Here is a 53,543-nt window from a genome sequence, read left to right on the forward strand (position 1 = left end):
GAGCCGGACTTCCTCCTGCTGGACGAACCCACCAACAATCTCGATCGCGCCGGCCGCACGGCAGTCACTGAACTGCTCGCAAGCTGGCGCAATGGTGCCATCGTCATCAGCCATGACCGGGAACTGCTGGAGACGATGGACGCCATCGTCGACCTGACCTCTCTCGGCGCGATACGTTATGGCGGCAACTGGGGCGCCTATCGCGAGCGCCGGGCGCTGGACCTGGCTGCCGCGCAGCATGACCTCGCGGACGCCTAAAAACGCATCGCCGCCATCGCCCGCAAGGACGCAGGCAATGGCCGAGCGCAAAGCACGCAAGGACAGCGCAGGACGGAAGAAGGGTGCGAAAGGCGACATGCCGCGCATCATGCTTAGTGGACTGAAGGAACGAAGCGAGGGTACGAGTGGTGAGAATGCCCGCCTTGCCGAAAGCAGGCGCGCGCGGGCCGTCGAAGCGGCGGCTGGCGCACGAGAGCGGATCGAGATCCTTCAACCTCTGACAGTCACGCTCTCGCCGACAGGCAGGCCGGTCAGCAGAACCGTGTTGCGGCTTGATGCGGTCACTGTGGGTCACGCACCACACGTGCCGGTAATCCGCGATCTGTCCCTGACGATCACCGGTCCCGAACGTATTGCCATTGCCGGACCCAATGGCTCAGGCAAGACGACGCTGCTCGCGCTCATCGCCGGGCATATGGAACCATGGGTCGGAACGGTGCAGGTTATGACCGAATTCGCGATGCTGGACCAGAGGGTAAAGCTGCTCGATCCGTCAGTGTCGATCAGGGACAATTTCCGGCGCATCAACCAAGCGGCGGACGAGAATGCTTGCCGGGCCGCCCTTGCGCGGTTCATGTTTCGTGCCGACGCTGCGCTACAGACAGCGTCTTCTCTCAGTGGGGGCAATTGCTGCGCGCCGGTCTCGCCTGTGTTCTGGGTGGACCGCCGCCGCCTTCCCTTCTGATCCTCGATGAACCAACCAATCATCTCGACATCGATTCCATCGAGGCAGTGGAAACCGGATTGCGAGCCTACGACGGAGCGCTGCTGGTTGTCAGCCATGACGAAGCTTTTTTGCAAGCAATCGGTATTTCGCGCAGGCTGGAGTTGCCGTCCATCGGGCAACCCAAGTTGACTTAGGATACGGAGACGCGCGGTGCCGCTCGCGAAGCAATGGTCTGTTTCTGCAATTGCAAACAAAACAGGTACGGGAGATCGTGCCCGGCTGAAGCCAGGGATGATTCGAACTTTGTCGGCTGCTGTTGCCTATCGCGATAGCCTGAACCCGGAGCAAAGCGCAGTCGAGCACGGCGTGGTGGAGGTGCCGCACTGCTGTTAATTATGAGGCGTTAAGTGCACTGCGCTTTGCAGGGCGACTGCATCGGCGTGCCCTGCATGAGCCCGTACTGTCCGTCGACCACGACCGTTTCGTTCGCCTTGAGACCCGAATCGATAAGAGGTTCTCCTTCGGTCAACTGGGCAACAGTGACAGGCCGTATCTGCGCGGTTCCATCAGGGGCGGTGGCGGAATTCTATCCATTAAGTTGAATGGATCGGCGGGCTTCGACGCCCAAGGCTGGGAACCTGCTGACGACCAATGCGACCAAACCACTCCAATTGGCTGGATTGGGTCACAGGCAAGAGTGCCAGATTCCATTGGATCCATAGTAACTCGGGTTCACGGCGTCGAACGAGCAGTAGGCAGTGTCGGTGTCGTCGTTCAACCAGGACTGGTTGTCATATTCCCGATCGCCTAATTCCCGACCGCCAAAGAAAAAGACCTTGTGGTGCTGGCGGTTGCCGATGGCACCGCTGCGAGCGTGTAGGGGATGACCATCACTGCCGCCGCTGCGCGCCATGGAGACCGTCGCCGTGCCGGTCGCCAGCATCACGCCCAAAGTAATCTTCGCCAATGTTGCTGCTGATTTTCTCACGATACACTCCTGCAGGTTGAGAATTCCCGGACTGTTGAACAACACTTATATCGCTATGTATGTCGATCTCGGAATAGTATCCGTGTTTGACAGATACATATACATGTATCCATGGATGTGCATGGGGTATCGGCAGTGCGAAACGAAATTCCGGTCAGGCCGGCAGTTCGGCAGACATGCGCGCCAATCCTTCGGAGTTCGAATCCGGTCCCCGCTCACGCTGTGGAGTCCGGATTCGAAGAGACTGTCATGGATCACGGACAATATGGGTAAAGTCCGCGATACTCATTGTATGGGTACGGGTAACCGCAGTAGCCGTCATCATAAAAGTCACTGCCGAAACCGCGGTCCCTTCCAAACCTATGACCGTCGCCGACATGGACACCACGGACATGGGCGCCACCGCCCATGCTTGTGACACGACCACCATCGGCAAAGCCTATGCCGTGGCCACCGCCAAGGCCTACGCCACCGCCAAAGCCTCCGGCATGGCCGCCACCGCCCATGCTCGCACCATGGCCGCCGCCGCCAAAGCCTCCGCCACCGCCGAAGCCGCCGCCACCACCATGGCCGCCGCCACCGCCACCACCGTGCGCCATCGACATCGTTGCTGAGCCGGCTGCCAGCATTGCGCCCAAGGCGATCGTCGCCAAGACTCCTGTTACTCTTTTCATAATACGCTCCTGTAGTTGAAGCTTTCTTGGTCGTTGAAAGCCAAACTGATATAGATACAGGAGAAGCTCCTCGGCATAATACGAATGTTTGATATATGTATATACTTTAACTACAAATATTATTTGTTGATTTCATGTGTTGCCGGCAAAGGCGCCCTACGGGCAGCGCCGATCCGTCGAGGTCTCGGCTGCAAGGCATCGTGCGCACTTTTGGCGAGAGCCATTAGCGCACCTTGCGCTGTTGATCGGCTCTCCGTGTCACACAGTGTCGAAGTCCAACCTAAGCAACAAAATCCTTTCTGCTTGTTCGAAATTGCGATCGTCGGCGCCAGATTGCACCTTTGTCACTGCAACCCTCGCCCCGAACCAATCCTAGAGATCGAGCGACCCACCCACGACACAGGCCTGTGTGTGGCCACCGCATTCGATCTGGCGGAAAACACGCAAAATCAGCGCCGACCAAGGCAACAACGCGCAAGTCCTGGCAGCAACAAGAGGGGTATGACGACACCGGATGCGCTTGCCTCTCACCATCCGGCGGCGTCCCTCGACTGAACTGAAGGAGGAACTCATGACGAATGCGATCGAACGATCCCGTGGCCTCGGCTCCGCCTTCCCGGAGTTGCGCGCAAAGTGGTGGCTTTTCACAATGCTTGGCATCGCTCTACTGGGCCTGGGCTTTCTGGGATTCGCGAACCTGTCCGCCGCTACGGTGCCATCCGTCTTCCATATTGGCGTGTTGATGTCGGTAGCCGGCATCGCGCAGGTCGTTCACGCTTTCAATATTCAGGGATGGAGATCGTTTGCATTCTGGCTGTCGAGCGGCTTCGCCTATGCGATCGCCGGCATCGCCGCGTTCCACAATCCACTGCTTGCAGCCTTGGCTTACACGCTCGTGCTGGCAATCACACTAATCGCGGCAGGCATTCTGCGGTTCTGGGTTGGTCTCCAGTCCAGGCGCCATCTGGCTTGGGGCTGGGTTGCGTTTTCAGGGACAGTCACGCTTCTTGCGGGCCTTGTCATCCTCTTCGGACGGCCATTCAGTACTCTGGCGGCGCCAGCCGCGATTCTGGCAATCGACCTGACAATGCAAGGTGCGACGTTCTTGGCATTCGGTTTTGGACTGACGAGCAGCGCGTTGTCGTGGGTGCAAAAAATAGAAACAGGCGAGCGTGAGAGCCTGGGCGTTTCCATTTGGCGCAACCCGCCTGAGGCGATCGCGGGCAGCGTTCCTCCGCACCGCTCCACCTTCGACAGCCACGATCATCGTGCGATTCAGCTATTGCGTGCGTCAATAGGAAAGACCTCGTCAGCGCCCGATCAATATCGTGTGCCTTGCGTGCCAAGCGGACACTCAGGCCGTCCGTGGCCGAACCAATTCACGTCGAGAAGCCCACCGCAGCAAGGAATGACAAAATGAGCATAGTCACCGACAAGATATCCCGTCGAACCATGCTGGCTGCGACAGCAGCTGGCGGCTTGCTCACGACGGCGACACTTGCCCAGGCGCAGAAACGTGACCCGATAGTCAACGGCCGCGGCGGCACCAACCCTGGTCCGATGAATCCTCCCCGGATGGCCCAGAATCCGGACCTGGTGGCCCCACCGAGCACGGATTCGGGTGCGCTGCCGAACCTGCGTTTCTCGTTTGACGATGCCCATATGCGACTGTCTGGCGGTGGCTGGACCCGGCAGGTGACCGTGCGCGAGCTCGGCGTCTCCAAGGACATTGCCGGCGTGAACATGCGCCTGAATGCCGGCGGCGTGCGTGAGTTGCATTGGCACAAGGCCGCCGAGTGGGCCTATGTTCTGTATGGGAAAGCACGCATCACGGCTGTCGATGCCAATGGCCACAATTTCGTCGACGACGTCGGCATGGGCGACCTGTGGTATTTCCCGCCGGGCATTCCACACTCGATCCAGGGCCTTGATCCAGACGGGACGGAATTCTTGTTGGTGTTCGATGACGGCGACTTCGACGAGGATAACACCTTCCTCCTAAGCGACTTTCTGAAGCACACGCCTCCCGAAGTGCTCGCCAAGAATTTCGGCGTTCCGGCGTCGAGCCTTGCCAACGTCCCCGATCCCAGCGAGCTTTACATGTTTCCCGCGCCGGTTCCGGGGCCGCTCAGCGCAGACAAGATCGCGGGCGCGGTTGAGGTTCCGCACAGCTTCAGCCACCGCATGATGGCACAGGCTCCGATCAAGATGAAACACGGAACCGCGCGAATTACCGACAGCAGCGTGTTCCCGGCTTCCAAAACAATCGCGGCGGCCCTGGTCGAGGTCGAGCCTGGAGCGATGCGCGAGTTGCATTGGCATCCGAATACAAACGAATGGCAGTACTACATTCAGGGTCAGGCCCGCATGGGGGTGTTCGCCGCCTCAGGTGCCGCCCGCACATTCGATTTCCAGGCCAACGACGTCGGCTACGTACCCTTCGCCATGGGCCACTACATCGAGAACACAGGCAATACGACGCTGCGATATTTGGAGGTATTCAAGAGCGACTACTTCGCCGATGTGTCACTGAATCAGTGGCTTGCCCTCACACCGCCGGAATTGGTCCGCGCCAGTTTGCGCGCCGACCCGCAGTTTCTGCACGCCTTGCGCAAGGAGAAGTCGCCCATCGTGCCAGCTTAGCATCGCGCACCCCGGTGCGTGAGCCGGTGACGCCGCCCGCGCTTTTCTTGCAGCTCTCGCAGTCGTTCAGGGTTCGCTGCTTCGATTGATCCCATCCACGTGCTGCGCAGATTAGCACCAATCACCGCAAGACCGGCAAAGCCTTTGTCTCGCTCCACAAATAGCCTCGCTCGTTGATGAACCGCGTATCGCATGTGCGATCAGGGACGACAGTTCGAAGGCCAAGTGGGGCGGCTCATTAGGAATGCGGGATGCCAGCGGCCAAGCCGAGCCGGACGCCAAGCATCGGCCAGGATGCTCACATGATGTGAGGGAGCGTGGTGATGCCCGCCAGGTCAGACGGACTGCCAGACTGCAAACGGCCTTCGCGGCGTCGTCGATCGGCGAGCACCAAGATGGCGCGTTGCGCTGCCCTCCTGGCGCCGATCGTTTTGACGGCATGCCAGCCGGCGGTTCTCGACCCGCAAGGGGAGGTCGGGATAGCAGAGAAAACGATCCTGATAGATTCGCTCGCCATCATGCTCGCCATCGTGGTGCCGACGATCGTCGCCACCTTTGCCTTCGCCTGGTGGTTTCGAGCCTCCAACACGAGAGCGAACCACCTGCCGAATTGGGAGTATTCGGGCCGTATCGAGCTCATCGTCTGGTCCATTCCCCTGCTTGTGATCATGCTCCTGGGCGGAGTGGCCTGGATCGGATCCCACGACCTCGATCCCGCGAAACCGTTGACATCAAACGCGCCACCGCTGGAGGTCCAGGTGGTCGCGCTGGATTGGAAGTGGCTCTTTATCTACCCGGGCCAGCGTATAGCGAGCGTGAACCATCTTGTGGTTCCTGCCGGCACGGCCATTCATTTCTCGTTGACATCCGCGAGCGTGATGAATGCGTTCTTCGTACCGCGGCTCGGCAGCATGATCTTCACGATGACCGGCATGACAACGCAGTTGAACCTGCGCGCGAATGCTCCGGGCACCTTCCGCGGTCTTTCGAGCCATTTCAGTGGCGATGGTTTCTCGGACATGCATTTCGACGTGCAGGCGGTGTCGGCGCAGCGGTTCGCGGCCTGGATCGATGCCACGCGCAGCATGGGGCCAAGCCTCGACGCCAAGAGCTATGCTGCCTTGGCCAGGCAAAGCGTGATTACCACCCCTTTCACCTTCCGCGCGGCCGATCCCGACCTCTTCCAGCAGATCGTCACACGGCAACTGCCGCCTGGACCCGGCCCGCAGACCGGTCGGCCTAATGCGAGCGTATCCCCGCGGACGGAGAACTAGCATGTTTGGCAAACTCAGCTGGGCAGCTATTCCCTTCGACCAACCGATCCCACTGTTCACGGCCGCCCTGGTGGGTGTGGTGATTGTCGGCGTCCTCGCATGGGTGACGCTGAAGGGCTGGCTTCCGTATCTTTGGCACGACTGGATCACCAGCGTGGACCACAAGCGGATCGGGATCATGTACATCTTGCTCGCGATGGTGATGCTGCTGCGCGGCTTCGCCGATGCGATCATGATGCGGTCGCAACAGGCGCTGGCATTCCGCTCCGAAGGATACCTGCCACCCGAGCACTACGACCAGATTTTCTCCGCTCACGGCACGCTGATGATCTTCTTCGTCGCAATGCCCTTCGTGATCGGGTTGATGAACTTCGTCATGCCGCTGCAGCTTGGGATCCGGGACGTGGCGTTCCCGACGCTCAACTCGGTCAGCTTTTGGCTCACCGCTGCCGGCGCGTTGCTCGTCAATATTTCGCTGGTCGTGGGCGAGTTCGCGCGCACCGGGTGGCTGCCGTATCCCCCTTTGTCGGAGATGGCCTACTCGCCCGGCGTCGGTGTCGACTATTATCTCTGGTCGCTCCAGATTTCCGGCGTGGGAACCTTGCTGACCGGCGTTAACTTTGTCACGACGGTCCTGAAGATTCGTGCACCCGGCATGGCCTTGATGCGGATGCCGATGTTCTGCTGGACGACGCTCGCCTCCAACCTGCTGATCGTCGCGGCATTTCCCATCCTGACGGCGACTTTGGCGATGCTGCTGCTGGATCGCTACCTCGGTTTTCACTTCTTCACCAATGAAGCCGGTGGCAACGCGATGATGTTCGTGAACTTGATCTGGGCGTGGGGACATCCTGAAGTTTACATCCTGATCCTGCCCGCCTTCGGTATATTTTCGGAAGTGATCTCAACCTTTTCCGGCAAGCCGCTGTTCGGCTATCGGTCGATGGTCATGGCGACGATGGCCATTTGCGTACTTTCCTTCACCGTGTGGTTGCACCACTTCTTCACCATGGGGGCCGGCGCCGACGTCAACGCGATTTTCGGTATCGCTTCGATGATCATCGCGGTGCCTACGGGCGTAAAGGTCTTCAACTGGCTCTTCACGATGTACGGTGGCCGGGTCGTCTATTCCCAGCCGATATTGTGGTCGATCGCCTTCATGGTCACATTCGTCATCGGCGGGATGACCGGCGTCTTGCTGGCGGTGCCCCCGGCGGACTTCGTCCTGCACAACAGCCTTTTCCTTGTAGCCCATTTCCACAACGTCATCATCGGAGGCGTGCTCTTCGGTGCCTTCGCCGGCTACACCTATTGGTTTCCGAAAGCCTTCGGCTTCCGGCTGCACGAAGGGCTTGGCAAAGCGTCGTTCTGGTGCTGGATCGTGGGCTTCTACGTCGCCTTCATGCCGCTTTATGTCGTGGGCCTCATGGGTATGACGCGGCGCATGCAGCACTACGATGTCCCCGAATGGCGTCCCTGGCTGCTGATCGCCGCCGGCGGCGCGGCGATCATCCTGGCCGGAATAGTCCTGCAGATCGCGCAACTCGCCATCAGCATTCGCCGGCGTGAGGAACTTCGCGACAGGACCGGCGATCCCTGGAATGGACGCTCCCTCGAATGGGCGACACCTTCTCCGCCACCTGCCTTCAATCTCGCGATGCTCCCGAGCGTCGAGGGCGACGAGGCTTACTGGGGCATGAAGCAGCGTGCGCGCCAGCAGGTCGGGTTGGGCGAGGACCCCCCTTATGTGGACATCGAGATGCCGAGGAACAGTCCGACAGGGTTCATCTGCGCCTTCTTCGCCAGCTTCATGGGATTCGCGCTGATCTGGCATATCTGGTGGATCGTGGCCTTGGCTGCAGTGGGCGCGTTCGCAACCTTCGTTGTCTTCGCCTGGCGCGATGAAGTCGACTATGTAATTCCGGCCGACACCGTCGCGCGCATCGATCGGGCCAACCGAACCGCGCGCGGCGAGACGCTCGCCCTATCGGGGACGGCGTCATGAGCGCGTTCGACGCGGCCGGCGGCCAGGACGTCCCGAACCGCGTCGAGCGGGCCTACGGCTCGCCGGGTCTCCAGCACACCGCGAAGCATGCGGCCGATGCGCTGGCGTCGAAGCGCATCATCGCAGGCTACGGCTTCTGGATTTTCCTGCTGAGCGACATCGTCATGTTCTCCGCCTTCTTCGCGACCTACGCGGTGCTGGTTGACGCGACGGCCGGCGGGCCGAGCGGGCGGCAACTGTTCAACCTCGGCAATGTCGGCATCGAGACGGCCTGCCTTCTCCTGTCGAGCTTTGCCTGTGGCCTCGCAAGCGTCGGCGCCCGGATGCGCAACGGATTCTGGTTCTATGGCGCGATGGCCGCAACCTTCATATTGGGGGCTACATTCCTTGGCATCGAGATCCGAGAGTTCACGGGCATGATTGCACTCGGGGCAGGCCCGACGCGGAGCGCGTTCCTGTCGGCTTTCTTCACACTGGTCGGCTGCCATGGCCTGCATGTGACCATCGGCTTGTTATGGCTGCTTACGATGATGGCGCAGGTGTTCGCCAAGGGCTACCGGGCCGACATTCTCCGGCGCCTGCTTTGCTTCAGCCTGTTCTGGCACGCTCTTGATATCATTTGGGTCGGATTGTTCACCATGGTGTATTTGATGGCAGTAACGCAATGAGCCACCCTGAGCTGGAAGAAGACCCGCATTACGCCGACACCGCGCCGGGTGACGAGAGCCTCGACGGATACGAGGCTGCCGAAGAAATCAGGACTTACCTGGTCGGGCTAGGGCTCGCGACGCTGCTTACCCTGGTGTCTTTCTTTATCTCGCGCACGATGCTGGTTTGGGAACCGAGCATTCCTGTCGCACTGGCCGTCCTGGCGATCGCGCAGATGGGCGTTCACCTCGTCTTTTTCCTCCACATCACCACCGGCCCCGACAACGTCAACAACGTCTTGGCGCTTGCCTTTGGTGTGTTGATCGTTCTGCTGGTCATCGTCGGTTCGCTCTGGATCATGGCGCATATGAACCACAACATGATGCCCATGGATCAGATCATCCAGATGCAAAGCTGATCCCAAGCGAGGCCAACGGCCAGCGCAGCCAGCTTGAGGTGCCCTCCCGATCCGCCGTGATTCTTGACGATCGAGCGGTTCGGGGAAACCATCCTCGATCTGTACAGGGCCGCGCTCGGCATGGTGTAAGATTAACCGGCCCAACACGGTTGCCGGAGATACGGTTCGAACCATGAGCGAATTCGACTTCGGCGCGCGCCGCGCCTCTGAATTCCGCCAGCGCGGCTTCTGGACGCTGTTCGAGGAACGCCATCCGGAGGAAAAGGCTCTGCTGGCGAGGCGCGGACCCTGGTTCTGGCAGCGCGGGCTGCCCGACTTCGCGTTGGTCCTTTCCATGTATGTCGCGCCGGCGCAGAACCATGTCGGCGTCTTCTTCGGGCGCAACGAGAAGTTCGGCGCCACGGGAGCCTGGTCGCGGTTGAAGCCGTTCCAGCCGGCGATCGAGGCAAGATTGAATCTGCGGCCGGAACAGCAGTCCCCGGGGCTCGGCATCAATTCGCTGTGGCGGGTGAACTGCTTTGCCGAGGACAACTGGCCGGCGATGGCCGACTGGCTGGTGACGGAAGCCTCGCGCATCGAGCGGGCTGTCGAAGAGGTTCTGGCGGATCGCGACGTCGCAGGAGCATGAACTCGCGCCTGCCGGCCGCTGACCGCGACGAAGCGTGTTTGCGATCAGTTCGGCTTCGTGTCGCGGCCGATCTCGTCCAGATGGTGCTGGAGCGTCATATGGTCGAGTGTGTCCACCGGCAGATTGACGAACAGCGAGATGCGATTGTTGAGCATGCGATAGGCATCGGCGAAGGCGAGGTGCACCTCGGCGTCGGTGCCGACGGCCTTCGCCGGGTCCGGTATCGCCCACAGTGCCGTCATGGGATGGCCGGGCCATATGGGACAGGATTCGTTCGTGGTGTTGTCGCAGACGGTGAAGACGAAATTCATTTCCGGCGCGTCGGGCGCGGCGAATTCGTCCCAGCTTTTCGAACGGGCGAAGCTGGTGTCGAAGTTGAGGGTTTCGAGCAGATGCAGCGCGTCGGGATTGACCGTGCCCTTCGGTTGCGAGCCGGCGGAAAAGGCCTTGAACCTGCCGGTGCCAATCCGGTTGAGGATGGCTTCCCCCATGATGGATCGCGCCGAATTGGCGTTGCACAGAAACAGCACGTTGTAAAACTTATCGCTCATCTCAAGACCTCCCCGGCAGGCGACTGGATGATCGGGCGACAAATTCCCTCAGGAGGTCACCGCTCGGCAAAGTATACCGAAAAGCAGCGGCGTAGAAAGGTTTCGCGACCGGTTGATGATATCTGGTCAGGTCATATGTCCGTCATCGCCCGGCGCTGACGGTGTGTTGCGTTTGACATCCCTGCCGCCGCCGAAGAGAAGTTGCGCTGATGAATGCTTCAAAGCTTCCCGAAAACGAAACCGACACGGCAAGCCGGGGGTTTTTTCGCGCACGCTGGCAAGGCCGGGTGCCGCTCGATCGGCTGTTCTGGCACGACCTCGTCCTTGTCGGCACCGCGATCAACGTCGCATCGTCGGTGGCAGCGATCATCCTGCTCGGACTGAAGCTGCCGCTCGCGCTGGTTCTGGCGGTGCATTTCGCGCCGGTGCCCTACAACATCTTTCTGACCTTTGCCGTATGGCGAACCACGGAAAAGGCCAAGGGCGCCAGGGCCTCGCTGATGACGCTTGGCGCCATATTGTGGCTGATCCTGGTGGTCGTGGTCTGACGCGACGGCGCCTGTCGCGTTCGCCGGGCTTCTTGCCGAGCAATGAAAAGGGCGGCCGCGGCCGCCCTTCCGTTCATCCAGCTATCGAGCTTCGGCTTAAGCCGCAGGCTCGAATTTCAGCGCCACGCCGTTGATGCAATAGCGCAGGCCGGTCGGCGGCGGGCCGTCCTCGAAGACATGGCCGAGATGGCTGCCGCAGCGGGCGCAATGGCATTCGGTGCGGACCATGCCGTAGCTGCGATCGACGGTGTTCTCGACCGAGCCGGGCACCGGGTCGTTGAAGCTCGGCCAGCCGGTGCCGCTCTCGAACTTCAGCTTGGATTCGAACAGCGGCTGGTCGCAGCCGACGCAGGAAAACGTGCCGGCGCGCTTCTCATAGAGCAGGGCGCAGCTTCCCGGCCGCTCGGTGCCGTGGCCGCGCATGACGGCATATTGCTCCGGCGTCAGCCGGGCGCGCCATTCGGCGTCGGTGCGGGTAACGGGGTAGGTGTGGGTGTCCATCTGATCTCCTCAGCCTTGCCGGCTCGTTGTTGATTGCAACCTCATATTCGCGGCAACATAGGCATTTGTTACACCCCTGCCCAGTATCGGGGCACTCCTGACGGGCAATCATTTCAGGTCTCGGATCGGCCGCGACCTTCTTCCAAACGCCGACTTCGGCGATTTGCGATCGCCAAAACCTGTCATTGGACTCAAGCAATTGCCCGGCATCCCCTGACGCTCAATGCTTCCTCGAAAGCTGCTTGGTCGCGGCCTCCAGTCCGGCAAGAGTCAGCGGGAACATACGGCCGCCAAAGATGTCGCGGATCATGGTGGTCGAGTGGGTAAAGCCCCAGTTCTTCTGGCTCTCGGGGTTCAGCCACACCGCGTTCGGCCATTGCTGCAGCAGGCGGACGAGCCAGACGGCTCCGGCCTCCGGGTTCCAATGTTCGACCGAGCCGCCGGGGTGCGCGATCTCGTAAGGGCTCATCGAGGCATCACCGACGACGATCACCTTGTAGTCCGGCCCGTATTTATGAAGCAGATCGAAGGTCGGGATCGTCTCGGCATGACGACGGCGATTGTCTTTCCACACACCCTCATAGAGGCAATTGTGGAAATAAAAGTATTCGAGCTGGCGGAATTCGGCGCGGGCGGCCGAAAACAATTCCTCGACGCTTTTGATGTGGTCGTCCATCGAGCCGCCGACATCGAAGAACATCAAGAGCTTCACCGCGTTGCGCCGTTCGGGCCGGGTCCGCACGTCGAGATAGCCGTGCTCGGCGGTGGCGTGGATGGTGCCGGGCAGGTCGAATTCCTCCTCGGCGCCTTCGCGCACCCAGCGGCGCAGGCGCTTCAGCGCGATCTTGATGTTGCGGGTGCCGAGTTCGACGGCATCGTCGAAATTCCTGAATTCGCGCTTGTCCCAGACTTTGACGGCGCGGTGGTTGCGGCTTTCGTGCTGGCCAATGCGCACGCCTTCGGGATTGTAGCCATAGGCGCCGAACGGCGAGGTGCCGCCGGTGCCGATCCATTTCGAACCGCCCTGATGGCGGCCTTTCTGCTCCTCCAGCCGCTGCTTCAAGGTCTCCATCAGCTTGTCGAAACCGCCGAGCGCCTCGACCAGCTTTTTCTCCTCGTCGGTCAGATGCTTCTCGGCGAGGCGGCGCAGCCATTCCTCGGGAATATTGGCGACGTCGACGGCATCCGGCCCGCCCAGCGCCTCAACGCCCCTGAAGACATGCGCGAACACCTGGTCGAAGCGGTCGATGTGGCGCTCGTCCTTCACCAGTGCCGCACGCGCGAGGTAATAAAAACCCTCGACGTCGTAGTCGACCAAACCGGCCTCCAGCCCCTCCAGCAGCGACAGATATTCCCGCAGCGAAACGGGAACGCGTGCTGCCTTCAGTTCGAGGAAGAAGGGGATGAACATGGCGGGCCGGGTCAACCTATAGGATGGGGAAGCACACGGAACCAATGGCGGGCCGATAAAATTGGAAAGTCGGCCAGGTCTTTGCGGCCGAGCCGCAGAAGCTCTCGCAATAAAGTGCCGCTGTCTCGGTTATGGTTGCGGTAGAGTGCAGCCAGTTCGTTCAGGTTGACAAGTGTTTTTGCAACCTCGTCAGTCATGTTGTCACCAATTGCTTTTGCGACGGCAGATACCGAACCGGCCAGTTCGCCGAAATGTTCCGGAGTGCAAAGGATCGTCTCAATGTGTTCAAGCTCATGAAGCTCATAGTTTAGCTGCGCGCACAGGCCGTCCAGATGGGCATATTGGTAGCGTGGATGAGTTGGGTCCAGCAGAAATGCAACCTCCCTGCCATCGACTCGACCGGACAGGTTGTAGAAGCCATACACCCACGCCTCAGGATTGGTCGGTTCCCGCTCCTGCCATTCGCGCCAGAGCGGCCCAGTCAGCCGTCGAGATATTTGCTCAGGAAACTGCCAATTGTCGGGCGCTGGCCAGTGGTCCCAGTACTCCTCAATTGCGCCAACGAGATGCCGCACTACCGAAAGGCGAACTTCAAACGGGGCGTATGCTGTCTGCTCGATAAAGGCATCGAGTTGAGTAAAGGATTGTTTTCTCAGCCCACGCTCTCGCAGTTCCAGATATGCGATGTAGCTGGCATAGAGTGGCGCGAATTCACTTTGCTGCAAGACAACGCGAACGCGCTCCAGCGCTTCAAACCGGTCGGCATTCCAAGTCAGCTTTGCGCGCTGCGCGGCCGATTTCATTACAGCAGATCATACTCGATGAAACCGGTCCGGCGCGCGACATGATCGTAGAGCTTGCGCGCGGTGGCATTGGTCTCGTGCGTCATCCAGTAGACGTTCTTGACCCCGATCTTTTCCGCCGCCTCTTTCACCGCCTTGATCAAGGCCGCACCGATGCCCTTGCCGCGCACTTCAGGGTCGGCGAACAGGTCCTGCAGGTAGCAGTTGTTCTGCTCCGCCCAGCAGGAGCGGTGATAGAGATAGTGGGTGAGGCCGACAGCCTTGCCATCGAGGGTGGCGATGAAACCCTTCGGCTCGAACTCACCCGCCGTGAACAGCCGCTTCCAGGTGACGGCATAGACTTCTTCCGGCAGCCTGGTTTCGTAGAAGGTCAGGTAGTCGGTCCACAGCCGCCGCCATTCGGCGTGGTCGGATTGCGCCAGGGGGCGGACGGCGATCTCTGTCATTTCGGTTCCTCCGAGGGTTCTGTTCGAAGCTGCCCACCTGTTCGGCTGACGGCAACGGTCCACGGCCAGGGAAAGCGCTACCCCTGCCGCCTCGCTATGAAGGCCAGCCGCTCGAACAGATGCACGTCCTGCTCGTTCTTCAGCAATGCGCCATGCAGCTTGGGCAGCGCGTTCTTCGGGTCGGCGCGCAGGTCTTCCGGCGCGATATCGTCGGCGACCAGCAGCCTTATCCAGTCGAGCGCCTCGGAGGTCGACGGCTTCTTCTTCAGCCCCGGCACCTCGCGGATCTCGTAGAACCGGGTCAGCGCCGCCCGCACCAGGTTCTGCTTGATGCCTGGATAGTGCACGTCGACTATTCTGTGCAGGGTGTCGACGTCGGGAAAGCGGATGTAGTGGAAGAAGCAGCGGCGCAGGAAGGCGTCCGGCAGCTCCTTCTCGTTGTTGGAGGTGATGATGACGATCGGCCTGACCGCGGCGCGGATCGTTTCGCCGGTCTCGTAGACGAAGAACTCCATTCGATCGAGTTCCTGCAACAGATCGTTGGGGAACTCGATATCGGCCTTGTCGATCTCGTCGATCAGAAGCACGACCTTCTTGGCCGTGGCGAATGCTTCCCAAAGCTTGCCGCGCTTGATGTAGTTCCTGATGTCGTTGAACCTGATATCGCCGAGCTGGCTGTCGCGCAGCCGTGAGACGGCGTCGTACTCGTAAAGACCCTGCTGGGCTCGCGTCGTCGATTTCACGTGCCATTCGATGAGGTCGAGACCGAGTGCGGCGGCCACCTGCCTGGCGAGTTCGGTCTTACCGGTGCCGGGCTCGCCCTTGACCAGCAAGGGCCGCTCCAGCGCGATCGCCGCGTTGACCGCCACCATCAGATCCTTGTCGGCGACATAGGCCGCCGTGCCTTCGAAACGCATTTTTGCTCCCTGGAGCGGTTCACCGTTTCACGGAAACGTCGATCCGCTCAATCTCTTTGTTTTGACGCAATTCCGGACGGAAAACCGTTTCACACTTTTCCTGGAATTGCTCTTGGTTGGTCATGACGACCGTAAGGACGCTGGCCTGCCTGTGCAAGGGTGGCTTGTCGGCAGCGGCGAGGGCGTGAACCCGACACGGGAAAGAATGCCCGTCTCACTGGCGCTTGGTCGACCGGCGGCCTATATTGGCGATGACGGTCTGCGCTTCCCGGCAGGAGAACATTTTCCCCGGGGCCTTAACGATCCTTAGGGAGCTGTCCCTGGGAAGACCCGTGGGTTTTCTCACACGGCGCCCACCTACTTTGTAGGTTCCCGGGATCGCTCTCTCCACCGGTTGTGTGGATCGTCACTTTTTTCAAGGCATGCATGTATTTCGGCGGATGATGCGGTAGAAAACGTCGCTCCTAAAACTCTATCCAAATCCGATCTTTTCTATCGTCTGCGCATGACATCCTCGAAACACCTGAAAAAGCAGCTTCGCCTCGAGGCACTCGGGCGCCGCGACGCGCTCGATGAATTCTGGCGGGTGGAGATCGCGCTCGAAATGGCCGAGACGGCGCGCGATCACCTCGCTGTCGAGCCGGGCCAGATCGTTTCCGGCTTCTGGCCGATGCGTTCGGAAGTCGACGTCCGGCCGCTGATGTTCGCCCTGCGCGAGAAGGGAGCCAGGCTTTGCCTGCCGGCGATCCTCGACAAGACCACCATCGTCTTTCGCGAGCTGGTGCGGGGCGCGCCGATGGTCGAGATGGGCTTCGGCACGGTCGGCCCGCATGAGGAAGCCGAGGTGCTCGACCCTTCGTTGATGTTGGTGCCGCTCGCCGCCTTCGACGCGCGCGGTCATCGTATCGGCTACGGCGCCGGCTATTACGACCGCGCCATCGCCAGGCTGATCGACAAGGGGCAGACGCCCCGATTGATCGGCATCGCCTTCGACTGCCAGGAGGTGGCACTGGTGCCGGATGAAGACCACGACGTCATCATCTCGGAAATACTCACCGAGAGCGGGTTGCGCCGCTTCGCGCCAAAATTGTAGATAGCACAATGGACGCATGATCTTTTCACAGACGTCATGCAGCTTTTGCTTCGCTGACCTTCGGTGCAGGATCATATGAGACTTCTCTTCCTCGGCGACATGGTGGGAAAAACGGGACGCACGGCAGTGTGGGAACAGCTGCCGGGGCTGATCTCCGATTTCAAACTCGATTTCGTCATCGTCAATGGCGAGAACGCCGCCGGCGGCTTCGGCATCACCGAAGAGATCTTTCGCGAGACGATTGCGGCCGGCGCCGACGTCGTCACCACCGGCAACCATGTCTGGGACCAGCGCGACGCACTGGCCTTCGCGCCGCGCGAAGAGCGTTTTCTGCGCCCCTCCAATTTCCCCAAGGGCACGCCCGGGCGCGGCTCCGGTGTCTACATCGCCAGGACCGGCGCGCGCGTGCTGGTCGCCAACATCATGGGCCGGGTGTTCATGCATCCCGAACTGGACGATCCGTTCCAGGCCGGCGAACGCGAACTGGCCGCCTGTCCGCTCGGCGAGCAGGCGGATGCGGTGATCATCGACTTTCACGCCGAGGCGACGTCGGAAAAGATGTGCTTCGCGCATTTCGTCGATGGCCGCGCCAGTCTCGTCGTCGGCACCCACACGCACCAGCCGACCGGCGACCACCAGATCCTCAATGGCGGCACCGGTTACATCTCCGATGCCGGCATGTGCGGCGACTATGATTCCTCGCTCGGCATGGACAAGGAGGAACCGCTCAACCGGTTCCTTTCGAAAGTGCCGAAAGGGCGCTTCGAGGCAGCGACCGGACCGGCGACATTGTGCGGCGTCGGCGTCGACATTTCCGACCGCACCGGGCTGACCGAGAGGATCGCGCCGTTTCGTCGCGGCCCGCGACTGGAGGAAACCGCGCCCTCCTTCTGGTCGTGACATTGATATGGACGCAAGCAGTACCTAATTGCCGGCGACACTGCTCTAGATCGTAGAGGGGACGACCTCCATGCAGCTCATCGAATTCCTGGCGCCGCATTTTCACTTCGTGTCCGATCCAACCGCCTGGGTCGCGCTGCTGACGCTGGTGGTGCTGGAGATCGTGCTCGGCATCGACAATCTGATCTTCATCTCGATCCTGACCAACAAACTGCCGGAAGCGCAAAGGGCCCGCGCCCGCCGGCTTGGCATCTCGGCGGCGCTGATCATGCGGCTGGTGCTGCTGGCCACCATTTCGGTCATCGTCCAGCTGACGACACCGGTGTTCACGGCTTTCGGCCACGGCTTTTCCTGGCGCGACCTGATCCTGATCGCCGGCGGCCTGTTCCTGGTGTGGAAGGCGACCAAGGAAATCCACCACACGGTCGATCATGACGACCACCAGGACACGATGCTGGGCGAGACGCTGCAGATCAGCCTTGCCGGCGCGATCTTCCAGATCCTGCTGCTCGACCTCGTCTTCTCCATCGATTCGATCATCACCGCCGTCGGCATGACCGACGAGATCGCCATCATGTACGTTGCCGTGATCGTCGCGGTGAGCGTGATGATGCTGGCGGCCGGACCGCTGGCGAATTTCATCGCCAGGAACCCGACCATCGTCATGCTGGCGCTGGGCTTCCTGCTGATGATCGGCATGACGCTGATCGCCGACGGCATGGGCTATCACGTGCCCAAGGGCTACATCTACGCCGCGATGGGTTTTTCGGCCCTGGTCGAAGGGCTCAACATGCTGGCGCGGCAGCGCAGGAAGGCGAAGTCCGGCGGCGGGCACTGAGTATGAACAGGAAAGACCTTAGCCCGGATCAGCGCGAACCAGCTTGCAAGCTTGGCTGATTTGCCTGACAGGGGAATTGGTACTTCCGACATTCCGGAAGGTCCGGTCGAGAATTGGATACATGCCAACCGGGGCATCCGTGCTGGTCGCCGGTAGGAAAGCGGCGATCCTGAGCATCTGCGCCGCATACACGGTGCGGCTGGACGAATTGAGCCGATTTATCTATAAGCCGGCCATTCCGACAGAGAACGCCGTGCTTCCACGAGTTGCACCTGGGACGCTCTGAAATTTTGAATTCGAGCATTGCGGAAGACGAGGCGAGATCACCTCGCTTCGGGATGCTCTAGCCGAGAAGACGACAGGGGTGCCATGGCTGGCCATTCACAGTTCAAGAACATCATGCACCGCAAGGGCCGCCAGGATGCGGTGCGGTCGAAAATGTTTTCCAAGCTGGCGCGCGAAATCACCGTTGCCGCCAAGAGCGGGACGCCCGACCCATCGATGAACCCGCGCCTGCGCCTGGCCGTGCAGAATGCCAAGGCGGTGTCGATGCCGAAGGACAACATCCAGCGCGCCATCAACAAGGCGTCGATGGGCGATGCCGAAAACTACGAAGCCGTGCGCTATGAGGGCTATGGCCCCGGTGGCGTCGCCGTCATCGTCGAAGCCCTGACCGACAACCGCAACCGTTCGGCCTCGAACGTGCGCGCCGCTTTCACCAAGGCCGGCGGGGCGATGGGCGAAACCGGCTCGGTGTCGTTCATGTGGGATCGTGCCGGCGAGATCTATTATCCGGCATCGGCCGGCAGCGCCGACAAGGTCATGGATGCGGCGATCGAAGCCGGCGCCGACGACGTGGAATCCGATGAGGAAGGCCACACGATCTACTGCGCTTTCGAGAATCTCGGCGAAGTGTCGAAGGCGCTGGAAGCCTCGCTCGGTGAAGCTGAATCGGTGAAGCCGATCTGGAAGCCGCAGAACAGTGTTCCGGTCGACGAGGATCGCGCACAGTCGCTGATGAAGCTGGTCGCGACGCTCGAGGATGACGATGACGTGCAGAGCGTCTACGCCAACTTCGAAGTCGATGACGAGACCATGGCCAAGCTCAGCGCGGCATGAGCGGAGCTCAGCCAGGCATGAGCGGAGCTCAGCCAGAGACATGAGCGAAGCTCAGTCTGACATGAGCCGAGCCCGGCCAGAGACATCAGCGGAGCTCAGTCTGACATGAGCGAAAAAACGCTTCCCGCCATCCGCATCACCTATTGCACGCAGTGCCAGTGGCTGCTGCGTGCCGGCTGGATGGCGCAGGAGCTGCTGTCGACCTTCGGCACCGATCTTGGCGAAGTGACGCTGGTGCCCGGCACCGGCGGCATCTTCACCATTTCCTGCAACGACGTCCTGGTCTGGGACCGCAAGCGCGACGGCGGCTTTCCGGAAGCGGCAAAACTCAAGCAGCTGGTCCGCGATGTCATCGATCCGGATCGCGATCTCGGCCATTCCGATCGCAAGGGCCATAAATCAAAAGACCCCGCCTGAGCGGGGTCTTTTGCTTTTCGCAGAACGCTTCTCTCTTTGTCTTGACGCAAATCCGGACGGCTACACACTTTTTCTGGAGTTGCTTAGAGCAATGAGAGAATGAAGCAGGCCATCGCGATGATGGCGGTGATGGTGCGGACGTGGTTCCACATCACCCATTGGCTCAGATGGTTCGCCCACACGGCGGCGCCGTTGCTGCTGGCCGGATCGACGGCGGCGAGCGCATCGTTGAGCGGCACGTTGAAGACCATGGTCACGATCGGGTTGCCGATCAGATAGATCACCGCGCCGGCAAGCAACCAGTACGAGCCGGACTGGCTCCAGCCCATGATGGCCGTGGCGATAAGCACCAGACAGAGCAGGCCGGTACCGAAAAGCGCCGTCATGAAGGTCGGGGTGATCACCGTGATGTTGATCGAATTCATCGCCGCGATGCCGCTAGGGACGGGCAGTCGGGCAAGCGCCGCCATGACAAAGTTGGAAAAGGCGAAGAACACGCCGCCGACGACGCCCGAGCCGATTGCGGCAATGACGGTTAGGGTGGGAAGAAGCTTGATCATGTCAGTTGCTCCAGATGCCGGTTGCGGCGGTTGCGGTTGCATAGGCGAAAAAGTCCCTTGGCTGGCGGCCGAGCACGCGCTGGACGCCATCGGTGAGTGACTCGTTGCGGCCGTCGAGCACTTCGGTGAACAGCTCGTTGAGCAGCCAGGCGAATTCGGCCGGCAGCTCATGCGCCCCGACAGCGGCGGTAAACTCTTCATGCGAGATCCTGACAAAGCGGATGTCGCGGCCGGCGGCCTTGCCGATCTCGGCGACTGCGTCGGCGAAGCTCAGCAGCCGCGGCCCGGTCAGTGCATAGAGCTGGCCGACATGCCCTGGCTCGGTCAGCACGGCAAAGGCGGCGTCGGCGATGTCGTCGGCATCGACAAAGGGTTCGCCGACATTGCCGACCGGCAGCGCCACCTCGCCCTCCAGCAGTGGCTCGACGAGGAAGCCTTCGCTGAAGTTCTGCGAGAACCAGGCGCAGCGCAGGATCGTCCAGTCGGCGCCAGAAGCCTTCACCATCTCTTCGGCACGTTGGGCTTCCGCCTCGCCACGCCCCGACAGCAGCACCAGCCGGGTGATGCCGTTTTGCACGGCAAGCCTGGCGAAGGCGCCGATCACCTCGGCGGCACCCGGCACGGCGAGATCAGGATAGTAGCTGATGTAGACGGCGCTGACGCCGTGCATGGCCGGGCCCCAGGTCGCGCGGACTTCCCAGTCGAAGCGCGGGGTGCCCGAGCGCGAGCCGATGCGCACCGGCAGGCCCTGCGCCGTCAGCCGCTCGGCAAGGCGGCGGCCGGTCTTGCCGGTGCCGCCGAGGATCAGGATGGGTTTTGGTGTTGTGTCGTTCATAGCTGTTTTCCTCTGTTTAAAAACATGAGTAATCCTCACATTTGCAAAACGTGATAAACCCTCGTATTTTGTGAGTCAAGCGAATTTGTTGGCATTGGAGACAGCCATGGAAGACACCGCCGCGCCGATTTCCCCCCAGGAGCAGATTGCTTCGCCGCGCCGGGCGCCAAGCCAGCAGCGCAGCCGCGAGCGGGTCGAACGCATGCTGGCCGCTGCCTCGGCGCTGATCGCCGAGCAAGGCAGCGACGCCATGCGCATGGGTGAAGTGGCGGAGCGGGCAGGGGTGTCGATCGGCTCGCTCTACCAGTTCTTTCCGGACAAGCGGGCGATCATCTGGGCGCTGGCCGAGCGCTACACCGCCGAAAGCCAGGCCTGCATTTCGGCGGCACTCGCCGACGTCGGCGACGCCGAAGGCCTGCGACGGGCGTTTTCGGAGCTGGTCGATATCTACTACGGGCTGTTCCTGGCCGAGCCGGTGATGCGCGACATCTGGTCAGGCACGCAGGCCGACAAGGCGCTGCGCCAGCTCGAACTCGCCGACAGCCGGGCCAATGCCGAATTCCTCACCGCGGTGCTGAAGCGGTTGCGGCCGGCTGCCGATCCGGCGGCGCTGGAAACCACGGCGTTTCTGGTCTGGCAGATGGGCGAGGCCGCCGTGCGGCTGGCGATCTCGGTCGACAGGCAGGAGGGCGACAGGCTGGTCGCCGCCTACAAGCGGATGGCGCTGCGGGAATTGTTGGACGGGTAGGGCTAGCGGCCGAGATAACTCCGGAGCATTTCCGCGCGCTCGTCCTCCGTGCACATCACCATTCGGGCAAGGCCGAGCATACCGCGATGGAGCGCGACAACAGCCAAGGCACAGGTCACGCTGGTTTGGTCAGTCTGAGTTTCCAGATCCCGCAAAGCCAATTTAAAGAGCGTCTGCCAAGCGGCTTTGTAGTGCGGTTCGATCCAATCCGGGATCGGCGGGTTTCGGTTGTCGAACAATCGCGCTTCCTCGATGGTCGCGGCCAGACCGTAGGCTCCCCAATTTGCTGGGACATGTTCTGTGGAGATGCTGATGATTTCCGGGATCGCCGCGTAAGACGCGTCACCTACATCGCCCTGGTGATGCAATTCGTTCCAGAGTTCGTCCCAGACAGCCTTGTCATCGTAACGGAGAGCCAGCGCTCGCAAGGCCGGTCGTGGATCATAGACAACCTTGTATCCACCCTTGAGGCCGGACCATCGTGCATCGTCGAACTTCAGCATGTTGCCTCCCTCTCGCCAGCAATGTTGACCCTCGTGCTGTGAGTTATCCGCAGTCAACAAAAAACCCGCCTCGAAGGCGGGTTTTCCGATCTGCGAAAAAGGTCGTCGGGCTTAGAGGCCGAAACCTTCGAAACGCTTCTTGAACTTCGACAGGCGGCCGCCGCGATCGAGCAGGGTCTGCTGGCCGCCGGTCCAGGCCGGATGGGTGGTCGGGTCGATATCGAGGTTCATCGTATCGCCTTCCTTGCCCCAGGTCGAACGGGTCATGTATTCGGTGCCGTCGGTCATGACGACCTTGATGGTGTGGTAATCGGGATGGATGTCGGTCTTCATGGTTCGGTTCCTGGCTTGCCGGCGCCGCCGACGGGCATAAGCCTGCGTCGATGCGCCCCTTTTTAAAACTCGAAGCCACAGCTATTGAGGAGCCACGGCTTCTAAAACGGTCGGCGAGCCTATACATCAGCCGGAATTGAATCACAAGGCCGCGGCAAGTGCATATTGAGGCGCATGGCCCAAGCCGGCTAGAGGAAACGTGAGAATGGCGCAACCCAGCAGCGCAGACGAGCGCCGGCGCTCGCTCAAGCCGCTCAGGCGCCTGTTCCCGTACATCAGGCATTATCGCACGCTGGTCGTCGGCGCGCTCATTTCGCTGGTCATCGCCGCGGCAACGACGCTGGCGCTGCCGCTGGCCGTGCGGCGCATGATCGATCATGGTTTCTCGTCGGCCAACACCATCTTCATCGCCGAATATTTCGCCGCCCTGGTGGCGATGGCCGCGGTGCTGGCGGCGGCATCGGCCGGCCGCTACTATTTCGTCATCACGCTCGGCGAGCGCGTCGTCGCCGATATCAGGCGCGACGTCTTCGCTCACGTGACGACGCTGTCGCCTTCCTTCTTCGACACCGCCCAGTCGGGCGAGATCGTGTCGCGGCTCGCCGCCGACACGACGCAGGTCAAGTCGGCGGTCGGGGCGACGGCTTCGGTGGCGCTGCGCAACGTCATCCTTGGTTTCGGCGCGGTGGGGATGATGGTCATCACCAGCCCGAAATTGTCGGGCCTGGTCATTGCGGCCATTCCGGTCATCGTGCTGCCGCTGGTCGCCTTCGGCCGCTCGGTGCGGCGCAAGTCGCGGCAGGCGCAGGATACGCTCGCCGATGCCACCGCCTATGCCAGCGAGCAGATCGGCGCGGTGCGCACCTTGCAGGCCTTCACCAATGAGAAGCTGGTCACCGGGCATTTCTCCGGCGCAGTGGAAGCCGCTTTCGAGGCGGCGCGGGCCTCGATCTTCGCGCGCTCCTTCCTCACCTTCTTTGCCATTTTCACGATCTTCTCGTCCGTCGTGGCAGTGCTGTGGTTCGGCTCGCGCGACGTGCTCGACGGCAATCTGTCGCCGGGCACGCTTGGTCAGTTCCTGCTCTATTCGGTGTTTGCCGCCGGCGCGCTCGGCGCACTGTCGGAAGTGTGGGGCGAACTTGCGCAAGCCGCGGGCGCCGCCGAACGGCTGACCGAGATCCTGGCCGAGAAGCCGGCGATCCAGGCGCCAGCCGATCCGAAGCCGCTGCCGGCAGTCGCCAAGGGCGCGATCGTCTTCGATGACGTCTCCTTCTCCTACCCGGCCAGGCCCGACCGCGCTGCCGTGCACGGTTTGAGCTTTCAGGTCATGCCCGGCGAGACGGTGGCGATCGTCGGCCCGTCAGGGGCCGGCAAGAGCACGGTCTTTTCGCTGATCCTGCGTTTCTATGATCCCGAAACCGGCAAGATCGTGATCGATGGCGTCGACGTGCGCGAGGCCGATCCCATCTCGGTTCGCGAGCGCATCGCCATCGTGCCGCAGGACGTCACCATCTTCGCGGCGAGCGCGCGCGACAATATCGGCTTTGGCCGGCCGGGCGCCAGCGAGGCCGAGATCGAAACGGCGGCGAGGGACGCGCTGGCCGACGAATTCATCCTCAAGCTCGAAAAGGGCTATGACAGCCAGGTCGGCGAGCGCGGCGTGACGCTGTCCGGCGGCCAGCGCCAGCGCGTGGCGATCGCTCGCGCCATCCTGCGCGACGCGCCGATCCTGCTGCTCGACGAGGCGACTTCGGCGCTCGACGCCGAAAGCGAGACACTGGTGCAGATGGCGCTGGAACGGCTGATGCAGGGCCGCACCACCATCGTCATCGCCCACCGGCTGGCAACGGTGCTGAAGGCCGACAGGATCCTGGTCATGGATGGCGGCAGCATCGTCGAGGAAGGCACGCATCAGAGCCTCGTCGCCAAGGGCGGCATCTATGCGCGGCTGGCCAAGCTGCAGTTCGAACCCGGCGCCAGCGCCTTCAGGGGTGCGGCGGAGTAGCCGGAGACATCCACACGCTGAAGTGCCGACCGCCCTACGCGGCTCCGTATCGCTGCTTCAGATGGTTCACGAAATAGCTGGCGTCGAGCCTTTCGCCGGTGGCGCGTTCGAGCAGATCCGGCGTCGACCAGCGCGATCCCTGCGACCAGATCTTTTCGCGGCGCCAGGCGTTGATGGACTCGAAATTGCCTTTGGCAAGATCGTCATCGGCGGCAGGATGCTCGCGCGTCAACGCCGCCCATTGCTGCGCCGCCATCATCGCGCCCAGCGTGTAGGAGGGGAAGTAGCCGAAAGCGGCGCCCGGCCAATGCACGTCCTGCATCGGCCCGTCGGCCGGATTGTCAATGGTGGAGAGGCCGAGATAGTCGCGCATCTTGGCGTCCCAGGCTTCCGGCAGATCGGCCACCTCCAGCCGCCCCGATACAAGTTCCTGCTCCAACTCGTAGCGCAGGATGACATGCAGCGGGTAGGTCACCTCGTCGGCGTCGACACGGATCAGGCCGCGTTCAACGCGATGCACATGCGGCAGGATGTCGTCGAGCGACCAGGCCTCGCCGAGATGCTTTTCGACCACCGGCAGCGCCCAGCGCCAGAAGGCCGGGTTGCGGCCGAGCTGCTTTTCGACGAACAGGCTCTGGCTTTCATGCACGGCCATGCCGCGCGCCTTGCCAAGCGGCCAGTGCGACCATACCTTCGGCAGGTTCTGTTCGTACAGCGCATGGCCGGTTTCGTGCAGCACGCCCATCAATGCCGACAGGAAATCGGAGGTCTTGTAGCGGGTGGTAATGCGCACGTCGCTTGGCACGCCGCCGCAGAAGGGGTGGTGCGACACCGACAGCGACCCGTGCGTCAGGTCGAAGCCGACCGACGTCATCATGGCAAGGCCGAGCTCACGCTGCCGGTCGATCGCATAGGTGCCCGAAAGCGGCTTCAGCGGGCGCTTGCGCAGCCGCGCTTCCTGTATCGCCAGCGCCTCCGGCACGAAACCCCTGAGGAAAGCCTTCAGGTCGGTGAAGACAGGCGTGATGTCGGCGGCGCGGTTGCCGGGGTCGTATTGCTCCATCAGCGCGTCATAGGGGGCGAGACCGAGCACGTCGGCACGCAGCGCCGCCTCTTCGCGCACCAGCGCCACCACGCCCTCCAGCGCCGGCAGGAAGCCCGCCCAGTCGTTCTTGGCGCGCAGGTCGCGCCACAGTTGCTCGCAACGCATGCGCGCGGTCGTCTGACGTTCGACGAATTCGACCGGCAGGCAGGTCAGATTGGTGTACTGCCGCCGCAGTTCGGCGACGGCGGCCCGTGGCTCTTCACTCAACGCCTCCTGATCGGCCGCGGCGATCCAGTCGGCGATCTCCGGTGCCGTTGCCCTGGTGTGATACATGCCTGCCAGTGCCGACATAGCCTCGGCGCGCTTCTCGCCGCCGCCGACCGCCATGTGGGTGGCCTCGTCGGCGCCGAGGATGGCGAGAGCATGCTCGAGCGCTTCGAGCTTGTGGCCGAGATCATCGAGTTTGTGAAAGGACATGGCGGCTTCCGTGATTGAGGACGGCGCGAAAAGATACCAACGCAAGGACGTTTGCAACCCTGCGGCCCTGTGCGGCGGCAGCATCTTGCGCAGGTGAGGTCACGCGTGAAATGCTACCGGCGACACATGAAGGGGGAACGCAATGATCGGCAACATCCTGGTCGGGCTGGTGGCTTTGATCCATGTCTACATCGTCTATCTCGAGATGGTGCTGTGGGACACGCCGAACGGGCACAAGGCGTTCAATCTGACGCCCGAATTCGCCAGCGCCTCGAAGGTGCTCGCCGCCAATCAGGGCCTCTACAACGGCTTCCTCGCCGCCGGACTGATCTGGGGGCTTTACCTTGGCGCTGCCGGTTTTCAGGTCAAGGTTTTCTTCCTGTTGTGCGTGGCCATTGCCGGCCTCTATGGCGCGGCAACGGTCGGTCGCAAGATCCTGTTCATCCAGACCGTGCCGGCGGTGGTTGCCCTGATTGCGGTCTGGCTTGGTTGGTAGGAATTGGGGCTGGCAGGAAATTGGGCTGGTAGGAAAAGGGACGCCGACGGGATTGGGGTCCCGAAGGCGCCAGCGATCATGCGCAAAATCAAAGCTGCAGGGCCGTCGGCGCAGCCATAGGGATGCGCCGCACGGAATGGCCTGTCAGCCGTTCGGATAGTTTCCGCCGTCGGCGCCATCGCCCATCAGGAAACCAGTCCCGGTATCGACCCTCAGACTCTGGTCGACATTGTCGAGACGGCGCAGCAGGTCATGGTATTGCGCGGCCGGTATCCTGCCGTGATCCGATGCCGCTATCTTCTCGGCCGCCTGACCGATGCGGGCGGCCCGCATTTCCAGACGTTCGGCCACGGCCGGCGTGATGTTGTTGGCTCGTCTTGCGTCGACGATGCCCTGGTGGACGCCCTGAACCTGTTCGATCAGACCCTTGACGCGCGGGCCCGCAAGGTCGCTCGGGTCGGAGGCGTCGAGAGCGCCCTTGTGATGGCCCGCGGCATAGGCGCCGGCGAGGGGAACGGCGATGAGGACCGCCGTGAGTGTTGCAGTTCTAAGCGAGGTGCTGGGGGTAAAAGAGCGCATCTTCGGGTCTCCTCCTGAAGAGGAAGGTGGCGGCTGTCTCGCCTGCCTTCCGGCCGAGGGCCGTCCGGTTCCGTCGCGTCGCGATGGCGGGGCACCGCCGGCGGTTCTCGGCCCAGGCGGGAAGCTAGGACCGCACTGCGACGATGTGTAATTAAAAAAAGATAATCTTTTCAGGCCTTGCCGGCCTCGCCCTGCGCCCTACAGTTGAGCCGGCGAACAATTTCGCGTGATGCCTCGTGATGATGGATCAACGTTCGGTGAGCTTCAGTTCAATGCGGCGATTCTTGTTGCGTGCCTCCTCGGTGTCGGCGGGATCGAGCGGCTGGAATTCTCCGAACCCGGCGGCGACCAGCCGGTTGGCCGGTACGCCGTTCTCGATCAGGAACTTCACCACCGAGGTCGAACGCGCCGTCGACAGCTCCCAGTTGTCGCGGTAGCGGCCGGTGCCGGAAAGCGGCTTGTTGTCGGTATGGCCGTCGACGCGCAGCACCCAGTTGATCTCCGGCGGGATTTCCTTCTGCAGCTCGATGATGGCGTCGGCGAGTTTCTTCATCTCGACCTTGCCGGCATCGTTGATCACCTCGGAGCCGGTCGGGAACAGCACTTCGGACTGGAAGACGAAGCGGTCGCCGACGATGCGGATGTTCTCGCGGTCAGCGAGGATCTCGCGCAGGCGGCCGAAGAAGTCGGAGCGGTAGCGGTTCAATTCCTGGACGCGTTGCGCAAGGGCGACGTTCAGGCGGCGGCCGAGATCGGCGATCTTGGTGTTGGAATCACGGTCGCGGGTTTCGGAGACGTTGAGCGCATCCTCGAGCGCGCCGATCTGCTTGCGCAGTGCGGCGATCTGCTGGTTGAGGATCTCGACCTGGCTCAGCGCCTGCTGACTGATCTGGCGCTGGCTGTCGAGTTCGCCCGAAAGTGCCACGGCACGCTGGTTGGCGGCGTCGCCGGCGCCAGCACCTTGCGCCAGCAATTGTTCGAGCCGGCTCTTTTCGGCTTCCGCCGCAGACAGCGATGCCTGCAGATTGGCAAGCGAATCTTCCTTGTCCTGCGTCGTCGAGCGCTCCAGCGCCAGAAGCTGGGTCAGTTCGTTGATCTGCGAATTGAGGCGCGAGAGCACGGCATCCTTGCCGGAGATTTCGCGACCGAGCAGGAACTGCGCCAGCACGAAAACCGTGAGCAGGAACATGATCGCCAGAAGCAGCGTCGACAGCGCGTCGACGAAGCCCGGCCAGTAATCGATGCGGCGATCGGTGCGCCGCCCACGTGCCAGCGCCACGTCAATGCACTCCGGGCTTCTTCAGGGCGTCGGCGATCTTTTCCAGCGTGTTGCGCATCGCCTTCTGCTCGTCGGACTGGGCCTCGACCCAGTCGCGCATGATTTGCTGCTCCGAGCGCATGTTCTTGACTAGGCCGGAAATGCCGTCGGCGAGATTGGCCATGGCGGTGGCGACGCGCGGATTGGAGCCGCCGCCATTCTCCTGCATGCTGCGCAGCCTTTCCGACAAAACCCGGATCTCATCCGAGGATTCCGTCTTGGCCGGGTCGGAGACGACGATGTCGGACGACAGATCGGTGACCGAAGACAGCCAGTTTTCCAGTTCGGTGTAGAAGCGCGTCTGGGCGCGGCCGGCCTGCAGGTCGAGGAAGCCGAGCACCAGCGAGCCCGACAGGCCGAACAGCGAGGACGAGAAGGCCGTGCCCATGCCGGCCAGCGGCGCCGAAAGCCCTTGCTTCAGCGAATCGAGCACCGCGGCGGCATCACCCGTGCCTGGATCGAGCGATTCGATGGTCTCGCGGATCGAGGCGATGGTGTTCAACAGACCCCAGAAGGTGCCGAGCAGGCCGAGGAACACCAGCAGGCCGACGAGATAGCGTGAGGTGTCGCGGCTTTCGTCGAGGCGTGTGGCGATGGAATCGAGCATGGTGCGCATCGAACTGGTCGAGAAGGCCGTCGCCGAGGAGCGGCCGATCATCGCCTTCATCGGCGCCAGCAGCACCGGTTCGGTGGTCTCCGAGCCGGCACGGAAGGAGTTGACCCAGCGCACTTCGCGAAACAGCCGTCCGACCTGGGCGAAGGCCAAGAGGATGCCGACCACCAGAACGCCGATGATCAGGCCGTTGAGGCCGGGATTGCTGCCAAAGGCGGTCGAGATCTGGCGGGTCAGGATGGCGGCGATGAAGGCGACGATGACCAGGAAGATCACCATGGTCAGCAGGAAGACCTGCGGGCTCGACAGTTTGTGCGGATCGTAGATCAGGACATCAGAACGTCTGCCCATGCCGAAGGATCTGAGAAAAGCCATCCGTGCCCCGTTTCCGATGCCGCCGCCGATCACGTAGACCGCGACTCTAAACGGAATTGTGACCAAATTGAATGGCGCTTGGCAATATTGCCGCGCCGATAGTCCGTGTCAGAGGCGATTGATGACCAGACAGTCGACCATGGCGGCCAGATGCAGGCCGGCGCCGGTGACGACGAAACCGTGCCACAGCGCATTGTGGAAGCGCAGTCCCTTCCAGGCGAAGAAGATGACGCCGCAGGAATAGACGATGCCGCCGGCGACGATGAGCGCGATCGACGTCGTCGGCAGCGTCTGGACAAGCGGCTTCACCAGGATGATGCCGCTCCAGCCAATGGCGAGATAAAAGACGATCGCCAGCCGGTCGAAACGGCCGGGGAAAAACACCTTGATGGCGATGCCCAGCGCCGCTGCGGTCCAGACCAGGACGATCATCCAGCGCGCCAGCGGCGAGCCCTCGAGCTGAGCCAGGAAAGGCGTGTAGGTGGCGGCGATCAGGAGATAGATCGCGGCGTGGTCGAAGCGCCGCAAGATCCATTTCACTGGCGACGACACCGGCCACAGATTATAGGTCAGCGACACCGACAGCACGGTGAGCAGCGAAACCACGTAGAAGGCGGCGGCGATGTATTCGCCCGGCCCGACACGAAAGGCCGCCAGCGCCAGCAATGCCGAGCCGGCCGCTATCGCCAGCACGATGCCGACCGCATGCACGATGCCGTCGGCGATCATCTCGGCGCGCGAATAGTGCCAGCGTCCGATGAACGGGATGTCGGGGTAGGGTTGGTTGTCTTTCACTGCCGGGTTCCTGCGCCGCGCACCCCAATTTGGGCGCTCGCCGGCCAGTATTTCAAGCTTCCGTTGCGGTTTTGCGACTGCGGCGCATCAGCGCGGCGTGCAGTCAGCGCGCCGAGAGCGGCTTCTTCACGGCCTTGAGCAAGGCGCGTTGAATGACCTCGTTGCCGGCAACCACCGAGCCGTGGTCGAGCATGTCCTGGCCGCCATCCATGTCCGAAACAAAGCCGCCCGCCTCGCGGATCAGCAGCAGGCCGGCGGCGATGTCCCAGGCCGACAGGCCGGTTTCCCAGAAACCGTCCATGCGGCCGGCGGCGACATAGGCCAGATCGAGCGAGACGGCCCCCAAGCGGCGCACGCCCGAGACCTCCGCCATGACGTTGCGCAGTTCGACGAGGAAATTGCCGTGATGGCCGCGTCCGAGATGCGGCACGCCGCAGCCGATCACCGTGTCGACCAGCTTGGTGCGGCCGGCCACGCGCAGCCGGCGGTCGTTCATGAAGGCGCCGCCGCCGCGTTCGGCGGTGTAGAGCTCGTCCATCGCCGGATTGTAGATGACGCCGGCAACGATCTGCCCCTGGCGTTCCAGGGCGATCGAAACGGCAAACAGCGGGATGCCGTGCAGAAAATTGGTGGTGCCGTCGAGCGGGTCGACGATCCAGCGGTGCTGGCCGTCGTCACCTTCGACCGCGCCCCGCTCTTCCATCAGGAAGGCATAGCCCGGCCGTGCCTTGGAGAGTTCGGCAAAGACGATGTCCTCGGCCTTGCGGTCGGCCTGGCTGACATAGTCGCCAGGGCCTTTCATCGAGACCTGCAGGTTCTGCACCTCGCCGAAGTCGCGCGACAGCGAGCGGCCGGCTTTCATTGCGGCCTGGACCATGACGTTGAGAAGGGCTGAGCGTGCCATCGTGCTTCTTCCTGCTGCTGCGCCTCAAGCGCTGTCTTGATGCATGTCGGTGACCCAAAACCGGGGCCACTTTTGGGCGACAGGCATTAGTCCGCGCGGCGCACGTAAGTGATTTCGTTGGTGTCGACGATGATGCGTTCGCCGGCGCCGATAAAGGGCGGCACCAGCACGCGGATGCCGTTCTCCAGGACCGCCGGCTTGTAGGAGGACGCGGCCGTCTGGCCTTTCACCACGGGATCGGCCTCGGTGATGGTCAGCGTCACATAGTCGGGCAGCGAAATGCCGATCGGCCTGTCTTCATAGAGCTGGACCGTGACCATCATGCCGTCCTGCAGGAACGCGGCGCGGTCGCCGACGAAGTCCTTGTTCAGTTCAAGCTGCTCGTAGCTCTGGGTGTCCATGAACACCAGCGCCTCTTCCTGCGCGTAGAGGAAGGAAAAATCCTTCAGATCGAGCCGGATCTGCTCGACGGTCTCGGCCGAGCGGAAGCGCTCGTTGAGCTTGGTGCCGTTGATCAAGTTCTTCAGCTCGACCTGATTGTAGGCGCCGCCCTTGCCTGGCTTGACGGTGTTGGTCCTGACCGCCACCCACAGGCCGCCATCATGCTCGATGACGTAGCCGGGACGGATTTCGTTGCCGTTGATCTTGGCCATGATGAGGTGATCCGGGATGCTACCAACGGCAAGGCCGTTGGTATGGGATGTTTGCTGGGAAAGCGATTTCGGGCCCCCAAGACCACAAATCGCCAGAAGAGGCAAGGGAGCGGGCAGGCCGGGGCTTAACTGCCGGGTCGATATGCAACGCCTTCGCGGGCTTGGTCAGTCACCCTGGTTGATCACCGCGCCGACGGATTTGGCGACGGCGTCGGCGACCTTTGCCAGTCGATGGATGTGCGGCGACCGCATGACGATGACCTGCAAGGACAGATCGAAATCACCTGCCTCGACGAGCATCACGCCCTTCGGCAGGTGCTGACGGAGAAGACGCATAGGCATGAGGCCGAGCCCGTGACCCCGGCGCACCCACTCCATCTGCATGGCCGGGTCCTGGATTTCGGCGGCGATGGATAATCTCCTTCCGCCTTCACCCAGGACGGCGAGCAACCGTTGGCGCGCGTCGCAAGGCGCTGGGCTCAAAACCCAGGCCGCATCCGCAAGATCGGGCGCCGGGTGCTTGCCGGCGACAATGCCGAGGCGCTCCGTGCCGATGGCATCCTCGCTGCTTTTGCCGATGTCCGCGCGCAACACGATGGCGACATCGAGTTGCCCGCGATCAAACTGGTCGACGAGCTCGGCGCTCCAGCCGGTCTTGAGGCGCAGCGACACGTTGGGAAACAAAGCGGCGGCATTGGCAATGGCCCCCCGCCACATCCTTGTCGGAGAGGCCGTGGGCGAGGCCAAGGCGAAGCACGCCTTCAGGCTCGGCGCTGCCGACGAAGGATTTCAGCGCTTCGACCGAAGCGAGAATGTCGCGGCCGCGAGCCAGCACGTCCAGGCCTGCCTGCGTCAGCCGCGGCGGCTTTTGCCGCCGGTCGAGCAGCGTGGTCGCGAGCATGTCCTCCAGCCGCTGGATCTGCCGGGTGACGGCAGGCTGCGTCAACGGCAGGCGGCGGGCCACCTTCTGGATGGAGCCTTCCTCGGCGAACAGGACAAGCGTGCGCAATTCTTCGAGCATCCGCATCCACCATGTCTCAAACACATAATCATTCTGACTATTATGAATTTGAAATCCGCCGTCTGACAAGCGATTTTCCTTGCAGAGGAAAGGATGACGACAATGAAAGCCATCGAACTGCAGAATCCAGGCGGCATCGACCATCTCAGAATGGTCGAACGGCCGATGCCGGCACCGGGCCGCCAGGAAATGATCATCCGGGTCAAGGCGACGGCGCTCAACTATCGCGACGTGGAAGTCGTGCACGGCAATTATCACACGGCGTTTCCATTGCCGCTGGTGCCGCTCTCGGACGGCGTCGGTGAAGTCGTGGCGGTCGGCACCGAGGTCAGCCGCTTCAAGGTCGGCGACCGTGTCTGCGGCACCTTCTGGCAGCGCTGGGTCGGCGGCAGCTTCGCCATGGCCGAGCCATCCTACCAGCGCGGCGGTCCCATCGACGGATTGCTCAGCGAATTCGCCCGGCTGGACGAACAGGCGGCGGTGCTTGCTCCGGTGCATCTGAGCGATGTCGAGGCTGCGACGCTGCCTTGCGCCGGGGTCACCGCCTGGCATGCGCTGTTCACCGAGGGCCACCTGAAGCCGGGCGAAACCGTGCTCAGCCTGGGCACAGGCGGCGTGTCGCTGTTTGCGGCGCAGTTCGCCGCCGCTGCAGGCGCACGCGTCATTGTCACCTCAAGCAGCGATGCAAAGCTCGAGCGGGCAAAACAACTCGGCGCCCATGACGGCGTCAACTACAGCGGCGATCCGGACTGGTCGTCAGCCGTGCTGGCGCTGACTGACGGCCGTGGCGCCGACCACATCATCGAGGTCGGCGGACCGCAGAGTTTCGCGCAGTCGCTGAAGGTCGCGGCACGCGGCGCCCAGATCAACGTCATCGGCTATCTCGGCGGCAGCGAAGGATCGATTAACCCGCTCGATATCTTTCGCCGCCAGGTCAGGGCGCGCGGCATACCGGTCGGCTCACGCGAATCCTTCGAGGCAATGAACCGCGCGCTTGCCGTCAACCGGCTGCGGCCGGCGATCGATAGGGTCTTCCCATGGGCAGAGGCAGCGGCGGCCTTTCACCATCTCGAGCATGGCTCGCCTTTCGGCAAGGTCGTCCTCGATCACACGCGGTGATTTTGCAAACCGCCTCAGGGCAGGCGGTTCGCCTTCTGCAGCGCCTGCTTGGTCTGGTCGTCGCCCAGCCCTTGCAGGAAGTCGTCCATCTGCGGATCGATGAGACCGGCGCGGCGGGCGACGATGTACCAGGCAGCGGCGAGGACAAGGTCCGGATCGGTGCCGATGCCTTGCATATAGAGCTTGGCGAGGCGGTTCTGGGCGGCGACGTTGCCGCCCTCCGCCGCTTGATTCATCCAGCCGAAGGCGGATTTCAGGTCGCGGTCGCCACCGCGGCCTTCGATCATCCAGGCGGCGAGATCGATCTGCGCGGTGTCGTAATTCTGCCGTGCGGCCTGCGCCAGCAGGCGCCGTGCCTGCGCGTCGTCGCGCGGCTTGCCGCCGACGCCATTGGCGTAGATCTGCGACATCGCATACTGCGCGTCGGCGAGGCCGGTGGTGGCGGCGCGCTCATAGTAGGAAACCGCCTTGGCGAGGCCGGCGTCGCCGGGGTCCTGCTGGACCAGCATCTGCGCGAAATTGAACTGCGCCAGCCGGTTGCCCGCCTCGGCGGCCGCCTGCATCAACGCATAGGCCCCCTTCTCGTCCTTCTTGACGTAGCGGCCATCGAGCAGCATCAGCGCATACTGGAACTGCGATTCCGGCACGCCCTGCTCGGCGGCAAGCGCGTACCATTTCGCCGCTTCCGCAGCATTGAGCGGCACTCCCAGCCCCCGCGACAGGATCTCGGCCACCAGCGTCTGCGCCGCCGGGTCGCCGTTTTGCGCGCGGACCAGCGCGAGATTGTAGGCCGTCTTGTAGAGACCACGCTGGAAGGCGCCATAGGCGGCGTCGGCAGGTTTTGCGCCGAAGCGGTCGGGGTTGACGGCATCAGCCGATGGCAACGGCGCCGGCTCGGTCGTGGTGGCGGGTTGCGGCAGCGGCTTGTCGATCGGCTTGTCCGTATGCACGCCGACTTCCGGCTTGGGCTGCGGCAGCGGGACGTTCGCCGCGGCCGCTGCCTGGACCATCAGCACCGCAAGCAGAGCCTGGAGGGGAAGCTTGGCCGAGGGCACGTCAGTCCTCGAAGCGCGGCGCGGTCTCGTCGAGCAGCGCGTTGGCGCCGGCGACCGCTGTCTTGGGGTCGGTGCCGTCTGCGAACACCGCGCTCGACAGCGCCACGAATTCGGCGCCGGTGGCGCCCACCGCTTCCACCGAGGCGATGTCGGATCCGGCCATGACGATGCAAGGGATCTGGATCATATCGGCCCACCATGTGCCGAGCGACAGATTGCGCGGGTGGGGTTCGGGCTTGTTGTCGTAGCCGAAGCGGCCGAAGAAGATGTAGTCGGGCCGTGTCTCGCCAAGCTCGAGTGCGTCGTCACGCGTCTTGGCGCCGCCGGCGCCGACCATCATTTTCGCCTGGAAGTGCTCGATCGTCTCGGCGAGCTCGGCCCTGGAGACCTCGACATGGATACCGTCGGCGTGGACGCGACCGGCAATGCGGGTGTCGCCGGCGATGACGACAGCGACGCCCGCGGCTTGCGCCGCCGGCACGATCTGTTCGGCGAAAGCCTGGAAGGAGGCCTCGTCCATGCCATTCTCCGGCAGGATCAGCGAAGCGACATCGCCGCCTTCGAATGCCGCGACGATACGGGCCGCCGGCACGCCGGGCGGCGCGATCAGCACGATGCGACAGCGGTTGGGGGGCGTTGCGTCATTCATGGTTCTTCGATCCCGCGTTTCGCCTATGCCGGGCGAAGATGGTTGGATTGCGGCATAGAGCAAAGTGCCCGCTTTGAACAGGCGGGCAGCCGGGATCGCGATTTCGACCCGCCGGTCAGCCGGCGGGTTTTATCACTTGATCGGGTGCGGGCTCGCGACGGTCGTTTTCGACTTCCACAGCGTCCAGCCGAGATTCATGCCGGCGGCGGCGATCAGAATGGCGGTGGCGCCGACAATCTGGCTCAGATGCAGCCGATGGCCGAAGGCGGTGACGTCGACCAGAATGGCGACCACCGGGTAGATGAAGGACAGCGAGCCCTGCAGATGCGTCGGCAGCTTCTGGATGGCGCCATACATCAGGATGTACATCAGCCCGGTGTGGACGATGCCGAGCGTCGCCAGCATGGCCCAACTCCACGCATCGGCGGGAAGCTGGGACAGATTGGCGAAGGGCGCCAGCATGACGACGCCGACGCAGACCTGGATCAGCGCGATCAGGTGCGGCGGCGTGCCCTTGAGCTTCTTGGTGACGATGGCGGCGACAGCCCAGAAGAAGGCCGCGCCCAATGCCATGGCGATGCCGGTAAAATAATCCGTGCCGGCCATGCCGGCATTGGGGCCGGCATCAGGTGCGGCCTGCACGATCAGCACCATGCCGGCGAAGGCGATGGCCAGCCAAGTCAGCTTGGTCAGGGTCAGCCGCTCGGCGAAGAAGACCGCGCCGAAGCCGACCAGCATGAAGGGCTGCGTGTTGTAGACGGCGGTGGCGATCGAGATCGACGCGCGGGAGAAAGCACTAAACAGCAACAACCAGTTGACGACGATGGCGACGCCGCCGAGCATGGCGATGGCGATAACGCGCAGCGACAATCCGTTGCGCAGCAACCCCAGCCCAATGCAGACGACAAGCAGCGTCAGCGCGCCGAAAGCGCAACGCCAGAACACCACATCCATGATCGGCTGGCCTGAGAGGACGACGAACCACCCGATCGTTCCCAGGATTGCCATCGCGGCCGACATTTCGACCGTGCCACGCACCGTATCGTTCACAACAAATCTCCGCATGAGTTAAGCCGTCATAATCTCATGCGGCGCCGGAGCTTTCCATCCGATAGGAAAGGGAGTAAGTGTAAATCACCTAATTATATTAGGCCACGGTTCCAAATTGTCGGGAAATGTAAAATGCTGGATGATCTCGACCGAAATCTGCTCGAAATCCTGGTCAAGGATGCGCGCACCTCGCTGAAGGAACTGGCCGGCCAGGTCGGGCTGTCGTCGCCAAGCGTTTCGGAACGGCTTCGACGGCTCGAGGAGCGCGGCGTTATCCGGGCGTTCACCGTCGAGATCGATCCGCTGGCGCTCGGCTATACCTTGCAGGCCATCGTGCGCATCCGGCCCCTGCCGGGCAAGCTGCACATCGTCCAGAAGCTGATCGAGGAGATCCCCGAATTCGGCGAATGCGACAAGGTGACCGGCGACGACTGCTTCGTTGCCCGGCTGTTCGTGCGCTCGATCGGCGATCTCGACGGCATTCTCGACCGCATCGCCGACAAGGCCGAGACCAGCACCGCCATCATCAAGGCGCAGCCGATCCGGCGGCGGCCGCCGCCGCTCGACGCGACCGCCTCGCGTGAAAGGGCAAAGGCCTTGCAGGCATCCTGATCGATCGAAGCCGGGCGGAAAGCCGGCCGCCGGTTCGCTATATTTGCTGTCGCTCCGCTCGGGAAACTGGGCTATTCAAGCGTCGACGCGCTTTCCCTCCAGCCCAGCCCCCTCCCCATGTCAGGCCTGCTTCTCGATCCGTGGTTCTACGCGGCTGCCATTCCGGCGGTCATTCTGGTTGGCCTGTCCAAGGGCGGCTTCGGCGGCGCCGTCGGTTTCGTCGGCGTGCCGCTGATGGCGTTGACCATGCCGCCGGTGCAGGCAGCCGCCATCCTGCTGCCGATCCTGTGCCTGATGGACATCGTGTCGGTGTGGACATGGCGGGGCGTCTACGACCGCAAGATGCTGGTCGACATGATGCCGGGCGCCGTCATCGGCATCTGTCTCGGCTGGTTGACGGCGGCACTCGTCACCGAAGAGGCGGTGCGGCTGATCGTCGGCGCCGTCGCCATCATCTTCGTCCTGCGTTGGCTCTATTTGCAGTTTCGCCATGGTGCCGACCACGCGGTCGCACCCAACCGCGCGGCTGCCGCCCTCTGGGGAACGGTCGCCGGTTTTACCAGCTTCGTCGCGCATGTCGGCGGCCCGCCCTTCCAGGTCTATGCCTTGCCGATCCGGCTCGATCCCAAAATTCTCTCTGGCACCGCGGCGATCTTCTTTGCCGCCACCAATGCGCTGAAGCTCATTCCCTATTTCGCGCTCGGCCAGTTCGACACCGCCAATCTGACGGCGTCGGCGGTGCTGATGCCGCTGGCGCCGCTGTCGACCATCGCGGGGGCATGGCTGGTGCGGCGGATGCGCCCGGAAACCTTCTATCCCTTCACCTACGCAACCGTGGCGGTCGTGGCGCTGAAGCTGCTGTGGGATGGCATCGCCGGCCTTATGTAAAAGTGAGGCGGCTGTGCAGCCGCCCTCACCATCCCGGCGGTGTCAGGCGGCGCTCGGCACGAGGCGACGGTTGCCGCCAAGGGCCAGTGCGGCGCCCGCCACGAGGACCATCGCCATGCCGGCAAGGATGCCGATGTCGTGCGGGGCCGGCTTGAGCACCATGTCGGCGATGATCACCAGCATCACCGCATAGTCGAAGCGTGCCGCGCTCATCATACGCTGGCCGATGGCCAGAACAGCCGGCGTGATGCCCTCCTTGGCGATCATCGCGCCCATGCGCTCGCCGGTCGGCTTGAAGATGAACATGCCGATCGAAAAGGTCGTGGCGTAGCCGACCAGACCGATGATGATCCACAGATCGGAAAAGCCAACCCAGAAGCTGCACATGATGAGGCCGAAGATCAGGGTCAGCATCGACATCGGCGCGAAGAAAAGGCCACCCAACTGACCGCTGGCGCGCATCGCCTGCAACTTGTCCTCGATGTTGCCGGCGCGCTCGGCGAGCACGCCGAGGAGGAACAATACGAAGCCGCCTCCGACCCACAAAATGGCCGAGACGACGTGAAGGAATTTGACGATCGAGTACCAGTCCATGGCTTGCTCCGGGTAGGTTTGCGGTGGAGCGGATTTGCGCCAGCCGTCAGAGGAGCGGGCGTTTAGCGCGGCGCGTGTTTCGGAACGATGTCGCGGAAACCCGGCTCTGTTTCGGCTGCTTTTTCACGGGCATAACCTGCAACGACCGCAGATGCCCAGATTCGCTTCTGCTAATATACGAAGTGTCGGGAGGGGTTGGCGCGACATCGTCCGGAAACATTGCCGATGCTAGTGCGCCGACACCGGGAGCCCGGTGGCGACAGGAATCGCCTGACAATCAACCCATTCCCGCAGACGGGAAGAGGCAATTCGAGGGGACATTATGCAAGGGGTAGCACGGAATTTCTTCACGCTGGCCATCATCTATTCGCTGTGCGGCATGGCGCTCGGCCTGTCCATGGCGATCAGCCAGGATCATGGCCAGATGCCGACTCACGCCCACACGATGGTGGCCGGATGGCTGATGTCGGCGGTCTTCGCCTTCTTCTACCATCTGTTTCCGGCAGCCGGGCAAAAGATGCTCGCCACCATCCATTTCTGGCTGACGACCGTCAGCGGCATCGGCCTGTTGATCGGCCTCTATTTCCTGCTCGCCGGCAATGCCGCGATCGAACCGCTGGTGGGGATTTCTTCGATGGGCTTCTACGCGGCCATGCTGCTGTTTGCCTTCATCGCTTTGCCGGCTGTCTGGAAGAAAGCCTGAACGAGAGCCTGCTTGGAAACTCTACTCTGGCGGCCATCTGATGGCGTTTTCTGCGCTTCCCCGTTCTACTGCGTCGCAGTAGAACTGAGCTCACGGACCCAAATGTCCGCTGCGCTCCGGTTCTCGAAACCACCACCATATGACTCGCCAGAGCGAATTTCGAAACAGGCTCTGAGACGAGGTTCGGGGCCGTGCTGTTACGGCACAGGGCGGCGTGTTCCATCAAAAAATACGCGCACCGTTAAGGCTTCATTAAGCTTTACAGGTGTTTACTATGTCCATCCAGCGATCTGGATTCTTACCGAGTGGTTGGAGCCACTTTGTTTGACGCCTCCCTGTTAAACTCCTGAGAGCCGCCTTATCCGCGGCTCTTTTTTTGTCTGGATTTCGGGGGCGTTCGACGTCGGCTCGCTGTTAACCTTCTGTTAAACATGTGCTTGCCTTCACCGGTGGCGAAGCGCATTTTCAAGCTTCAGTCAGATAGGCTGCTGGGTGTATCGGCAGTGAGCCGAATCGGCCAGCTGTAAGTGCAGGGGCGTAGCCATGAACGAGCTTTCGAAGGGCAGTGCGAAGACCGTCAAGCTGGCGGAGCGCCGGGTTTTCACGCAATCCTTCAAGCCACTTTACCAGGAAGGCATGGGCCTGGTCGAACAGGCCGCCGAATATCTCGATGGCAAGGGCCGGGTCGAAGCGAAGAAACTGTCCAGGCTTGGGGCCACGCTCTATGCCGCCGAATCGATGCGGCTGACCACAAGGCTGATGCAGGTTGCCTCCTGGCTGCTTTTGCAGCGCGCGGCGAATTCCGGCGAGATGACCCGCGACCAGGTTGCGTCGGAAAAGGCCAAGGTGCGGCTCGACACCGCTTCCGCCCATGACGAAGCCGCGGGCTGGGCGGAATTGCCCGAGGATTTCCTCGACCTCGTCACCCGATCGCTGCGCCTGCAGGCGCTGGTGCGCCGCATGGACGAGGAGATTTACGGCTCCGGCGCCGTGGCCGACATGCAACCGATGGGGCGCCGCCCCAATCCGGTCTCCGACCAGATCAGCCTGCTCAACACGGCCTTCGCCCGGGGGTAAGAGACTGTTTGGAAATTCTACTCCGGCGGCCGTCTGCTGGCGTTTTCTGCGCTTCCGTTGCTCACGGACCAAATGTCCGCTGCGCTGCGGTTCTCGAAACCACCATCATATGACTCGCCGGAGCGAATTTCGAAACAGTCCCTGAGACCTATCGCCGTTTCGTTTCCGGTTTGTTCACATTTCGCTGGCATCGCTGTCCGTCGGAGGTAGACTGGCAGGATGGGGGAAGCGATTCGCATCATCGGTATCGATCCGGGGCTCAGGCGTACCGGCTGGGGCATCGTCGAGAGCCTCGGCAATTCATTGCGTTTCGTCGCCTCCGGCACCGTACGCTCCGACGACAAGGCGGCACTGGCGACGCGGCTGTGCCAGTTGCATGACGGGCTCGCCGAAATCCTGCACACCGCCATGCCGCACGAGGCGGCGGTCGAACAGACCTTCGTCAACAAGGACGCGGTGGCGACGCTGAAGCTCGGCCAGGCGCGTGGCATCGCCATGCTGGTGCCGGCGCGCGCGGGCCTTGTCGTTGCCGAATACGCCCCCAACGCCGTCAAGAAGGCGGTGATCGGCGTCGGTCATGGCGACAAGAAGCAGATCCACATGATGGTGAAGGTGCTGTTGCCAAAGGCCACTTTCGATACCGAACATGCCGCCGACGCGCTGGCCATCGCCATCTGCCACGCGCATCACCGGCAAAGCGTCGCCTACAGAATGGCGCTCGCCGGTTAGAACTGTTCTTGACTTGTTCACATAGTTGGAATATTCCTTACTTGTAAGGAAGGTGTTTCATGCGTGTGACGAGCAAAGGCCAGGTGACGATCCCGCGCGATCTGCGGGAGACGTTTGGGATTGATGCCAACAGTGAAGTCATTTTCGGCATTGAAGGCGGCAAGATCACGATCACGCCCAAGCACGACAGGGAGCGGCTGGCCGACCGCGAAAGGCTCGATCGTTTTCTCATCGCGCTCGATCGGCTTGAGGGGAGCGGCGATCAGTCAATGAACGCGGATGATGTCATGGCATTGACACGGGATCGCTGATCTTGGCGACGCTTGTCGACACCAACGTGCTTATTGATGTCGCAGTTCGTGATCCCGTCTGGTTGAAATGGTCGCGGTCGAAGATGAGGATTGCCCTCAAGCAAGGCAGCCTAGTCATCAATCAGATTATCTATGCCGAGTTTTCCATGCGCTATGAGACGCTAGACGATGTCGACGGCGTCTTGCCCGAAGACGAGTTCCGGCGCGAAGGGCTTCCGTTCGAAGCAGCATTTGCGGCGTCGAGAGCGTTCTCGGTCTATCGGCGGCTGGGCGGGTCGCGAGAGAAGGTGATGCCCGACTTCCTGATAGGGGCCCATGCCGCCATCCGGGGCTATCCCATTCTTACTCGCGATCCGGCAGGTTTCAGAAAGTACTTTCCGGATGTTGAGCTTATCGCGCCCGATACTCACCCTTAAAGCGGGATCGCGTCCAATGGGATTCATGCGGCACGCTTTAAGTTTTTGGTTTTAAGCAAATCGTTATCCGAAGACCGCTGCGCACTTTTGAGCGAGATGCATTAGGAAGGCCCAGGCATGATCGGCAAACTCAAGGGCACGCTCGACGAGATCGACGAGGATCATTGCCTCGTCGATATCCATGGTGTCGGCTATGTCGCCTATTGTTCGGTGCGCACGCTGGCCGCGCTGCCGGCGCCAGGCGAGGCGGTGGTGCTGTTCATCGAGACCTATGTGCGCGAGGACATGCTGCGGCTCTACGGTTTCCAGTCGCAGCTGGAGCGTGAATGGTTCCGGCTGCTGATGAACAATGTGCCCGGCGTCGGCGCCAAGGTGGCGCTGGCCATCCTGTCGACACTGGCGCCTGCCGATCTCGCCAACGCCATCGCGCTGCGCGACATCGCCATGGTTTCTCGTGCGCCCGGCGTCGGCAAGAAGGTGGCCGAGCGCATCGTCACCGAGTTGAAGAACAAGGCGCCGGCCTATGCGGGCACCGCCTCGGGCACTATTGGCCTGAAGCAGGAGCTCGGTGAAGGCGTCGCACCGGCGCCGATCATCGACGCCGTCTCTGCGCTGGTCAATCTCGGCTATTCGCGCGACACCGCGGCCAATGCGGTGGCGGCGGCGTTGAAGACGGCGGGCGAGGATGCCGATGCCCCAAAACTGATCCGCTTCGGGTTGAAGGAACTGGCGCGGTGAGGCGTCGCTTGTTCAGTTCCTTGCCGTGTGCGAGGAAGGCGGCATGAGCCTGTCGCCCCGCCTGATTGCGCCCGAAAAACGTGGCGAGGATGCCGAGCAGACCTTGCGGCCGCAGACGCTTGACGATTTCGTCGGCCAGGCGGCGGTGCGGGCCAATCTCAAAGTGTTCATCGAGGCCGCCAAGGGCCGCAACGAAGCGCTCGACCATGTGCTGTTCGTCGGGCCGCCGGGCCTCGGCAAGACGACGCTGGCGCAGATCATGGCGCGCGAGCTCGGTGTCAATTTCCGTTCGACCTCCGGCCCGGTCATCGCCAAGGCCGGCGATCTCGCGGCGCTGCTGACCAATCTTGAAGAAGGCGACGTGCTGTTCATCGACGAGATCCACCGGCTGAGCCCGGCGGTGGAGGAAATCCTCTATCCGGCGATGGAGGATTTCCAGCTCGACCTGATCATCGGCGAAGGACCGGCAGCGCGCTCGGTCAAGATCGACCTTGCCCGCTTCACCCTTGTCGCCGCCACCACGCGGCTTGGCCTGCTGACCAATCCGCTGCGCGACCGTTTCGGCATTCCGGTGCGGCTCAATTTCTATACGGTCGAGGAACTGGAACAGATCGTGCGGCGCGGCGCCCGCATCCTGCAAATGCCGCTCGGCGACGACGGCGCGCTGGAGATCGCGCGGCGCGCGCGCGGCACGCCGCGCATCGCCGGACGGCTGCTGCGCCGCGTGCGCGATTTCGCCTCGGTCGCCGGCGATGGCCATGTCGACCGCCAGATTGCCGATGAGGCGCTGACGCGGCTGGAGGTCGACGCGCTCGGCCTCGACGCGCTCGACCGCCGCTATCTGTCGATGATCGCCCGCAATTTCGGCGGCGGCCCGGTCGGCATCGAGACGATCGCCGCCGGCCTGTCCGAGCCGCGCGACGCCATCGAGGACATCATCGAGCCCTATCTGATCCAGCAGGGTTTCATCCAGCGCACGCCGCGCGGCCGGATGCTGACGGCCAATGCCTGGCGGCATCTCGGCCTCGACGCGCCGAAGGATCTGGCGCAGCAGCAGATCAACCTGTTCGAGGAAGAGTAGCGGCTCGAGGGCCGGCGGTCTCGGGATCAAGGATAGGTGAACGCCCTGCGCAAAATATCCTCAGCTTCGCCGATTTGCCGGCGCATTCGGGGGCTTTAACGCGGTCTCGGCGATTGTCGCCGCGATCAGGTGGCGGAGCATGATAACCAGACGCGGGTTCCTGCGCTTCGTCGGCGGGTCGTTCCTATCTGTTGCCGCGTTCAGCGCCTATGCGATCGGCATCGAGCCGATGCTGCTCATCCATGTGAAGCGCTATGCGCTGACGCCGCCGCACTGGCCGGCGGGATTGAAACTGCGCGTCGTCGCGCTCGCCGACATCCATGCCTGCCGGCCGTGGATGACGGCGGAGCGGATCGCTTCGCTTGTCGAAGACGCGAATGCGCAGCAAGCGGACCTGATCGCCCTGCTCGGCGACTACATTGCCGGCATGCCTTTGGTGACAGGCCCGGTGACGCCATCGCAATGGGCATCCGCGCTGTCGGGTCTCAAGGCGCCGCTCGGCGTGCTGTCGATCCTTGGCAATCACGACTGGTGGAGCGACGGCTTCGCACAGCGGGCAGGCGCCGGTCCGACCATAGCGCGCAAGGCCTTGGAGGCAGTCGGCATCCCGGTCCTCGAGAACGATGTCGTGCGCCTGGAAAAGGACGGGCATGGTGTCTGGATCGCCGGGCTCGCCGACCAGTTGGCCCTACTGCCGACCAGGGACCGCACCGGCTTCAAGGGACTGGACGACCTCGACGGCACGCTGGCCAAGGTCAGCGATAGCTCGCCGGTCATCCTGCTCGCGCATGAGCCGGATATTTTTCCCACCGTGCCTTGGCGGGTGTCGCTGACCCTGTCGGGTCACACCCATGGCGGACAAATTCGGCTGTTCGGCTATTCGCCTGTCGTGCCGTCGCGGTTCGGCAATCGCTATGCCTATGGCCATGTCGTCGAGAACGGCCGCAATCTGATCGTCTCGGGCGGGCTCGGCTCCAGCATTGTGCCGGTTCGTTTCGGCATGCGCCCCGAAATCCTGTCGATCGACCTTGGCTGAACCGTCAATGCAGCGCGCGGATCACGTCCATTACCTCGGGCTCCGCCTTGTCGCCGTTGAAGGCGTCGACAATGCCGAAGGCGCCGCCGTAGCTCCACACCGACCATGAGAAGCCATGCGCTTCGGCGCGCGCGATCATGTCCCTGACATAGGCGGCCCGGAACCGCGCCGGCATCACATAGGCGTTGCCATACTCCTGGCGGATCATGCCGAACTCACCGAGTGTAATGTTCTGCGGCTTGATGCCGTTGGCCTTCGCCCACGCCTCGATCGTTTTGAACGGCGCATCCATCAGGCCGAGCAGCTTGTCGGGACTGTCCATGCTGGCGACCTGTTCGTCGAGATAGGCGAGCAGGCCGCTCTGCCGTGCCCACGGCGCCTCGGCCTTGATCCTGGCGCGGACGGTGTCGAGCGTCACCTCGAGCTGTGCCCGCGGCACCGCGGTCAGCGGATAGGGCAGGCCGGTCACATAGGCGATGAAGTCGCCGGCCCAGGTTGCGCCCTGATGGGTGAGCAGGAACGGATCGTAGGAGTGGAAGGTCCAGATGACATTGTCGTCGGGGATCGTCCTCGGATTGATCTTCCCAAGGGACGCAGCGGCGGAATAGCAGGCGCCGGTCAGCACCAGGGTCAGTTTCGTCGCCGAGGATCGCGCCGCCGCGAACAGCTTCCGCTGGCGGTCCGGCCACAGGCTGGTGCCGTCGCTGTCGCAGTCGACGATCGGTTCGTTCATCGGCTCGAAGGCGACCTTTTCGGGATCTTCGCCGGCCAACGTGCGGGCCATCTTGCGCACCATGTCGACATAGGCGTCGAAGGTCTGTGGGCTGTCCATCACTTCGCTCATGCCGATCTTGCGGCTGCCGCCGGCCGGGATCAGGTGCATGTCGACGATCACCTTCAAGCCGGCGCGGTTGGTCATGCGCACCGAGTCCAGCACGCTGGCATAGAGGTCGTCGCGCAAGGCCGCGGTCTGGCCGGACAGGAAGGGGGACGGATCGACCGGCATGCGCAGGAAATCGAAGCCCGCGTTCTTCAGCGCCTTGAGGTCGTCATCCCCAAGGAATTTGCGCCATTCCGGATAGGGCAGGATGGCCTTGGCGTCGCCCCACCGCTCCTCGCCGGGCCACGTCGTCCATTGGTCGAGATTGAGGCCGCGCTTCATCGAGAAGGTGGCCGCCTGGCTGGGCCACGCCAAAGCCACCAGCACAAGCAGCGCCGCCATCAAGGTCTTGATCATCGCCGTCAACAGTGCCATCCGATGCCATATCGCGTGGGAACAGGTGCCCCGCCGCGACTGAAAAAGGAAGCGCAATGGGCGATCATGGTGAATCGGCCGCGTTGCTGGCAGGGCTTTCCGGCGCGTTGACGGAATTCGGCCACCGGCTGATGGCACGGGTCTACTACGCCGACACCGATTTCTCCGGCGTCGTCTACCACGCGCGCTATCTCGAATTCTTCGAACGCGGCCGCTCCGACTATCTCAGGCTGACCGGCGTGCATCACACCGAGCTTGCCGATGGCAAGCATGGCGAGAAGATTGTCTGGGTGGTGCGCCGCATGGAGATCAATTTTCGCGGCCCCGCACGCATCGACGATATCCTGACGGTCGACACCCGCACCGAGGACATTTCCGGCGCGCGCATCTTCATGGCGCAGCAGCTCAAACGCGGCGATGAGGTGCTGGTCGAGGCCAAGGTCGAGGCGGCGATCATCGGCGAGAACGGCCGGCCAAGGCGCTTTCCCAAGGAATGGGTCGGGGCGTTCATGCCTCGGGTGGGCTGACATTCAGGTGAGGCCGGCCTGCAAACGGCGTTTTCTGCGCTTCCCTGGTGTCGCGCTTGGATGATGCGTTGCGGGATGCGGGCGCGGCAATGCGCCGCGCCTTATTTCCTAACCCATCCTTAACCATAACGGTTCATGAAGAGATTGGTGAAGATTGGCGCTATCAAGCGCCTTCCTTTCACCAATATTTGCCCTGAAAAGGCCACCAAAGGCACGGTTTGGGGTTGTTCCGGTAGCTGCGTGCGAACCGACCACAAGGGATGCCAGGGGCCAGCCGCCAGCTTCGCCCGGAAAATCTTAAGGACGTAACGATGGAAAATATCGCACTCGCCGAACCGGGCGCGCAATTGTCGATTTGGGCGCTGTTCATGCAGGCGAGCTGGGTGGTCAAGCTGGTCATGATCGGTTTGCTCTGCGCCTCGGTCTGGACCTGGGCGATCATCGTCGACAAGCTGGTCGCCTATGCCCGCATGCGGCTGTCGCTCAACCGGTTCGAGCAGGTTTTCTGGTCGGGGCAGTCGCTGGAGGAGCTTTACCGCACGCTCGCCGACCGCAAGACCACCGGCATGGGCGCCATTTTCGTGGCTGCGATGCGCGAGTGGAAGAAGAGCTTCGAGAAGGGCGCCAAGTCGCCGCTCGGCCTGCAGACCCGCATCGACAAGGCGATGGACCTGGCGCTGACCCGCGAGATGGAAAAGCTGGAGGGGCGCCTCGGCTTCCTTGCCACCACCGGTTCGGCGGCACCCTTCATCGGCCTGTTCGGCACCGTCATCGGCATCATGACCTCGTTCCAGGCGATCGCCGGATCCAAGAACACCAGTCTCGCGGTGGTTGCGCCCGGCATTGCCGAAGCGCTGCTGGCGACGGCCATCGGCCTGCTCGCCGCCATCCCCGCCGTCATCGCCTACAACAAACTGTCGTCCGACGCGAGCAAGATAGCGGTGCGCATGGAAGGGTTCTCCGACGAGTTCTCCGCCATACTCTCGCGCCAAATCGATGAAAAAGTGGCCCCCAAGGCCTGAGCAGTAACTGATGGGCCCGAGGAGTAACTGATGGGAATGTCCGTTGGCATGGGAGGACGCGGTGGGCGCGGCCACAGGCGGCGCGGCCGTCACCATGGGCTGATGTCGGAAATCAACGTCACGCCGATGGTCGACGTGATGCTGGTGCTGCTGATCATCTTCATGGTCGCGGCGCCGATGCTGACGGTCGGTGTGCCGATCGACCTGCCGGATACGCAGGCCAAGGCGATGAATGCCGACACGCAGCCGATCACCGTCTCGATCAACGCCGGCGGCCAGATCTATCTGCAGGAAACCGAGATCCCGATCGAGGAGCTGGTGGCCAAGCTGCAGGCGATCTCGAAGACCGGCTATGAAGAGCGCATCTTCATCCGTGGCGACAAGTCGACCGACTATGGCACGGCGATGAAGGTGATGGCCCGTATTTCGGCCGCTGGCTACAAGAATATCGGCCTGGTTTCACTGCAGGAACAGGATCAATAGACGCGAGATGAAGACCGGCCTCACCACATCGGTGATCTTGCATACGGCGGTGCTGGCCTTCGGCCTGTTCACGTTGTCGGCGCCGGCCGCACTCCCGTCCGCCGACGTCGAGTCGGTCGCGGTCGACATCGTGCCGATGGAAGCCATTGCGCAGACATTGCAGGGCGACAAGAAGGCCGTGATGCATGAAAAGCCGGCCCCTGTGCCGACGCAGCGCCCGGACATCGTGCCGGTAGCGCAGAAGGTCGGCGAGAACAGCGTCGACACCGACAAGCCGGTAACGCCGGAAGCCAAGCCGAAGCCGGTCGACATGACGTCGGCTCCCCCGCCCGCGCCGACCCCGATCGAAAAGCCGAAGCCCGAGGACGTGCCGAAGCCGCAGGAAAAGCCGAAACCCATTCCGGCAACGGAAGTGGCGCCGGCCCCGACGCCCAAGGAAGAGGTCAAGCCAGAGCCGGTCAAGCAAGCGGACCCCAAGCCGACGCCGGCCAAGCCGGCGCCGACCCCGCCGCCGCAGGACAAGACCGCTGCCATCGTTCCGACGCCCGAGGTCAAGCCTGACGCCGTTGCCGAAGCCATAGCCAAGGAGCCGCCCACCGAGGCGACACAGCTGCCGGACTCGGCGCCCGCGCCGGAAGCGCGGCCGAAGCCGGAGCCGGCCCAGGCCGAAAGCGCCAAGGCGCCGGAACGCAAGGATGCCGACAAGCCGGTCAAGGAAGCCTCGTCGAAGCCGAAGTCCGATGACAAGCAGTTCAACGCCGACGAGATCTCGGCTCTCCTCGACAAGCAGAAGCCATCCGGCGGCGGCGCCAAGCGCTCGACCCAGCAGGCGTCGCTCGGTGGCGACAAGGATCAGGGCCAGAAGCTGTCGAAATCGGAAATGGGCGCCCTGGAAAGCCAGCTCGGCGGTTGCTGGACCCTTCCTGTAGGCCTTGAAGGTTCGGAAAACTTCGTCGTCGTCGTCCGCTTCAACCTGGACGCCTCCGGCAAGCTGGATGGCCGCCCGGCTGTCGAAAAATCGAGCGGAAACCGTCAGTTCGACGAGAGTGCCGTTCGCGCTGTGCAAAAATGCGATGTCACCGGCCTGCAGGTCCCCGCAGGCAAGCAGGACATCTGGGCCGACGTCCGCGTCACCTTCGATCCAAGGGAGATGCTGGGCCTGTAGGCCCGAGTATCCGAAAAATCAGTACGAGAAGCGAGAAGACATGAAATCAATCCTCAAGCCGCTCCTGATGATCGCAGCAATGGCGATGGGCATGACCGCGGCCGGTACGTTGCCGGCCCTGGCCCTTGTCGAGCTGAACGTCAACAAGGGCAATGTCGAACCGCTGCCGATCGCCATCACCGACTTCCAGGGCGGCGATGCGCTTGGCGCCCAGATCTCCGAGATCGTCACCGCCGACCTGAAGCGCTCGGGATTGTTCGCGCCGATCGACAAGAGCGCTTTCATCGAGAAGATCTCCAATCCGGATGCAGCGCCGCGCTTCGACGACTGGAAGGTGATCAACGCGCAGGCGCTGGTCACCGGCAGCGTCGGCAAGGAGGCTGACGGGCGCATCCGCGCCCAGTACCGGCTGTGGGACACCTTTGCCGGCCAGCAGATGTCTGGCGAGCAGTTCTTTGCCAACGACGCCAATACGCGGCGCGTCGCCCACATCATCGCCGACGCCATCTACGAAAGGCTGACCGGCGAGAAGGGCTATTTCGATACGCGCGTCGTCTTCATCGACGAATCCGGCGCCAAGAACGCGCGCAAGAAGCGCCTCGCCATCATGGACCAGGACGGCGCCAACATCCGCTATCTCTCGGACGGCAAGTCGATCGTGCTGACGCCGCGTTTCTCGCCGAACCGGCAGGAAATCACTTACATGTCCTATGAAAGTGGTCAGCCGCGGGTCTACCTGCTTCAGATCGAGACTGGCCAGCGCGAACTGGTCGGCAATTTCCCCGGCATGACCTTTGCGCCGCGCTTTTCGCCCGACGGCCAGAAGGTGATCATGAGCCTGCTGCGCGACGACGGCAATTCCAACATCTTCGCCATGGACCTGCGGAGCCGTTCGACGACGCGGCTGACCAACTCGACCGCCATCGACACGTCGCCGTCCTATTCGCCCGACGGCAGCAAGGTGGTGTTCACCTCCGACCGTGGCGGCCGCGCGCAGATCTATGTGATGGGCGCCGACGGCTCGGGCCAGAACCGTATCTCCTTCGGCGACGGCGTCTATTCGACGCCGGTGTGGTCGCCGCGCGGCGACCTCATCGCCTTCACAAAGCAGACCGGCGGCGAATTCCAGATCGGCGTCATGAAGACCGATGGCTCGGGCGAGCGCATCCTGTCCTCCGGCTTCCAGCAGGAAGGGCCGACATGGGCGCCGAACGGCCGCGTGCTGATGTTCTTCCGCGATTCCGCCGGCGGACCGAAACTGGTCTCGGTCGACCTCACCGGCCGCAACGAGCAATCGATCCCGACGGCGAACTTCGCCTCCGACCCGGCCTGGTCGCCTTTGCTTGAGTAAGAGCGGAATTGGAGAAATGAAGAATTGAAAGAACCGCGAATTCAGAGCGAAGCTGATGTGATTTCTCTGTTCAGTTCTTCAATTCCTCAACTCCTCAATTCCGCCTTTTCCACGTCTTGGTCGCGTTTTGGCCGCATTTACGCCTAGGGTCCGCGCGAAATGTGGCTTCGGGCCAATCAGCTGCGGACGGGCAGCCTAAACCAAATTTTAACCGTGTTTCTTGAATGCCGGTTAACCCAAACGTGGTTACTGGGTGATCAACGAAATCACTCGAAATGCGAAGGAGAGGCGGCATGGGCCGTATCGCAGCACTTACCAGAAACCCGGTCATGATCGCGCTGGTGGCGATGCTCGCCATCGCCGGTTGCGCCTCGAAGAAGACGCCGAACAATGCCGCCGACCTCGGCCTCAACGGCGCCGGCGCGGCAACGCCAGGCTCGGCGCAGGATTTCACCGTCAACATCGGCGACCGCATCTTCTTCGATACGGACTCGACCTCGATCCGTGCCGACGCACAGACGACGCTGTCGCGCCAGGCGCAGTGGCTGAACCAGTACAAGCAGTATGCCATCGTCATCGAAGGCCATGCCGACGAACGCGGCACGCGCGAATACAATCTGGCACTTGGCGCCCGCCGTGCCGCCGCAACTCGCGACTTCCTCGTCGCCAAGGGGGTCTCGGCCAGCCGCCTGAAGACGATTTCCTACGGCAAGGAGCGTCCGGTCGCGGTGTGCGACGACATCTCCTGCTGGTCGCAGAACCGTCGTGCGGTCACCACGCTCAGCGGCGCCGGCTCCTGAGGCATCGTGCACCCGATCGGCGCGTCAAAAGAAGGCGTGGCGGTCTAGCGACAAAAATGCAACACACCCTTGCGAAAGGCGGCCCCGGGGCCGCCTTTTTCATATCCGGAGGCCCGAAACAAAATTTGGCCGAAGTCTCGGCTCCTGCTATGAGCCGAGGGCGCTTGGCTGGTCCCACTCTGATTGGAAGGCGCGAACAAGCTAACGAAATCACTGCGAGAGGCACATGCATTTGAGATCGGTTCTGAGCGGCACGCTTGCGCTGCTGCTCCTATCAGGCGTCACCGCCCCGGCTAGCGGCTTGGGAGCGAGCGGCACAGGGCAATCAACCGACAGCGGCTTTTCCTTCCATCTGCCCAGCATCGAATTGCCCAGCATTTTCGGTCAAAAGAAGAAACCGGATCAGGTTCAGCTGGTGCAGTCCGACGGTACCGCCGTGACCGGGCTGGAAGAGCAGCTGCGGCAGATGAACGGCAAGATCGAGGAACTCAATTTCCAGGTCCTGCAGATGCAGGAGCAGATCCGCAAGCAGCAGGAAGACAACGAGTTCCGCTTCCAGCAGCTTGAGGGCGGCACGCAAGGCGGACAGCCGCCGGCACAAAAGAAATCGGACGCCACCACCACCGATACCAACACCGATGACGTGGCGGCGGCCCCGGCAACGCAGGCGCCGGGCGATGCGGGCACCGCGCCCGCCGCCGGCCAAGACGTCATCGTCGAATCGCCCAATGGCGACCCCGGCAAGGTGATTCCCGGAACGGGAGCGCCGGAAAAGACCTTCGGCACAATCACCGTCGACAAGAACGGCAATGTCGTCGATGCCGGCGGCAGCACCCAGGCGACTGCGCCGGTGCAGGACACCGCTCCCGCCACCGGCGCCCCGGCCAAGGCCGGCAAGTCCGACGGCACGGTGGTGGCGGCACTGCCCGCCACCAACGACCCGGAGGAGCTCTACCGCAACTCCTATCAGTTCATCCTCTCGGGCGACTACAGCACCGCCGAGCAGGGTTTCCGCGACCATATCTCCCGCTTCCCACGGGATGCGAAGGCGGCGGATGCGCATTACTGGCTTGGCGAGTCCTTGCTTGGCCAGCAGAAATACCGCGACGCGGCCGAGACTTTCCTCGCCGCCAGCAAGGATTACCCCAAGGCCAAGAAGGCTCCCGACATGCTGCTGAAGCTTGGCGTGTCGCTGGTCGGCCTCAAGCAGCATGACGTGGCCTGCGCCACCTTCAGCGAGATCGGCAAGCGCTACCCCGATATCTCCGGTGCGCTCAAGGAACGCGTCAAGCAGGAGAAGGCTCTGGCTGCCTGCTGATGCCTGGCACCGAGCCTGACCTTTCGAAGAGCCTTTTTTCGCATATCGATTTTACCAACGGCGCTGTTGCGGCCGTGTCCGGCGGCAGCGACTCGACCGCCCTGCTCCTTCTTCTCAAACGACATCTCGACCGCACGGCGCCGGCAACGAAGCTGCTGGCCGTGACCATCGACCACGGTTTGCGACCCGGTTCGGCTGAGGAAGCGCAGGCGGTGGCGAAGCTGTGCGCCGCGCACGCAATTGCGCACCGCATCCTGGCATGGTCAGGCCCCAAGCCGTCGACAGGTCTGCCCGCCGCGGCACGGGAAGCGCGCTACTGGCTGTTGGCCGAGACAGCGCAAGCGGAAGGCATCGGCCTGATCCTGACCGGCCATACCGCCGACGACCAGGCGGAGACGGTGCTGATGCGGCAAGCCCGCAAAGAGGGATTGGCGCGTGATGAGGGCCGAGGCCATGCCGACACGGCAGGCCGGGGACTAGCCGGCATGGCGCCGGCCACTCTTTATGACTGGCGCAGCTGGATCGTGCGGCCGCTT

62 protein-coding genes, 1 other RNA gene and 1 pseudogene (2 of these 64 only partly in view) are annotated in these 53,543 nt (G+C 62.7%); 39 read left to right on the top strand and 25 right to left on the bottom strand.

The window, feature by feature from the left end; translation table 11 throughout:
• Positions 1-1,140 (top strand): annotated as a pseudogene (locus ACFSQT_RS25395) (ABC-F family ATP-binding cassette domain-containing protein) (it extends 464 nt beyond the left edge of the window).
• A gap of 16 nt (positions 1,141-1,156) precedes the next feature.
• Positions 1,157-1,339 (top strand): hypothetical protein, encoded by a 183-nt coding sequence (locus ACFSQT_RS25400; RefSeq protein ID WP_379023300.1) that lies wholly within the window; start codon positions 1,157-1,159, stop codon positions 1,337-1,339.
• A gap of 292 nt (positions 1,340-1,631) precedes the next feature.
• Here the strand turns inward: ACFSQT_RS25400 and ACFSQT_RS25405 are convergent, their stop codons facing one another.
• Positions 1,632-1,934, bottom strand: a complete 303-nt coding sequence (locus ACFSQT_RS25405) for a hypothetical protein (protein ID WP_379021725.1) — start codon at positions 1,932-1,934, stop codon at positions 1,632-1,634.
• Positions 1,935-2,311: 377 nt separating this feature from the next.
• On the opposite strand from ACFSQT_RS25405, the gene ACFSQT_RS25410 reads away from it, so the two are divergent.
• The 8 genes from ACFSQT_RS25410 (at position 2,312) to ACFSQT_RS25445 (ending at position 10,224) form a co-directional block, all read left to right on the top strand.
• The gene (locus ACFSQT_RS25410) at positions 2,312-2,548 is read left to right on the top strand and encodes a hypothetical protein (protein ID WP_379023302.1); all 237 of its coding nucleotides are present in this window, start codon (positions 2,312-2,314) and stop codon (positions 2,546-2,548) included.
• A 631-nt stretch (positions 2,549-3,179) separates the two neighbouring features.
• Positions 3,180-4,028, top strand: a complete 849-nt coding sequence (locus ACFSQT_RS25415) for an HdeD family acid-resistance protein (protein ID WP_379023304.1) — start codon at positions 3,180-3,182, stop codon at positions 4,026-4,028.
• Complete coding sequence (locus tag ACFSQT_RS25420) at positions 4,025-5,251, top strand: oxalate decarboxylase family bicupin (RefSeq protein WP_379023306.1); 1,227 nt, start codon at positions 4,025-4,027, stop codon at positions 5,249-5,251. Before ACFSQT_RS25415 ends, ACFSQT_RS25420 begins: the two co-directional genes overlap by 4 nt.
• A gap of 395 nt (positions 5,252-5,646) precedes the next feature.
• Positions 5,647-6,525, top strand: coding sequence for a ubiquinol oxidase subunit II (gene cyoA, locus ACFSQT_RS25425; protein ID WP_379023308.1), 879 nt, complete (start codon positions 5,647-5,649; stop codon positions 6,523-6,525).
• A 1-nt stretch (position 6,526) separates the two neighbouring features.
• Positions 6,527-8,530, top strand: coding sequence for a cytochrome o ubiquinol oxidase subunit I (gene cyoB / locus ACFSQT_RS25430; RefSeq protein ID WP_379023310.1), 2,004 nt, complete (start codon positions 6,527-6,529; stop codon positions 8,528-8,530).
• Positions 8,527-9,198: a cytochrome (ubi)quinol oxidase subunit III gene (locus tag ACFSQT_RS25435; protein ID WP_379023312.1), complete on the top strand. Its 672-nt coding sequence runs from the start codon at positions 8,527-8,529 to the stop codon at positions 9,196-9,198. Before cyoB ends, ACFSQT_RS25435 begins: the two co-directional genes overlap by 4 nt.
• Positions 9,195-9,596 carry a cytochrome o ubiquinol oxidase subunit IV gene (gene cyoD, locus ACFSQT_RS25440; RefSeq protein ID WP_379023314.1) on the top strand — a complete coding sequence of 134 codons (402 nt, stop codon included), beginning with the start codon at positions 9,195-9,197 and terminating at the stop codon, positions 9,594-9,596. Before ACFSQT_RS25435 ends, cyoD begins: the two co-directional genes overlap by 4 nt.
• 172 nt (positions 9,597-9,768) lie before the next feature.
• Positions 9,769-10,224, top strand: coding sequence for a hypothetical protein (locus tag ACFSQT_RS25445; RefSeq protein ID WP_379023316.1), 456 nt, complete (start codon positions 9,769-9,771; stop codon positions 10,222-10,224).
• Positions 10,225-10,268: 44 nt separating this feature from the next.
• Here ACFSQT_RS25445 and ACFSQT_RS25450 read toward each other — a convergent pair whose 3' ends face one another.
• On the bottom strand, positions 10,269-10,775 hold the full coding sequence (locus ACFSQT_RS25450) for an arsenate reductase ArsC (protein ID WP_379023318.1): 507 nt from the start codon (positions 10,773-10,775) through the stop codon (positions 10,269-10,271).
• A gap of 209 nt (positions 10,776-10,984) precedes the next feature.
• On the opposite strand from ACFSQT_RS25450, the gene ACFSQT_RS25455 reads away from it, so the two are divergent.
• Positions 10,985-11,323, top strand: a complete 339-nt coding sequence (locus tag ACFSQT_RS25455) for a hypothetical protein (RefSeq protein WP_379023320.1) — start codon at positions 10,985-10,987, stop codon at positions 11,321-11,323.
• 96 nt (positions 11,324-11,419) lie between these two features.
• Here ACFSQT_RS25455 and msrB read toward each other — a convergent pair whose 3' ends face one another.
• The 5 genes from msrB to ACFSQT_RS25480 all read right to left on the bottom strand — a co-directional run bounded on the left by msrB (position 11,420) and on the right by ACFSQT_RS25480 (position 15,401).
• Positions 11,420-11,824, bottom strand: a complete 405-nt coding sequence (gene msrB / locus ACFSQT_RS25460; protein ID WP_013529102.1) for a peptide-methionine (R)-S-oxide reductase MsrB — start codon at positions 11,822-11,824, stop codon at positions 11,420-11,422.
• Positions 11,825-12,044: 220 nt separating this feature from the next.
• Positions 12,045-13,235: a vWA domain-containing protein gene (locus ACFSQT_RS25465; RefSeq protein WP_379023322.1), complete on the bottom strand. Its 1,191-nt coding sequence runs from the start codon at positions 13,233-13,235 to the stop codon at positions 12,045-12,047.
• 11 nt (positions 13,236-13,246) lie between these two features.
• The gene (locus ACFSQT_RS25470; protein ID WP_379023324.1) at positions 13,247-14,038 is read right to left on the bottom strand and encodes a hypothetical protein; all 792 of its coding nucleotides are present in this window, start codon (positions 14,036-14,038) and stop codon (positions 13,247-13,249) included.
• A complete protein-coding gene (locus tag ACFSQT_RS25475) occupies positions 14,038-14,484 on the bottom strand; it encodes a GNAT family N-acetyltransferase (RefSeq protein ID WP_379023326.1) in 447 nt (148 codons plus the stop codon). The genes ACFSQT_RS25470 and ACFSQT_RS25475 overlap by 1 nt, the downstream gene beginning before the upstream one ends.
• 77 nt (positions 14,485-14,561) lie before the next feature.
• Positions 14,562-15,401: an AAA family ATPase gene (locus tag ACFSQT_RS25480; RefSeq protein WP_379023328.1), complete on the bottom strand. Its 840-nt coding sequence runs from the start codon at positions 15,399-15,401 to the stop codon at positions 14,562-14,564.
• A gap of 253 nt (positions 15,402-15,654) precedes the next feature.
• On the opposite strand from ACFSQT_RS25480, the gene ssrS reads away from it, so the two are divergent.
• The 6 genes from ssrS (at position 15,655) to ACFSQT_RS25510 (ending at position 19,768) form a co-directional block, all read left to right on the top strand.
• Positions 15,655-15,810: non-coding RNA, 6S RNA (ssrS, locus tag ACFSQT_RS25485), on the top strand.
• Positions 15,811-15,906: 96 nt separating this feature from the next.
• Positions 15,907-16,494, top strand: a complete 588-nt coding sequence (locus ACFSQT_RS25490) for a 5-formyltetrahydrofolate cyclo-ligase (protein ID WP_379023330.1) — start codon at positions 15,907-15,909, stop codon at positions 16,492-16,494.
• Positions 16,495-16,569: 75 nt separating this feature from the next.
• Positions 16,570-17,394: a TIGR00282 family metallophosphoesterase gene (locus ACFSQT_RS25495; protein WP_379023332.1), complete on the top strand. Its 825-nt coding sequence runs from the start codon at positions 16,570-16,572 to the stop codon at positions 17,392-17,394.
• Positions 17,395-17,464: 70 nt separating this feature from the next.
• Complete coding sequence (locus ACFSQT_RS25500) at positions 17,465-18,232, top strand: TerC family protein (RefSeq protein WP_379023334.1); 768 nt, start codon at positions 17,465-17,467, stop codon at positions 18,230-18,232.
• Between the two features lie 369 nt (positions 18,233-18,601).
• Positions 18,602-19,351 (top strand): YebC/PmpR family DNA-binding transcriptional regulator, encoded by a 750-nt coding sequence (locus tag ACFSQT_RS25505; RefSeq protein ID WP_184872386.1) that lies wholly within the window; start codon positions 18,602-18,604, stop codon positions 19,349-19,351.
• Positions 19,352-19,456: 105 nt separating this feature from the next.
• A complete protein-coding gene (locus ACFSQT_RS25510; protein ID WP_379023336.1) occupies positions 19,457-19,768 on the top strand; it encodes an Rdx family protein in 312 nt (103 codons plus the stop codon).
• 83 nt (positions 19,769-19,851) lie between these two features.
• On the opposite strand, the gene ACFSQT_RS25515 is transcribed toward ACFSQT_RS25510, so the two are convergent.
• Both ACFSQT_RS25515 and ACFSQT_RS25520 read right to left on the bottom strand, forming a co-directional pair.
• Entirely contained in the window at positions 19,852-20,328 is a 477-nt protein-coding gene (locus ACFSQT_RS25515; RefSeq protein WP_379023338.1) for an anthrone oxygenase family protein, read from the bottom strand.
• 1 nt (position 20,329) lies between these two features.
• Complete coding sequence (locus tag ACFSQT_RS25520) at positions 20,330-21,163, bottom strand: NAD(P)H-binding protein (RefSeq protein ID WP_379023340.1); 834 nt, start codon at positions 21,161-21,163, stop codon at positions 20,330-20,332.
• Between the two features lie 106 nt (positions 21,164-21,269).
• Between ACFSQT_RS25520 and ACFSQT_RS25525 the strand changes: the two genes are divergently transcribed.
• Positions 21,270-21,911, top strand: a complete 642-nt coding sequence (locus ACFSQT_RS25525) for a TetR/AcrR family transcriptional regulator (RefSeq protein ID WP_379023342.1) — start codon at positions 21,270-21,272, stop codon at positions 21,909-21,911.
• A gap of 2 nt (positions 21,912-21,913) precedes the next feature.
• On the opposite strand, the gene ACFSQT_RS25530 is transcribed toward ACFSQT_RS25525, so the two are convergent.
• Both ACFSQT_RS25530 and rpmE read right to left on the bottom strand, forming a co-directional pair.
• Positions 21,914-22,414: a hypothetical protein gene (locus tag ACFSQT_RS25530; protein ID WP_379023344.1), complete on the bottom strand. Its 501-nt coding sequence runs from the start codon at positions 22,412-22,414 to the stop codon at positions 21,914-21,916.
• Between the two features lie 111 nt (positions 22,415-22,525).
• The gene (gene rpmE, locus ACFSQT_RS25535; protein ID WP_006327661.1) at positions 22,526-22,747 is read right to left on the bottom strand and encodes a 50S ribosomal protein L31; all 222 of its coding nucleotides are present in this window, start codon (positions 22,745-22,747) and stop codon (positions 22,526-22,528) included.
• A gap of 205 nt (positions 22,748-22,952) precedes the next feature.
• Between rpmE and ACFSQT_RS25540 the strand changes: the two genes are divergently transcribed.
• Positions 22,953-24,752: an ABC transporter transmembrane domain-containing protein gene (locus tag ACFSQT_RS25540; RefSeq protein WP_379023346.1), complete on the top strand. Its 1,800-nt coding sequence runs from the start codon at positions 22,953-22,955 to the stop codon at positions 24,750-24,752.
• Between the two features lie 34 nt (positions 24,753-24,786).
• Here the strand turns inward: ACFSQT_RS25540 and ACFSQT_RS25545 are convergent, their stop codons facing one another.
• Positions 24,787-26,274, bottom strand: a complete 1,488-nt coding sequence (locus ACFSQT_RS25545) for a carboxypeptidase M32 (RefSeq protein WP_379023348.1) — start codon at positions 26,272-26,274, stop codon at positions 24,787-24,789.
• A gap of 142 nt (positions 26,275-26,416) precedes the next feature.
• Here ACFSQT_RS25545 and ACFSQT_RS25550 point away from each other — a divergent pair, with 142 nt between their 5' ends.
• Positions 26,417-26,770, top strand: a complete 354-nt coding sequence (locus tag ACFSQT_RS25550; RefSeq protein WP_379023350.1) for a DUF1304 domain-containing protein — start codon at positions 26,417-26,419, stop codon at positions 26,768-26,770.
• 144 nt (positions 26,771-26,914) lie between these two features.
• Here ACFSQT_RS25550 and ACFSQT_RS25555 read toward each other — a convergent pair whose 3' ends face one another.
• The 8 genes from ACFSQT_RS25555 to ACFSQT_RS25590 all read right to left on the bottom strand — a co-directional run bounded on the left by ACFSQT_RS25555 (position 26,915) and on the right by ACFSQT_RS25590 (position 33,172).
• Positions 26,915-27,349: a hypothetical protein gene (locus ACFSQT_RS25555; RefSeq protein WP_379023352.1), complete on the bottom strand. Its 435-nt coding sequence runs from the start codon at positions 27,347-27,349 to the stop codon at positions 26,915-26,917.
• A 247-nt stretch (positions 27,350-27,596) separates the two neighbouring features.
• On the bottom strand, positions 27,597-28,628 hold the full coding sequence (locus ACFSQT_RS25560; protein ID WP_379023354.1) for a peptidoglycan -binding protein: 1,032 nt from the start codon (positions 28,626-28,628) through the stop codon (positions 27,597-27,599).
• Between the two features lies 1 nt (position 28,629).
• Positions 28,630-29,655 (bottom strand): MotA/TolQ/ExbB proton channel family protein, encoded by a 1,026-nt coding sequence (locus tag ACFSQT_RS25565; RefSeq protein WP_379023356.1) that lies wholly within the window; start codon positions 29,653-29,655, stop codon positions 28,630-28,632.
• Positions 29,656-29,763: 108 nt separating this feature from the next.
• On the bottom strand, positions 29,764-30,450 hold the full coding sequence (gene trhA, locus ACFSQT_RS25570) for a PAQR family membrane homeostasis protein TrhA (RefSeq protein ID WP_379023358.1): 687 nt from the start codon (positions 30,448-30,450) through the stop codon (positions 29,764-29,766).
• Positions 30,451-30,553: 103 nt separating this feature from the next.
• Entirely contained in the window at positions 30,554-31,354 is an 801-nt protein-coding gene (locus ACFSQT_RS25575; protein WP_379023360.1) for an inositol monophosphatase family protein, read from the bottom strand.
• Between the two features lie 86 nt (positions 31,355-31,440).
• Positions 31,441-32,007, bottom strand: a complete 567-nt coding sequence (efp, locus tag ACFSQT_RS25580) for an elongation factor P (RefSeq protein ID WP_379023362.1) — start codon at positions 32,005-32,007, stop codon at positions 31,441-31,443.
• Between the two features lie 165 nt (positions 32,008-32,172).
• Positions 32,173-32,724, bottom strand: a complete 552-nt coding sequence (locus ACFSQT_RS25585) for a LysR family transcriptional regulator substrate-binding protein (RefSeq protein ID WP_379023364.1) — start codon at positions 32,722-32,724, stop codon at positions 32,173-32,175.
• Positions 32,627-33,172, bottom strand: coding sequence for a LysR family transcriptional regulator (locus ACFSQT_RS25590; protein ID WP_379023366.1), 546 nt, complete (start codon positions 33,170-33,172; stop codon positions 32,627-32,629). The genes ACFSQT_RS25585 and ACFSQT_RS25590 overlap by 98 nt, the downstream gene beginning before the upstream one ends.
• Here ACFSQT_RS25590 and ACFSQT_RS25595 point away from each other — a divergent pair.
• A complete protein-coding gene (locus ACFSQT_RS25595) occupies positions 33,131-34,147 on the top strand; it encodes a zinc-dependent alcohol dehydrogenase family protein (RefSeq protein WP_379023368.1) in 1,017 nt (338 codons plus the stop codon). The two genes, ACFSQT_RS25590 and ACFSQT_RS25595, sit on opposite strands and share 42 nt — an antisense overlap.
• Positions 34,148-34,161: 14 nt before the next feature.
• Here ACFSQT_RS25595 and ACFSQT_RS25600 read toward each other — a convergent pair whose 3' ends face one another.
• The 3 genes from ACFSQT_RS25600 to ACFSQT_RS25610 all read right to left on the bottom strand — a co-directional run bounded on the left by ACFSQT_RS25600 (position 34,162) and on the right by ACFSQT_RS25610 (position 36,901).
• Positions 34,162-35,157: a tetratricopeptide repeat protein gene (locus tag ACFSQT_RS25600; protein WP_379023455.1), complete on the bottom strand. Its 996-nt coding sequence runs from the start codon at positions 35,155-35,157 to the stop codon at positions 34,162-34,164.
• Between the two features lie 46 nt (positions 35,158-35,203).
• Positions 35,204-35,851, bottom strand: a complete 648-nt coding sequence (locus ACFSQT_RS25605) for a thiamine phosphate synthase (RefSeq protein WP_379023370.1) — start codon at positions 35,849-35,851, stop codon at positions 35,204-35,206.
• Between the two features lie 132 nt (positions 35,852-35,983).
• Positions 35,984-36,901, bottom strand: a complete 918-nt coding sequence (locus ACFSQT_RS25610) for a DMT family transporter (RefSeq protein ID WP_379023372.1) — start codon at positions 36,899-36,901, stop codon at positions 35,984-35,986.
• A gap of 132 nt (positions 36,902-37,033) precedes the next feature.
• Here ACFSQT_RS25610 and ACFSQT_RS25615 point away from each other — a divergent pair, with 132 nt between their 5' ends.
• A complete protein-coding gene (locus ACFSQT_RS25615; RefSeq protein WP_379023374.1) occupies positions 37,034-37,513 on the top strand; it encodes an Lrp/AsnC family transcriptional regulator in 480 nt (159 codons plus the stop codon).
• A gap of 117 nt (positions 37,514-37,630) precedes the next feature.
• Positions 37,631-38,401, top strand: coding sequence for a sulfite exporter TauE/SafE family protein (locus tag ACFSQT_RS25620; RefSeq protein ID WP_379023376.1), 771 nt, complete (start codon positions 37,631-37,633; stop codon positions 38,399-38,401).
• Between the two features lie 42 nt (positions 38,402-38,443).
• Here the strand turns inward: ACFSQT_RS25620 and ACFSQT_RS25625 are convergent, their stop codons facing one another.
• On the bottom strand, positions 38,444-38,995 hold the full coding sequence (locus tag ACFSQT_RS25625) for a DUF2269 family protein (protein WP_379023378.1): 552 nt from the start codon (positions 38,993-38,995) through the stop codon (positions 38,444-38,446).
• A gap of 322 nt (positions 38,996-39,317) precedes the next feature.
• On the opposite strand from ACFSQT_RS25625, the gene ACFSQT_RS25630 reads away from it, so the two are divergent.
• The 8 genes from ACFSQT_RS25630 to ACFSQT_RS25665 all read left to right on the top strand — a co-directional run bounded on the left by ACFSQT_RS25630 (position 39,318) and on the right by ACFSQT_RS25665 (position 45,086).
• Positions 39,318-39,698, top strand: coding sequence for a hypothetical protein (locus ACFSQT_RS25630; protein ID WP_379023380.1), 381 nt, complete (start codon positions 39,318-39,320; stop codon positions 39,696-39,698).
• A 543-nt stretch (positions 39,699-40,241) separates the two neighbouring features.
• Positions 40,242-40,775, top strand: a complete 534-nt coding sequence (gene rcdA / locus ACFSQT_RS25635) for a protease adaptor protein RcdA (protein WP_379023381.1) — start codon at positions 40,242-40,244, stop codon at positions 40,773-40,775.
• Between the two features lie 219 nt (positions 40,776-40,994).
• Positions 40,995-41,504 carry a crossover junction endodeoxyribonuclease RuvC gene (gene ruvC, locus ACFSQT_RS25640; RefSeq protein ID WP_095089535.1) on the top strand — a complete coding sequence of 170 codons (510 nt, stop codon included), beginning with the start codon at positions 40,995-40,997 and terminating at the stop codon, positions 41,502-41,504.
• A gap of 59 nt (positions 41,505-41,563) precedes the next feature.
• A complete protein-coding gene (locus ACFSQT_RS25645) occupies positions 41,564-41,815 on the top strand; it encodes an AbrB/MazE/SpoVT family DNA-binding domain-containing protein (RefSeq protein WP_379023384.1) in 252 nt (83 codons plus the stop codon).
• 2 nt (positions 41,816-41,817) lie between these two features.
• Positions 41,818-42,231, top strand: coding sequence for a type II toxin-antitoxin system VapC family toxin (locus tag ACFSQT_RS25650; protein ID WP_379023386.1), 414 nt, complete (start codon positions 41,818-41,820; stop codon positions 42,229-42,231).
• Positions 42,232-42,348: 117 nt separating this feature from the next.
• Positions 42,349-42,969: a Holliday junction branch migration protein RuvA gene (gene ruvA / locus ACFSQT_RS25655; protein ID WP_379023388.1), complete on the top strand. Its 621-nt coding sequence runs from the start codon at positions 42,349-42,351 to the stop codon at positions 42,967-42,969.
• 43 nt (positions 42,970-43,012) lie between these two features.
• Positions 43,013-44,050, top strand: coding sequence for a Holliday junction branch migration DNA helicase RuvB (ruvB, locus tag ACFSQT_RS25660; protein ID WP_379023390.1), 1,038 nt, complete (start codon positions 43,013-43,015; stop codon positions 44,048-44,050).
• Positions 44,051-44,189: 139 nt separating this feature from the next.
• Positions 44,190-45,086, top strand: coding sequence for a metallophosphoesterase (locus ACFSQT_RS25665; RefSeq protein ID WP_379023392.1), 897 nt, complete (start codon positions 44,190-44,192; stop codon positions 45,084-45,086).
• A 4-nt stretch (positions 45,087-45,090) separates the two neighbouring features.
• On the opposite strand, the gene ACFSQT_RS25670 is transcribed toward ACFSQT_RS25665, so the two are convergent.
• The gene (locus ACFSQT_RS25670; RefSeq protein ID WP_379023393.1) at positions 45,091-46,341 is read right to left on the bottom strand and encodes a glycoside hydrolase family 5 protein; all 1,251 of its coding nucleotides are present in this window, start codon (positions 46,339-46,341) and stop codon (positions 45,091-45,093) included.
• Between the two features lie 56 nt (positions 46,342-46,397).
• Between ACFSQT_RS25670 and ybgC the strand changes: the two genes are divergently transcribed.
• The 8 genes from ybgC to tilS all read left to right on the top strand — a co-directional run.
• On the top strand, positions 46,398-46,868 hold the full coding sequence (gene ybgC / locus ACFSQT_RS25675) for a tol-pal system-associated acyl-CoA thioesterase (RefSeq protein ID WP_379023395.1): 471 nt from the start codon (positions 46,398-46,400) through the stop codon (positions 46,866-46,868).
• Positions 46,869-47,179: 311 nt separating this feature from the next.
• Positions 47,180-47,890: a protein TolQ gene (gene tolQ / locus ACFSQT_RS25680; protein ID WP_095089519.1), complete on the top strand. Its 711-nt coding sequence runs from the start codon at positions 47,180-47,182 to the stop codon at positions 47,888-47,890.
• Between the two features lie 30 nt (positions 47,891-47,920).
• Positions 47,921-48,373: a protein TolR gene (gene tolR / locus ACFSQT_RS25685; protein ID WP_379023397.1), complete on the top strand. Its 453-nt coding sequence runs from the start codon at positions 47,921-47,923 to the stop codon at positions 48,371-48,373.
• A gap of 7 nt (positions 48,374-48,380) precedes the next feature.
• Complete coding sequence (gene tolA, locus ACFSQT_RS25690; RefSeq protein WP_379023399.1) at positions 48,381-49,538, top strand: cell envelope integrity protein TolA; 1,158 nt, start codon at positions 48,381-48,383, stop codon at positions 49,536-49,538.
• 40 nt (positions 49,539-49,578) lie between these two features.
• On the top strand, positions 49,579-50,889 hold the full coding sequence (gene tolB, locus ACFSQT_RS25695) for a Tol-Pal system beta propeller repeat protein TolB (RefSeq protein ID WP_379023401.1): 1,311 nt from the start codon (positions 49,579-49,581) through the stop codon (positions 50,887-50,889).
• A gap of 293 nt (positions 50,890-51,182) precedes the next feature.
• On the top strand, positions 51,183-51,689 hold the full coding sequence (gene pal, locus ACFSQT_RS25700) for a peptidoglycan-associated lipoprotein Pal (RefSeq protein ID WP_292188173.1): 507 nt from the start codon (positions 51,183-51,185) through the stop codon (positions 51,687-51,689).
• Between the two features lie 226 nt (positions 51,690-51,915).
• Entirely contained in the window at positions 51,916-53,007 is a 1,092-nt protein-coding gene (ybgF, locus tag ACFSQT_RS25705; protein WP_379023403.1) for a tol-pal system protein YbgF, read from the top strand.
• Positions 53,007-53,543, top strand: the start of a protein-coding gene (gene tilS, locus ACFSQT_RS25710) for a tRNA lysidine(34) synthetase TilS (RefSeq protein WP_379023405.1). It continues 858 nt past the right edge of the window; 537 of the gene's 1,395 nt are visible here — the first part of the coding sequence; its start codon is at positions 53,007-53,009; its stop codon lies off the right edge, out of view. Before ybgF ends, tilS begins: the two co-directional genes overlap by 1 nt.

The organism is Mesorhizobium calcicola (assembly GCF_042682105.1).
In the GTDB taxonomy this organism is placed as follows: Bacteria; Pseudomonadota; Alphaproteobacteria; order Rhizobiales; family Rhizobiaceae; genus Mesorhizobium; species Mesorhizobium calcicola.

Excerpts from the sequence above, each read along its gene's own strand:
- ACFSQT_RS25410 (WP_379023302.1), top strand. The coding sequence starts at position 2,312 with ATGGACACCACGGACATGGGCGCCACCGCCCATGCTTGTGACACGACC.
- ACFSQT_RS25415 (WP_379023304.1), top strand. The coding sequence starts at position 3,180 with ATGACGAATGCGATCGAACGATCCCGTGGCCTCGGCTCCGCCTTCCCG.
- ACFSQT_RS25420 (WP_379023306.1), top strand. The coding sequence starts at position 4,025 with ATGAGCATAGTCACCGACAAGATATCCCGTCGAACCATGCTGGCTGCG.
- cyoA (WP_379023308.1), top strand. The coding sequence starts at position 5,647 with ATGGCGCGTTGCGCTGCCCTCCTGGCGCCGATCGTTTTGACGGCATGC.
- cyoB (WP_379023310.1), top strand. The coding sequence starts at position 6,527 with ATGTTTGGCAAACTCAGCTGGGCAGCTATTCCCTTCGACCAACCGATC.
- ACFSQT_RS25435 (WP_379023312.1), top strand. The coding sequence starts at position 8,527 with ATGAGCGCGTTCGACGCGGCCGGCGGCCAGGACGTCCCGAACCGCGTC.
- cyoD (WP_379023314.1), top strand. The coding sequence starts at position 9,195 with ATGAGCCACCCTGAGCTGGAAGAAGACCCGCATTACGCCGACACCGCG.
- ACFSQT_RS25445 (WP_379023316.1), top strand. The coding sequence starts at position 9,769 with ATGAGCGAATTCGACTTCGGCGCGCGCCGCGCCTCTGAATTCCGCCAG.
- ACFSQT_RS25450 (WP_379023318.1), bottom strand. The coding sequence starts at position 10,775 with ATGAGCGATAAGTTTTACAACGTGCTGTTTCTGTGCAACGCCAATTCG.
- ACFSQT_RS25455 (WP_379023320.1), top strand. The coding sequence starts at position 10,985 with ATGAATGCTTCAAAGCTTCCCGAAAACGAAACCGACACGGCAAGCCGG.
- msrB (WP_013529102.1), bottom strand. The coding sequence starts at position 11,824 with ATGGACACCCACACCTACCCCGTTACCCGCACCGACGCCGAATGGCGC.
- ACFSQT_RS25465 (WP_379023322.1), bottom strand. The coding sequence starts at position 13,235 with ATGTTCATCCCCTTCTTCCTCGAACTGAAGGCAGCACGCGTTCCCGTT.
- ACFSQT_RS25470 (WP_379023324.1), bottom strand. The coding sequence starts at position 14,038 with ATGAAATCGGCCGCGCAGCGCGCAAAGCTGACTTGGAATGCCGACCGG.
- ACFSQT_RS25475 (WP_379023326.1), bottom strand. The coding sequence starts at position 14,484 with ATGACAGAGATCGCCGTCCGCCCCCTGGCGCAATCCGACCACGCCGAA.
- ACFSQT_RS25480 (WP_379023328.1), bottom strand. The coding sequence starts at position 15,401 with ATGCGTTTCGAAGGCACGGCGGCCTATGTCGCCGACAAGGATCTGATG.
- ACFSQT_RS25490 (WP_379023330.1), top strand. The coding sequence starts at position 15,907 with ATGACATCCTCGAAACACCTGAAAAAGCAGCTTCGCCTCGAGGCACTC.
- ACFSQT_RS25495 (WP_379023332.1), top strand. The coding sequence starts at position 16,570 with ATGAGACTTCTCTTCCTCGGCGACATGGTGGGAAAAACGGGACGCACG.
- ACFSQT_RS25500 (WP_379023334.1), top strand. The coding sequence starts at position 17,465 with ATGCAGCTCATCGAATTCCTGGCGCCGCATTTTCACTTCGTGTCCGAT.
- ACFSQT_RS25505 (WP_184872386.1), top strand. The coding sequence starts at position 18,602 with ATGGCTGGCCATTCACAGTTCAAGAACATCATGCACCGCAAGGGCCGC.
- ACFSQT_RS25510 (WP_379023336.1), top strand. The coding sequence starts at position 19,457 with ATGAGCGAAAAAACGCTTCCCGCCATCCGCATCACCTATTGCACGCAG.
- ACFSQT_RS25515 (WP_379023338.1), bottom strand. The coding sequence starts at position 20,328 with ATGATCAAGCTTCTTCCCACCCTAACCGTCATTGCCGCAATCGGCTCG.
- ACFSQT_RS25520 (WP_379023340.1), bottom strand. The coding sequence starts at position 21,163 with ATGAACGACACAACACCAAAACCCATCCTGATCCTCGGCGGCACCGGC.
- ACFSQT_RS25525 (WP_379023342.1), top strand. The coding sequence starts at position 21,270 with ATGGAAGACACCGCCGCGCCGATTTCCCCCCAGGAGCAGATTGCTTCG.
- ACFSQT_RS25530 (WP_379023344.1), bottom strand. The coding sequence starts at position 22,414 with ATGCTGAAGTTCGACGATGCACGATGGTCCGGCCTCAAGGGTGGATAC.
- rpmE (WP_006327661.1), bottom strand. The coding sequence starts at position 22,747 with ATGAAGACCGACATCCATCCCGATTACCACACCATCAAGGTCGTCATG.
- ACFSQT_RS25540 (WP_379023346.1), top strand. The coding sequence starts at position 22,953 with ATGGCGCAACCCAGCAGCGCAGACGAGCGCCGGCGCTCGCTCAAGCCG.
- ACFSQT_RS25545 (WP_379023348.1), bottom strand. The coding sequence starts at position 26,274 with ATGTCCTTTCACAAACTCGATGATCTCGGCCACAAGCTCGAAGCGCTC.
- ACFSQT_RS25550 (WP_379023350.1), top strand. The coding sequence starts at position 26,417 with ATGATCGGCAACATCCTGGTCGGGCTGGTGGCTTTGATCCATGTCTAC.
- ACFSQT_RS25555 (WP_379023352.1), bottom strand. The coding sequence starts at position 27,349 with ATGCGCTCTTTTACCCCCAGCACCTCGCTTAGAACTGCAACACTCACG.
- ACFSQT_RS25565 (WP_379023356.1), bottom strand. The coding sequence starts at position 29,655 with ATGGCTTTTCTCAGATCCTTCGGCATGGGCAGACGTTCTGATGTCCTG.
- ACFSQT_RS25575 (WP_379023360.1), bottom strand. The coding sequence starts at position 31,354 with ATGGCACGCTCAGCCCTTCTCAACGTCATGGTCCAGGCCGCAATGAAA.
- efp (WP_379023362.1), bottom strand. The coding sequence starts at position 32,007 with ATGGCCAAGATCAACGGCAACGAAATCCGTCCCGGCTACGTCATCGAG.
- ACFSQT_RS25585 (WP_379023364.1), bottom strand. The coding sequence starts at position 32,724 with ATGTGGCGGGGGGCCATTGCCAATGCCGCCGCTTTGTTTCCCAACGTG.
- ACFSQT_RS25595 (WP_379023368.1), top strand. The coding sequence starts at position 33,131 with ATGAAAGCCATCGAACTGCAGAATCCAGGCGGCATCGACCATCTCAGA.
- ACFSQT_RS25590 (WP_379023366.1), bottom strand. The coding sequence starts at position 33,172 with ATGGTCGATGCCGCCTGGATTCTGCAGTTCGATGGCTTTCATTGTCGT.
- ACFSQT_RS25600 (WP_379023455.1), bottom strand. The coding sequence starts at position 35,157 with ATGGTCCAGGCAGCGGCCGCGGCGAACGTCCCGCTGCCGCAGCCCAAG.
- ACFSQT_RS25605 (WP_379023370.1), bottom strand. The coding sequence starts at position 35,851 with ATGAATGACGCAACGCCCCCCAACCGCTGTCGCATCGTGCTGATCGCG.
- ACFSQT_RS25615 (WP_379023374.1), top strand. The coding sequence starts at position 37,034 with ATGCTGGATGATCTCGACCGAAATCTGCTCGAAATCCTGGTCAAGGAT.
- ACFSQT_RS25620 (WP_379023376.1), top strand. The coding sequence starts at position 37,631 with ATGTCAGGCCTGCTTCTCGATCCGTGGTTCTACGCGGCTGCCATTCCG.
- ACFSQT_RS25625 (WP_379023378.1), bottom strand. The coding sequence starts at position 38,995 with ATGGACTGGTACTCGATCGTCAAATTCCTTCACGTCGTCTCGGCCATT.
- ACFSQT_RS25630 (WP_379023380.1), top strand. The coding sequence starts at position 39,318 with ATGCAAGGGGTAGCACGGAATTTCTTCACGCTGGCCATCATCTATTCG.
- rcdA (WP_379023381.1), top strand. The coding sequence starts at position 40,242 with ATGAACGAGCTTTCGAAGGGCAGTGCGAAGACCGTCAAGCTGGCGGAG.
- ruvC (WP_095089535.1), top strand. The coding sequence starts at position 40,995 with ATGGGGGAAGCGATTCGCATCATCGGTATCGATCCGGGGCTCAGGCGT.
- ACFSQT_RS25645 (WP_379023384.1), top strand. The coding sequence starts at position 41,564 with ATGCGTGTGACGAGCAAAGGCCAGGTGACGATCCCGCGCGATCTGCGG.
- ruvA (WP_379023388.1), top strand. The coding sequence starts at position 42,349 with ATGATCGGCAAACTCAAGGGCACGCTCGACGAGATCGACGAGGATCAT.
- ruvB (WP_379023390.1), top strand. The coding sequence starts at position 43,013 with ATGAGCCTGTCGCCCCGCCTGATTGCGCCCGAAAAACGTGGCGAGGAT.
- ACFSQT_RS25665 (WP_379023392.1), top strand. The coding sequence starts at position 44,190 with ATGATAACCAGACGCGGGTTCCTGCGCTTCGTCGGCGGGTCGTTCCTA.
- ACFSQT_RS25670 (WP_379023393.1), bottom strand. The coding sequence starts at position 46,341 with ATGGCACTGTTGACGGCGATGATCAAGACCTTGATGGCGGCGCTGCTT.
- ybgC (WP_379023395.1), top strand. The coding sequence starts at position 46,398 with ATGGGCGATCATGGTGAATCGGCCGCGTTGCTGGCAGGGCTTTCCGGC.
- tolQ (WP_095089519.1), top strand. The coding sequence starts at position 47,180 with ATGGAAAATATCGCACTCGCCGAACCGGGCGCGCAATTGTCGATTTGG.
- tolR (WP_379023397.1), top strand. The coding sequence starts at position 47,921 with ATGGGAATGTCCGTTGGCATGGGAGGACGCGGTGGGCGCGGCCACAGG.
- tolA (WP_379023399.1), top strand. The coding sequence starts at position 48,381 with ATGAAGACCGGCCTCACCACATCGGTGATCTTGCATACGGCGGTGCTG.
- tolB (WP_379023401.1), top strand. The coding sequence starts at position 49,579 with ATGAAATCAATCCTCAAGCCGCTCCTGATGATCGCAGCAATGGCGATG.
- pal (WP_292188173.1), top strand. The coding sequence starts at position 51,183 with ATGGGCCGTATCGCAGCACTTACCAGAAACCCGGTCATGATCGCGCTG.
- ybgF (WP_379023403.1), top strand. The coding sequence starts at position 51,916 with ATGCATTTGAGATCGGTTCTGAGCGGCACGCTTGCGCTGCTGCTCCTA.